This is a genomic window from Corynebacterium sp. HMSC074H12, from assembly GCF_001813755.1.
Classification (GTDB): Bacteria; Actinomycetota; Actinomycetes; order Mycobacteriales; family Mycobacteriaceae; genus Corynebacterium; species Corynebacterium hiratae.
The window spans coordinates 74,196-131,225 of sequence record NZ_KV813889.1 but is presented as its reverse complement, the minus strand read 5'-3'; the positions used below and the strand labels follow the sequence as shown (position 1 = coordinate 131,225).

Genomic DNA, 57,030 nt, shown 5'->3' with positions numbered 1-57,030 from the left:
GCTTGCCTTCGACGACATCGCCGCCCTACAACTCCACGCGCCTTACCAAGGAAGCACCAAGGCAGAGCTCGAACTCATCTCCTCCGTTCGGGCGGTGGCAGGGGAGCGGGAGGTCTGGCGCGCCATCGACATGACAGCTGCCCATGGCCCCGCCCTTGCCTCCGCGCTTGCCGACGCCACCGACATGCTCATCCTCGACTCTGGCGCCGGCGGCACTGGCTCATCCTTCGACTGGACAACAGTTCCGGCCGGCGTCAAGAAGAAGGCACTACTCGCCGGCGGCCTCAATCCCGACAACCTACCGGATGCACTGCGCGTCGGTACCGTTGGCCTCGACATCAATTCAGGCGTAGAGGTTAACGGCAGGAAGGACACCGCGCTCATAGCCAAAGCCTTCGACACCATTCGTCACTTTACGTATTAACCCCCATCCCAAGCTTTGCTCCAAGCCCTAGCTAAAAGGAACACTATGACCAACCAACAGGACACCAGGGAGACCCTCCTACCCGCGTATTTCGGGGAGTTTGGCGGACAATTCGTTCCCGAATCCCTCATCCCGGCGCTCGACCAATTGGAGAAGGCCTTCGTCGATGCCCAGAACGATCCCGCCTTCCGCGAAGAGCTAGCCGGCTACCTTCGCGACTACCTCGGCCGCCCAACCCCCCTCACCGAAGCCACCAAGCTCGGCGGCAAGGCGCGCATCTTTCTAAAGAGGGAGGACCTTGTCCACGGCGGCGCGCACAAGACCAACCAGGTGATCGGCCAAGCGCTCTTGGCCAAGCGGATGGGGAAGACCCGCATCATCGCCGAGACCGGCGCCGGCCAGCATGGCACGGCGACCGCCCTCGCCTGCGCTCTGCTTGACCTCGACTGCGTGATCTACATGGGCGCGAAGGACGTCGAGAGGCAGCAGCCCAACGTCTACCGCATGGAGCTGATGGGCGCGAAGGTGGTTCCCGTGGATTCTGGTTCCGGCACGCTCAAGGACGCCGTCAACGAAGCGCTCCGTGACTGGACCGCAACCTTCCACGAATCCCACTACCTCCTCGGCACCGCGGCCGGACCCCACCCCTTCCCAACGATCGTCCGCGAATTCCACAAGGTGATCTCCGAAGAGGCGAAGGCCCAGATGCTCGAGCGGACCGGCGGCTTGCCGGATCTCGTCGTCGCGTGCGTCGGCGGCGGCTCCAACGCCATTGGCATGTTTGCTGATTTCATCGACGAGGAGTCTGTCGAACTCGTCGGTGCGGAGCCCGGGGGAGAGGGACTCGATTCCGGGCACCACGGCGCCACCATCAACAACGGCACCATCGGCATCCTCCACGGCGCCCGCTCCTATCTCATGCGCAATGCCGACGGCCAGGTTGAGGAATCCTATTCCATCTCCGCTGGCCTCGACTACCCGGGCGTCGGTCCACAGCACGCACACCTCGCTCAGACGGGGCGCGCAACCTACGTCGGCATCACCGACGCCGAAGCTCTCGAAGCCTTCCAGCTCCTCAGCCGCCGCGAGGGCATCATCCCCGCCCTCGAGTCCTCGCACGCATTGGCCTATGCCCTCAAGCGCAAGGATGAAGACATCACCATTCTCGTTTCCCTGTCTGGGCGTGGCGACAAGGACATCGACCACGTCCGCCGAACCCTTAGCGAGCACCCCGAACTCAAGATCACGGAGGACAAGTAATGAGCCGTTACGAGAAACTCTTCTCCACCCTCGCCGCACGCGGTGAAGGCGCTTTCGTTCCTTTCATCATGCTCAGCGATCCCGATCCCGAGACCGCCCTCACCATCGTCCGCGCGGCTGTCGCCGGTGGCGCCGACGCTCTCGAGCTAGGTGTCCCGTTCTCGGATCCTGTCGCCGACGGTCCCACGATCCAGGCCTCCCACATTCGCGCGCTCGCCGGCGGTGCAACGGTGGATTCCGCTATCGAGCAGATCCGTCAGATCCGCAGTGAATTCCCGGACCTGCCCATCGGCATGCTTATCTACGGCAACGTGCCCTTCACCCGCGGGCTAGAGACCTTCTATTCCGAGTTTCACGAGGCCGGCGCCGATAGCATCCTGCTTCCCGATATCCCTGTTCGCGAAGGCGCCCCCTTCGTCGCCGCAGCCGACAAAGCAGGAATCGATCCTATTTTCATCGCACCAGCACAAGCCTCCGAGAAAACCCTCGAGGGCGTAGCGAAGTATTCCAAGGGCTATATCTACGCGATTTCCCGCGACGGTGTTACCGGCACCGAGAAGGAGTCGGAGACCCGCGGGCTCGCTGACGTAGTGGGAAACGTGAAACGTTTCGGAGGTGCACCGATTCTCCTTGGCTTTGGAATCTCCACCCCGCAACACGTTGCCGACGCCATTGCTGCCGGCGCTGCGGGAGCAATCACCGGTTCCGCTCTGGCCAATGTCGTTGATGCCCACCTCGACGATGACAACCGCCCGAACGACACTCTCGCCGCTGCGGTCACCGACTTCGTCTCCACCATGAAGGCAGCCACCAGGCAGAAGCAGTCCTAGCTAAGTTCAAATCACAACGGCCTCTTTCCGTCAAAATCCGCGCCTACGCGCGGCAGGGCGGAAGGGGGCCGTTTCACGTGAAACGCTTCCCTAGAAGGGAATCTCCTCTCCGCCATTCGTGTAGCGATCTGTCGGATCAGTCATGTCGAATACTTCGACCATGGTTCCGTTATCCATTTCCACCTTCAGAGCCTGCGCGGCTTCGTGCATCTTGCGACGGTGAGCAACGACGTCTTCCGCAATGGTCCGGGCCCACACCTTCGAGGCTGGTGCCAATGGGCCGGTCGCTTCCGTGACCGCCCAGGTTCCGTCCTCGTACAGCCACACGACATCGCCGGTTACGGGATCCAGGATGTAAAAGGCCCGCCCGTCGGTCTTCATATTGTGATGGTGCTGGCACAGGGCCACCATGTTATCCGGATGCGTCGGGCCTCCATCCGCGTAGTTAATCCGGTGATCCAACTGGCAGGCCCATGCAGGACGATTACAACCAGGTGCCCGGCACGTACCGTCGCGGCCCTCGACATACTTTCGCGTGAATTCTGAAGGCTGATAGCCCTGACAAGCTTCCGGGGCAGTGGTGAAATCGCGCCTCACGGTCTTCGAAGCCGGAACGCCCTCGCCGTTCCACCCATGTCCTTGGACATAGACCGGCGCACCCTCGACGTCTTTTGCCTTGTATTCGTGGACGACGACCTTACCCGCCTCTGGCTCGATCTTGCCGGTAATGAGCAGTACCAGCGCATCGGCCATGGAGACGCCATGTTCCTTTGCTGCCAACTTGATGGTTTCGTGGATGACGACACCCACGTTGCTATCCACTTCTAGCTCGATTAACCCACGTTCCCCGCGGGTGAGAAGAGAGTAGCGATTCTTCTTACGCTTGTCACGGAAGGATACGGAGTCATCGAGCACCTTGCAGATGTCTCGAACCTTGCGCCGTATCTTCTCTACTGAGGGAAAGACTTGATTCGGCTTGGTCGGCGTTAACCAGACGGATAGCTTCTCATCCACTTCCGCTATAACAGCCGCCGTCGGATTGCCAAGCTTTGCCATCACCTGATCGATAGCAACTAGCATCTGCATGTCCAGTAAACAGTCCGCCTTCTGCAGGGCACGCAGCTTCGGCATTTCATCAAGACGGATCAGCGCCATGACATTGCGCGCAACGTGAGCCGGAGATTTTCCGGTCTTTTGCCCGATGCGCATAAAGGCGGTATCGGAGTCCTCATCGAGTGGTGGTTGGACGCCTGACCAGAATTCGTACTCGATTCTGCGCATGAGCTGACCAGCCATGCATTCAGGATCACGCGGATTTGAGTGGGAAAAGTATGCAGTGGGAAGTGACGTAGATGATTGTGCTGTGGTTGCCATGGGTAGCTGCACCCCTAAATTTGCGGAACAATTCGTTCCCCCACACCCAGCTATAGAATACCTGTTCTAACAATAAAGCGCAAGCCCTCTCCCAAGAAAATGGGGCTTAGGCCCGAACCGCCACGGCCAGAACCGCAGTCTACGCATCGGGCCACTAGCCCCCTACACGGCTGCGCACACTCTCCGAAATTAGGGCAAGAAAAATCCCCCTTCGCCCAACTATCCATCGCGGGTATCATGTCGGAAAAGGGGGAGTAGAAGCTTCAGGGTTTCACGTGAAACTTAGGCCTTGCTGAGCTCTTCGTCAGCAGCCTCGGCATCTGCCTCGGCCTCTAGGCCCTCAATCTTATCGCGCGCGAAGCGGTCGACGATCATGGCGATGGCGCCGTCCCCTGTAACGTTTGCGGCGGTACCCACGGAGTCAATAGCGATGTAGGCGGCAATCATCAATGCGACCATCGAGTTATCAAAGCCCATATTCGCTTGCAGAAGTCCGACCGCGACCATCACCGCGCCACCCGGAACGCCAGGAGCAGCGACCATCATGATGCCCAACAGCAAGATGAAGCCAAGGGCCTTCCCAAGGTCAGCTTCCATACCATCAGCCATGTACACGATCGCGAAAGCGTACAGGGTGAGCTTGATCATCGAACCAGAAAGGTGAATCGTCGCGCAAAGCGGAATCACGAAACCTGCCAACGGCTTGGAGATTCCATTCTTCAGTGCGGCGTCGAGAGTGACCGGAATAGTAGCCGCAGAGGAAGACGTACCCAACGCAGTAAAGTACGCCGGGGCCATGTTCTTCAGTGCGGAGAATGGATTCTTGGCCGCAATCGCGCCAGCGATAATGTACTGCAGCACCAGGTAGACCAAGGTCATCACAACCGCGAGCAGAAGCACCTTAGTGAAGGCGATCAGCACGGTACCGATATTTCCATTCATACCCAAGGAGAGGAACATACCGAAGATGTAGATCGGCAGAAGGGGGATCACGAAACCCCAAATGACCTTGATAACGACGTTCTCAAATTCCTTCGTAAGTGTGTAAAGATTGTCCGACTTCACAGTCGTCATGGCTACGCCGATACAGAAGGACAGCAGCAGCGCCGTCATCACTTCGAAAGGCGCTGGCATCTCAACCGTAAAGTACGGCTCGAGAGCTCCCGCATCGATGTCAGAAACCTCGGTATTGAGCGTTTGTCCGGCCAGCAAAGTGGGGTAGAGGACCTGGGTCAAGCCGTATGCGATAAGCCCTGCCACGATAGTCGAGCCGTAGGCAATTCCCGCAGTAATACCCAACCACTTACCGGCACCACGCCCAAGGCCTGCGATTGCCGGGGCCACGAGAGCAAGGATAAGGACTGGAATGAAGAAGCCGAGGAAGTTTGAAAACAGGCCGTTATAGGTTGCGAAAGCCCTGCCAAACCATTCCGGGGCAAACTGGCTAACGATGATGCCCAAGACTATCGCGACGATAATCTTGAACAACAGAGAGTTGAGAACACTCTTAAATGTCATGATTGAATCTTTTCTATGGTTGCTACCACGCTGATCAGTTCGCTCGATAATAAAGTCTTTAATATCTACCAAGCGACACGAAATGTATATTACAGCAGCATGCGAATAAATTGAACTGACTTTCTCCCTAACTACGGGGCGGGATAGACTATGGGCATGCTCGTAGTCGGAATCATCTTCCTCATCGTGGCCGCCATCTTTATCGTCGTCGGCGGCCTAGCCTCGCTCCGGAAGCTCCCGGGTAATAGCGTCGTCGGTTTGCGCCTCGCGGAGATCCGCAAGACTAAGGAAGCTTGGGATAATGCCCACGCCGTTGCAGGACCGTTCTGGTTCCTCGCCGGCGTCGCTTTAGTGTTTGGCGGAATCATCGCGCTGCGGGCCGAGGGTTGGATGTGGTTGATCCCAGCACTCACGTTCGTCGTAGCTGTTCTCGCACTCTCGGTCGGTTCCAATATGGGCGCCCGCGCGGCGTATCTCTGGGATCAAGCCCACAAAGAGGATGAGGGTTGCGGTGAATCCTGCAACTGTGGCGACGGTGGGTGCGGGGGAGAGGCACCGACTGTCGACGTCTCCGCGGCCCGTGCTGCCGCAAAGCGTGCCGATAACGGCAATCTTCGCTAGAAATAAATAACGTAAAGTGACGCTATTATAGTGACATCTTGATTGCTCACGTTTCGTCACTAACGTAATGACAAAGGGCCATTTCAACGGTGGGTGCCACTCACCATTGGAATGGCCCTTTGTATGTCTAGCCCAATCTGAAGGAAGACTGGGAACTCAACGCCAACTTCGTGGGAAGCCGGCATCGTCTCGTGACAACCTTTAACCTACGGCGCACTATGGATGGCATGAAGAAAAGCGTTAACACCCGAGCAATCCGAATCATCGCCGCAGCCGCATTCAGCATTAGCGTTCTGGGCGCTGGGGCAACCTATGCCTTCACGAACGATTCACGGGGCGGACGACACGTAGCTTCGCCAGGGACCATCTATAGTGATGTCGGTACATCGTACGGATCCTACGATTTCGGCGGCAGTAGGGAAGAGGAGTTACCTGTGTGGGATGGCAAACTCAGTTAAGAACGCTATACCTCACACTATGGAACACGCCGATCAGATAGAGTAAGCACCATGACTACGTGTTCCCGCCGCCTCTTCCTCCTCGGTACTGCCACCACCTTCGCTGGTGCCTATCTCGCCGCCTGCGGCAAAGAACCTACCGCCGAAATAGCCGCGACGGATATACCCGTTGGATCAGCCATCATCGTGGACAAAGTGATCTTTGCTCAACCCACGGAAGGGGAGTTCAAAGCTTACTCCCAAACCTGCCCGCACCAGGGATCCCTCATTACAAAAATCGAGGGCATGACCGCCACCTGCACCAGCCACTATTCCAGCTTTGACCTCGGCACCGGCGAAGTGACCGGCGGTCCCAGCGCCAAACCGCTCACGGAGTACGGCGTGGAGAATGACGGGGGAACGGTACGCAACGTCACCGCCTAACGCACGGTCGAAGCTTCGGGCCGCTTCGCTCAAACCGATGTTTCACGTGAAACGGTGGGGGTGCGTCTACACTCTGTTATATGCTTGAGCGCCTCAAAAGACTCGATCCCCTCATTGTCCTCATCCTCTGCGCCGTTGCGGTCGCCATCGTTCTTCCCGCGCGAGGCAGCTTTGCGGATACCTTCGACGTCCTCACGAACATCGCAATTGCCGTCCTCTTCTTTCTCTACGGAGCCCGGCTGTCGACGCGCGAGGCGATCAACGGCGTCAAGCATTGGAAACTCCATCTGACCATTTTGGTCTTTACCTTCGTGGTGTATCCGATCATCGGTCTCGCACTCCGTCCACTCACGGCTTTCATCCCAACCGATCTATACCTGGGCATTCTTTACCTCACCCTAGTTCCATCAACGGTCCAGTCATCGGTAGCCTTCACGTCCATCGCGCGCGGCAACGTTCCTGGAGCGATCGTCTCCGCATCAGTGTCTAACCTCGCCGGCGTTGTCCTCACACCGTTACTCGTCATGACCCTCATGGGGGCCGGCGACGGCATCCACATCGATAGCTCCGTCTTCCTCGAGATTTCCGTGCTTCTGCTTCTGCCTTTCATGCTCGGCCAACTCACCAGAAAATGGGTAGGAAAAGTCGCAGCCAGCAAAGCCACCAAAGTGGTGGATCGCGGCTCCATCGCGATGGTGGTGTATGCCGCCTTTTCGAAGGGAATGGTGGACGGGATATGGGCGTCAATTAGCGTCTGGCAGATTCTGTTCCAGATTGTGTTCTCAACTGCATTCGTCTTCTTCATGCTCTGGCTGACCAAAGTGGTGAGCAGAAAGCTGGGCTTCGACCGAGAAGACACCATCGCCATCCAGTTCTGCGGTTCGAAAAAGTCCTTGGCCACGGGACTGCCCATGGCCTCGGTGATCTTCGCCTCTGGTGGCACGTCTTTGGGGCTTCTCATCCTCCCCCTTATGATCTACCACCAGGTGCAATTGATGATCTGCGCGTCTATGGCGGCTCGCTATTCGCGGGTAGAGTGAGACCACATGAAAAAGCTTTACGTTCGCACCACCATGACTGTCCCGGAGGTCGGCACCGCCATCCACATCGCGGAACTCGAGGAAATCAGCAACGAGGCTTGCTCCATGTTGCGTATGATTGCCCTCGCGCCGAATGACGCCATCGTCGGCGCCGCAACGCCGACCGCCTCGGTGGGTGACGCCAACATCCCACAGCAAGTGGTGCCGCACCCTGACACCTACGACACGTTCCCCGACATCGACGCCGAGCTTATCGACGCCTTCCAGTTCCACTCCCTGTGGACCGAGGCCATCGCGCTATTCGGCGACTTTTAGAGCACCCGCGCTACAGTACGAGATTCACCAGCACCATGTAGAAGGCCGTCCCGCCGAAGATGGAAAGACCGGAATTGCGGCGCCACAGGTGCAACGCGGCGGTCACAGCGGCGGCTACGAAGGGAGCAACAATGCTTCCCGTATCGCGGGCTTGACCGAATAAGGTATAGACCACCAGAACTGTCATCACGCCGACCGGCATGGTGAACCCGAGCATGCTGATGAACTGGCTACCCTTCAGGGCCTTCACGAAGGCGAAGGGAAGCCAACGCAGCACGACGGTCACAATCCCGACGGGGATCAGCACGGCGAAGATGCTGGCTAGGGTTACTCCGGCTGGCATGACGCCTCCCTCCGCAGAATCAGTGCGCTATCGACGCGAGGGGAGAGGTAGCGCACCACGAGCAACACAAAGTAGGCGGACAGCGCCACCATAAGAAGCTGACCAGGAAACAAGAAGCCCGCGAGAATCCCGAGCACCGCGGCAGACAGCGGAAGCGAGTAGTCCTTGTTGTTCTGGAAGGAATCGATGGCAAGGACGATGAACAGCGCGACGAGGGCAAACTCCAGTCCCTTCACAGAAGGCGGGATTGCCTGACCGGCCACCGCGCCGACGATGCCGGAACCGACCCACAGCACTTGGCAGTACAGCTGCACCGTGAAGACGAAGGTGCCGCTTGGCTTCTCGTTGCGGGGAAAAGCGGAGAGGACGGCATAGGATTCGTCGGTAAGCGCGTACGTGGAATAGGCGCGGCCGAGGCGACTCGAAATCTGATCGCGCGGGAAGGTCAATCCATAAAAGATGTGCCGGAAGTTGACCATGAAACCCGTGAGCGCGGCGACGGCGGGCGTCACACCGCCCGTCACCATGGAAATGGCAAGAAACTCCATCGAGCCAGCGTAAATGACGATGGAAAAGATAGGGGCCCACCACCAGTCGAAGCCGGTCTGGACCATAAGCACGCCGAAAGCGAGGCCCAGCGGCACCACCCCCACGGCGATGGGCATGCAAGTCCGTATAGCCTTGATGATCTCCGCGCGCATGGCAGAGATGTTAGCGCAGGGAGAAGTAAAGAGCTCTAATTATCTTCATCGATGTAGCGCGGGAAGGTCGCAAACAGCGGCAGGGGCATAGCTTGGCGACGCATCACGTCCGACCACGTATCGGTAGAGCCAGAGGAGACCACGTCCTGGGGCAGGGCGGGGGCCACGTACCACTCGCCGCGGTCAATTTCCTCATCCAGCTCGCCCGGGCCCCACTCAAAGAAACCGGCGAAAAAGCGCATGCCCTCCACCAGATCGGCGACATCCTCCGGGCTCACGCGCAGATCGACGAGCGCCACGCGCGGGGCGAGGCGGTTCAGCGAAGGCTGTTTCTCAATGTCCACGCCCTGGCGGGTCAACGCCACACCAATGGCCGCCTGCTGGTTGTGCGGGCCGCCGATGTAGAGGGCCTGCGGCTTAGCCGCTACGGGTACCCACTCCGGCATGACGTTGAAGAGGGCGACCTCGGAGCGGTTGGTTAGATCCACGCCATACGTGCGCCCGGCGTGCTGCTCCGTGATGAGAATGACGGAACGGTTGTAGTGGGGCGTGAGAGTGTCGGGCGCCGCCACAAGGAGCTGGCCAGGGGCGGGATCGTTGCGCTCGAGGGCGTTGAAAAGTCTGTCTGCGTACATCCCTATCTAGAATTCCACCACTCGCGCAGCTTCGCAATAGCCACCTCGCGCTCGAGGGGCCCCTCTTCCAAGCGGAGCTCCTTGAGGTAAGACCAGGCCTGGCCCACTTCGGGGCCGGGCTCAAGGCCGAGGATCTCCATGATCTCGTTGCCATCGAGATCCGGGCGCACGCGTGCAAGATCCTCCTTGGCGGCGATATCCGCGATGCGCTCCTCCAACTGATCATACGTGCGCTGAAGGCGGCGGGCCTTGCGTTCGTTGCGGGTGGTGCAGTCGGCGCGCACCAGCTTGTGCAGGCGCGGAAGGAGATCACCGGCATCGGTGACGTAGCGGCGCACAGCGGAATCGGTCCACTGGCCATCCCCGAATCCATGAAAGCGCATGTGCAGGTAGACCAGCTGGCCGATGTCCTCGGTCCTAGCCTTGGGGAACTTCAGCTTGCGCAGGCGCTTGCGGGTGAGCTTCGCGCCCACCACCTCGTGGTGGTGGAAGCTGACCTTGCCGTCAGTGGTATCGCGGGTATCCGGCTTGCCAATATCGTGCAGCAGTGCGGCCCAGCGAAGAATAAGATCCGGGCCGTCTTCCTCCTGCTCCATGGCCTGGCGCAGTACGGTCAGCGAATGCGCGTACACGTCCTTGTGCTGAGCGTGCTCGTCGGGAGCCATGCGCAAAGCCGGAATCTCCGGAAAAACATAGTCCGCAATCCCGGAGTCAACGAGCAGGTCAATGCCCTTCCACGGCGCAACACCGCAGATGAGCTTGTTGAGCTCCACCTGCACGCGCTCCACGGTGATGCGCTGGATTTCGCCCGCCATGTCGGTCATGGCATCGCGCACGCGCTGGGCGACGTCAAACTCCAACTGCGCCGCAAAACGCGCAGCACGGAGCATGCGGAGAGGATCATCGTGGAAGGAAATCTCCGGCGCATCTGGGGTATCGAGGATGCGATTCGCCAAGTCCTCGAGACCGCCCATCGGATCGTGGAATTCGCGGGTGCCGTCGGGCCGCAGCTCGATGGCCATGGCGTTGACCTTGAAATCGCGGCGCACGAGATCGCCCTCGAGGGTATCGCCGTACATGACCTCGGGGTTGCGGGACTGCCCGTCATAGCTATCTGAGCGGAACGTAGTGATCTCGATCTGCTGGCCCTTATAGGCCGCCGAGACCGTGCCGAAGTCAATGCCGGTATCCCACACCGTCTCCGCCCACTCCTCAAGAATGGAATAGACCACGTCGGGCCGGGCCGGAGTGGTGAAGTCGAGGTCGTTGCCCAGGCGGCCGAGCAGCGCGTCGCGGACGGAGCCGCCGACGAGGTAGAGGGGGGCGTCGTGAAGCGCAAAGCGTTCCACCAGGCCGCTTAAGAGGCCACTGAGCCGGGCGACGGTGGCGTCCGCGCGGGCGAGAACGCCGATTAGCTGAGTGTCCTGAAAATTCACGGATCGAAGTCTACTACGATTAGCAGGGATGACTAAGAACACGCCAGGGTCCAAGCGCCGCCGCCGGCGGGGCGCGGGCCACCGGAACCACCGCACGGGACGCCCCCAGCGCACGTCCACCAACCGCATGACCACGCGGGATGAGACCTCCGCCGGCGGACTCGTCGTGTCTGGATTGGCGGAGGCCGTCGACGACAACGGGAATGTAGATCTGTCCCAGATCTACGTGGCGCTCATCGGCAGGCTGGACCGCCGCGGGCGCCTGCTGTGGTCCATGCCGAAGGGGCACGTGGAAAACGGCGAGGCTAAGGAGCTCACCGCCGAGCGCGAGGTCTGGGAGGAAACCGGCATCCACGGCGAGGTCTTCGCGGACCTGGGCATGATTGATTATTGGTTCGTCTCCGACGGCGTGCGCATTCACAAGACCGTGCACCACCATTTGCTGCGTTTTGTCGATGGCATCATGAATGACGAAGACCCAGAGGTCACGGAGGTGTCCTGGATCCCGGTCTCCGAGCTCATCGAGCACTTAGCCTATGCCGACGAGCGCAAGCTGGCGCGCATCGCCCACGACCTTCTTCCGGATCTCGCGCGAAAGGAAGCTGCCGAAGGAAAGGCGACCCCGCGGTGAGCTGGCGCGCAGCGGCGGCCATCGCGGCCTTGGCGGTGAGCTGCACCGTCCCGGTGGCCCAGGCACAAACCCCCGACACTGGGATCACCGACTCCCACTATTGGCTCGGCTCCCGCGGTCCCGATGAGCTGGAGCTAAGCCTGCTCAGCGCGAGCGAGGCGCGGGTAGGGGAGAGACTCGAAGTCCAATTGCGCATCCACAACCCGACAGACGGCGCCGTTGATGATCTTCAGATCACCTCCCGCCGCAGCGATGCCGTGACCTCCACTACACAGGCCCGCCAGGAGCTGGCTGCGGGATCTTTTCCTTATTACGGGGCCTCGCTCGGCGCAGGGGCGCTCCAACCGGGGGAGAGCCGCGACATCACCGTGACGGTGCCGACCGCCCTGGGTGAGGACTCGACCCTGGCCATCACGGAGCCCGGCGCGTACCCACTCCTGTTTACCTTGACCGGCACCCGCGACGGCCAAGCGGCCAGTTTCGCGGAAGAGCGGACGATTGTGGACTTCTCAGGAGACCAGGAAGCTCCCGAAGAGGAGGGTGAGCATTCCTTTTCCCTGGTCTATCCCATCACCACCGAGGTAGACGTGGTGCCGGGGGATACCGGTGGCGAGGAGCTCATCTTAGAAAGCGAGCAGCTGGCCGAGCAGCTCTCGCCGGGCGGGCGCCTCGATCAGCTGCTCGATGCCTACCTGGAGCATGATCTCCACGGCTCCAGTTGCGTGGCGTTGGACCCTGCGCTTGTCGACGCCGCCGACCGCATGTCCGCCGGCTACACCGTCAACGAGACCCGCCCCTCTACCGCCAAACGCCCCACTCGCCTGCGTGATTCCTGGTTTAACAGCGCCGATTCCGATCGCGGCACGCCCGGCGCGGGTTCCCGGGATGCCGCCGCGTGGCTGGAGAAGCTCAAGAAGGTGGACTGCCGGATGCTCCTGCCGTGGGCTAACGCAGACACCGACGCTGTGGCCAAAGTGGGCAATGAGTGGCTCACGCACGAGGCCTTCGAGCAGGGCGCGGCGACCGTCGAGCGCGTTCTCGATGCACCGCTCAGCACCAAGCTGACCGCGCCGGCTTCCGGAACGAGCGAACATGCAGTACCCGTCCCGCTGTTGGTGGCCGATAATTCCGAGTGGGCGGGTGAGGCCGCCACTTTTGATGCCTCCCTCGGCGCGCTGTTGGCCCAAACCGGGTCGAAGCCGCAGACCACCGGGTACTCCAACCCGGAGCTGCGCTACGACTTCTCAATCGATTCGGAACAGGCGCGGGCGCTGACGGCGGGGGCGTCGATAAGCGTGGCGTCTGCGCAAGAGGAGACCGTGGCCAAGCTGCCGAATTACCAGGACCCTGCCGCCGCGCGCGCGGTGATGGAGACCGCGCAGAGGCTCCTCGATTCTGGGCGCTTGCAACCGCGCCCCGTCACCGCGCTGCCCATCGAGCCCGGCAGCGGCAACCCCGGAAGTCCCTACCCGGATCCCGCGGCCTTTCACGACGCCGAGATCACGCAGGTGACACAGCAAGCGCGCTATACCGACGAACTGATGTCCATCATGGTCAACGATCCCGGTATTGCCATGACGCGCTACGACTTCACGGCACCCCTGCGCCACGATCTGCTCACTGCTCTCAGCGCTTCCGACCGCTCTAGCCTGCACGGTTTCACACCCTCGGTACAGCAAAGCCGCGCTCGCCTGGAGAAGAACGCGGATATGTTGCGTGAGCTCCGCGCCTCCGTCTCCCTCATCCCGCCAGGCAACGTCTACACTCGCGTTTCGGAGTCATCGCCGCTGCTCATCGTGGCGGAGAACGGCCTACCGCTGCCTGTCGACGCCCACCTAGCCTACGACGCCCCCGACGGCGCCACGTTAAACACGCAGGACTTGATTCACATCCCGGCCAAGGGATCTATTACCGTGTCCATGACCGCTGACCTGCCCAGCAACGTTGACCAGATGTCGCTGCGCCTGTGGCTTGCAACACCATCTGAGCACCTCATTTCGGATCCAATCGATATCACGGTGCAGACGCGTGCCGGTATCGTTAGCGTCTATGGAGTCGGCGCGATCGCCGCGCTCGCCCTCGTCCTTGCCGCACTGTTCCGGCTGGGTAAGAGGAAGAAAAAGAAGTCTCACGGATAGTTTTCTCAATGACACATGAACCTAAGTCTGGTGCCCGTCGACGCATTATCACGCCCTCGCCGCCGGCACCGGTCCCGGAAAAGCGCGCGCCGAGCGGCGTCGTTGCTGTCGATGACGAACTCGAGGATCGTTCGGGGCTGAAAGGCTCGGCCGCCTCCGCCTCGAGTGAGTCCCCCGGCGAAGAGAACTCCGACCGCGCCGTTGTGCGCGCCACCGGTTCGATGGCCATCGCGACGATGATCTCCCGCATCACGGGATTCATCCGCAACGTGCTCATTGGCTCTTCGCTGGGCCCGGCCATTTCTTCCGCTTTCACCACGGCGAACCAGCTGCCCAACCTCATCACGGAGATCGTGCTGGGCGCGGTGCTCACCTCGCTCGTCGTGCCCGTGCTCGTACGCGCGGAGAAGGAAGACTCCGACCGCGGCGAGGCCTTCGTCCGCCGCCTCTTCACGCTGGCCTTCTCCCTGCTGGCGACGATCACGGTGCTCTCCTGCATCTTTGCCCCGCAGCTGACGCGCATGATGTTGCCGGAGGACGGCAAGGTCAACGCCGTGCAGGCCACCTCCTTTGCCTATTTGCTGCTGCCGCAGATCTTCTTCTACGGGCTCTTCGCGCTCTTCCAAGCGGTGCTCAACACCAAGAACATCTTCGGGCCGGGTGCGTGGGCGCCGGTGGTCAATAACATCATCTCGATCTCGGTGCTCGTGGCCTATCAGCTGGTGCCGGGCAGCCTACATCCCAATGCGCCCTCGCCGATCACGGACGGGCACGTGCTGCTCTTGGCGCTTGGTACCACGGCGGGCGTGGTGGTGCAATGCCTCATCTTGTTCCCGTACCTCAAGAAGGCAGGCATCAACCTCAAGCCGCTCTGGGGCCTAGATGACAGGCTCAAACAATTCGGTGGCATGGCGTTGGCCATTGTGGCCTACGTGGCCATTTCCCAGCTGGGCTATGTCATCACCTCCCGCGTGGCGGCGCATGCCGATAAAGGCGCGCCCTTTACCTACCAACAGGCCTGGCTGCTTCTGCAGGTGCCCTACGGCGTCATTGGTGTCACCCTGCTGACCGCGATTATGCCGCGACTGTCCCGCAACGCCGCGGACGGTGACGTCAAGGCCGTGGTTCGGGATCTCACGCTCGGCACGAAGCTGACGTTTATCGCGCTGATCCCCATCGTCATCTTCATGACGGGCTTCGGCATCCCGATTGCCCGCGGCCTCTTCCAGTACGGCGCCTTCGACGCGGATGCGGCCGAGTTGCTCGGCCTCACGCTGAGCTTCTCCGCTTTTACGCTGATTCCTTATGCCCTCGTGCTGCTACACCTGCGCGTGTTCTACGCGCGTGAGGAAGCGTGGACCCCCACCTTCATCATCGCCGGCATCACGCTGACCAAGGTGGTGCTTTCCTTGCTGGCCCCGCACGTGGCGGACTCCCCGGAGCGCGTGGTCATCCTGCTGGGCACGGCCAACGGCTTCGGCTTCGTGGCTGGCGCGGTCATCGGCGGCTTCCTGCTCAAGCGCAAGCTGGGCAGCCTGGGCGGCCGCGCGGTCATCGCGACGACTATCTGGTCAGTGCTGGCCTCCATCGTGGGTCTGGTCGTTGCCTACGCCATCAACTACGGCATCAACTTCGTGCTCCCGGCACAGGTGCCGCCGTTTGTGTACCTGCTCAAGCTGGCCGTCGTGGGCCTGGTCTTCGTGATCGTGACCGGCATCGTGCTCTCGCGTTCGGGTCTGCCGGAAGTCATCAACCTGGGCCGCCAGCTGCAGCGCATTCCGGGTATGTCCCGCATCATCAAGATCGAGCATGCAGAGGCCATCGAGGTCGAAGCCCCGGAGCAGCTGGAGTTCCAGCCCATCTTCAGCGTGGATGCCTTCAACTCCTCGCCGGTACCACCGCCGATGTCCGCCGGTATCGTCCGCGGTCCACGCCTGGTGCCGGGCGCCCCGGTCTCCGATGGCCGCTTCCGTCTCCTCAAGGACTACGGCTCTGCCGCGGGTACCCGCTTCTGGAAGGCCCGCGAGCAGGCCACCGGACGCCTGGTATCGCTGACCTTCGTGGACACCACGGGCGAGGCACCCATGGCTCCGGCCACCCCGGCCGTGGCCGCCCGCCGCTCCGCAGAGGTCTCCCGCGCCACGCGCCGCCTGGCGGAAATGGAGCTGGATGCCGTGGCGGAGAACATCGATATCCTGTCCTACCGCCAGGGCTGCCTCGTCGTGGCGGACTGGGTCGAGGGCACCTCGTTGAAGACGGTGTCGGAAGACAAGGACCTCGATCCGCGCGCCGTGGCCCACGCCTTGGTACCGCTGGTGCGCACCACGGCCGCCGCCCACGCGGCGAACCTCGTGCTGGGTATTGAGAACCGCAACCGCATCCGCATTTCCACCGAGGGCGTTGCCACGCTGGCCTTCCCCGCGGTACTGCACAGCAACGATGAGGAGACGGACCGCTCGGCGCTGGCCTCCGCCATCTCGCTCCTCGTGGAGTCCACCAAGCCCACCCCGGAGGTGCTGCAGGAGATTGCTGCCGATGCCGAAGAGGGCGAGGACTCCGATCTCGAGGACATCGCTCACCGCCTGGCGGCCTTCGCCGGCGATGGCGAAGAGGGCGAGGAAACCCTCCAGGTTCCAGTGGAGGAAACCCCGCGCAAGGAGGACCCGAGCCCCGCACCGGGCTTCGGCGGCCGCGGCTACTCAGGCTCCGGCACCATCGTGCTGGGCGTTCTTGCCACCCTCTTCGTCGTGGCGATGGCCGCGCTGAGCGTCTGGATCCTCTCCCAGGTGGGTAACGAGAAGACTTCCCCGGTGGTGACCAAGAGCGAAGCCTCGACGGAGGCCACGTTCCCCAACGTCCCGCCGGTCCTGTTCAAGGACGTCAAGAGCACGTCCGTTCCGGAGGGCAAGGAGGTCACCGGCGAGTGGACCACGAAGGAAGCAGAATCCGGACTTCTGCTCAGCATTGACAAGCCCACGCAGCTGCACGTGCTACCGCTAAAGCAGGAGGATTCCATCGGTGCGAAGTACGTGGTCTACGGGGTGGATACCAAGGATTTCGATCCCACGGATCCGGAATCCGGCACGCTCACCGAACTCGCGCACGGCACCCTGACCAGCGCACGCCAGGACATCGAGCTGAAGAAGAAGCCCGTGGCCTTCGACGGCGCCCTCATCCTCTTTACTGACATGCCCAAGTCCGGTTCCGTCACGCTGGAGGAGGCCACCCTGGTGGGCATCCCCACCAACTAACGCACCTCCTCACGCATTTCCCCAGACCTCGATCCCGCAACTCCCTGCTCGCTGACTCAGATGTGCAACGCGCTTGACGACGCCCACCTGCAGGTTTCGGGTTGCAGGTCTGGGGCTTTGTAGTTCTTGCGCTCTCTTCCCTTGACAGATAAGGGGAGGGGCGTATAATTGTTGTTGTCACGTCAACAAACTAGAGAACTGAGGAACCCCCATGACTATCACTGCAGGAACGTACGCACTGGACCCGGCACACACCACCATCGGCTTTGTCGCCCGCCACGCCATGATCACCAAGGTGCGCGGCAACTTCAACGAGTTCGACGGCACCCTGACCGTAGGGGAGAACATTGCCGACTCCGCCGCCACCGCCACGGTAAAGACCGCATCCATCGACACCAAGAGCGCTGACCGCGATGCCCACGTGAAGGGCGAGGACTTCTTCGACGTTGAGAAGTTCCCAGAGATGACCTTCACCGCGACTAAGTTCGACGTTAACGAGGCAGGCGAGGGCACCGTCACCGGTGACCTCACCATCAAGGGCACCACCAAGTCTGTCGACTTCAAGGTAGACGAGGCCGGCGTCGCCGAGGATCCCTTCGGCAACACTCGCCTGGGCTTCGAGGCCAAGACCTCTATTAACCGCACCGACTTCGGCATTGACTTCAACGCCCCGCTGAAGACCGGCGGCGTACTGGTCTCCGAGTACATCAAGATTGAGCTCGAGGTTTCTGCCATCAAGCAGTAAGCCATAAAGCGCGAAACCTCACCGTAGGAAGTAGTTCTAAGTTGTTGCCCGTAGTGCCCATTTCGGTACTGCGGGCAACAACTTTTTAACAACTAGAGGGACAACAATGGAGTAATAAACAACTCTGAAACAACTCCGGGCGGCTTACCTGTGATACGCACCGCAGCGACGTTTAAGATGTAGCGCATGACTACCGAAAACCTCACCCATGCAGAAGCTTCCGCACGCAGCGCCGCGCTACGCCTGAGCACCTACGAGTTGCACCTCGACGTCACGAGCGCACCAACCGACGCTGATTCCTACGAGGTCACCTCACGTATTATATTCACCACCACTGAACCCGAGACCTTCGTGGACTACCTGGGCAAGGCCGTGCACTCAGTGCGCGTCAACGGCGAGGAGGTGGAGAACACCTTCGACGGCGGACGCGTCTACCTGCGCAACCTTCCAGTGGGGGAGGAGCTCACCGTGGAGATCACCGGCTCCTCCTATTACTCCCGCACCGGCCAGGGCCTGCACCGCATGCACGACCAAGCCGATGACACCACGTACCTCTACTCGCACCTCGAGCCTTCCGATGCCCGCCGCATCTTCCCCTGCTTTGATCAGCCGGACCTCAAGGCCAGCTACGAGGTGCACCTCACCGGCCCGGAAGGCTGGCAGCTCTTAAGCAACCAGCCGGAGGTTGGCCGCGAGAAGACCGAGGGCAGGGAAGTAGCGCACTTCGCGCCGACGCCTCTGCTGTCGACGTATTTGACGGCGTTTGCGGCGGGGCCGTACGTCGAGAAGCACAGCACCTGGTCCGCACCCGATGGAACCTTAAGCGTCGAGCTGCGCGCCTTTGCCCGCGCCTCCATGGCGGAGTACCTGGATGATGAAATCCTGCAGGTCACAGCACAAGGCATGGACTTCTTCCACAGCAACTATGGCTACCCGTACCCGTGGGGCAAGTATGATTCCATCTTCGTGCCGGAGTACAACCTGGGTGCGATGGAGAACCCCGGCCTGGTGACCTTTACGGAGCACTACCTCTTCCGTTCCGCCGCCACCCGCGCGCAGCATGCTGGGCGAACGAATACGATCCTGCACGAGATGTCGCACATGTGGTTCGGAGACCTAGTCACCCCGCAGTGGTGGGATGACCTGTGGCTCAAGGAGTCCTTCGCGGAGTTTATGGGCGCGGATTCCTCGGTGCACGCCACCGAGTACACCGAGGCCTGGGTCAACTTCGCTGGCCAGCGCAAGAACTGGGCCTACCTGCAGGATCAGCTGCCCACCACGCACCCCATCAAGGCCGAGATCCCGGACGTGGATGCCGCGCGCCAGAACTTCGACGGCATTACTTATGCCAAGGGCGCGGCGGTGCTCAAGCAGCTGGTGCACTACGTGGGCCGCGAGAACTTCTACGCCGGCGCGCGCGACTACTTCCAGGAGCACGCCTTTGCTGCCGCCACCTTCGACGACCTCCTCAAGGCCCTGAAGAAGCACACCGACCGCGACCTCGACGCCTGGTCCACCGCCTGGCTGCGCACGTGGGGCCCGGATACGCTGACCCCGGAACTACACACGGACGGCGATAAAATCCACGAGCTCGCCATCACGGTGGAAGCCGAGGACACCACGCGCCCGCACCGCCTCGACGTGACGTTATTCGACAACTCCCTGAACAAATACGCCACCCTTGACGTCGATCTGGAGGGCGAGCGCACCATCCTCGACGAGGCTTCTGCGCTTCAGGCGCCGGCGCTGCTGCTGCTGAACGACGGCGACCACACCTACGCCAAGGTCCGCTTCGACGAGACCTCCTTGGAGACCATTCGCACGCGCCTGTCTGAGGTTCCGGATGAGCTTTCCCGCGCGGTCATCTGGACCTCCCTGTGGAACCTCACCCGCGATGGCGAGTGGCCGGTGCGCTCCTACCTCGACACCGTGCTGAAGCACGCCCCGGCGGAGTCCAACCCGACGCTGCTGACCACCGCCTTTGCCAATGCAGGCTATGCCATCAACCACTTTGTGGGCGAGGAGGCTCGCGAGGAGATTCGCGCCGGCTACGCCGAGCGCCTGTGGGAGGTGCTGCAGCAAGCACCGGCAGGCTCCGACGCACAGCTCACCGTCGCCCGCGCCGCCATCCAGGCACTTGCCGCCACCCCGACGGAGTCCGGCACGCAGCGCCTGCGCGCGCTTCTCGACGGCTCCCTCGACGGCCTCGCCCTCGACCCGGACATCCGCTGGGCCATCTTGCGCGCGCTGGCCGCCCGCGATGCCGTCAGCGCCGAGGAGCTGGAAGCTGAGAAGGAGCGCGATAACACGCTGACCGGCGCCGCCGCCTACCTGGGCGCCTCCCACGCCTTCCCGTCTGCCGAGCTCAAGCGCGAAGTCTTCGACCTCGTGCGCACACCGGGCAAATACTCCAACGCGGAGGTGGATTCCCTGCTCGCGGCGTTCAACGCGCCGCGCTCGGCCCACCTCACCGAGGCCTTTGCCCAGGAGTATTTCGATTCTCTGGCCAAGCTCTGGGAGGAGCACCCCATCGAGATTGCCAACCGCCTCGTGCGCGGCCTCTACCCGGATCCCACAATGGCCGACGCTGCCACCAGCGAATTCTTGAGCAGCGAACGTCCGCGTGCACTTCGCCGCGTGCTGTTGGAATGCCAGGATGCGCTGCGTCGTGCGCGCCGCGTCCGTGCCGCGCAATAAGCGCTTCGCGTAGCGGACAGAAGAATCTTCCCGTAAACTCGCAGACACATTAACGGGGGGACAATCACAAACCATCAGCTTCGGCTGGGGGACTGTGTTGACCCACTTGTCATTGCTCAAGTTTCCGGGGGGATTCTTCGTGTCAGCACAGCCGACCGATCGTGAACTCGTCGACGCCTTCATTGGCGGAGATACTAAGGCTTTTTCGGCAATCGTCGAGAAGCACCGCGCGCGCCTGACCGCCATGGCGCGACGCTACACGCGCAACGATGATGATGCGCAGGACATCGTGCAGGAGGCGCTGCTCAAGGCCAGCTGCAACATGGCTTCCTACCGGCACGATGCCACGCTGAGCACATGGCTGCACCGGCTGGTGATGAACTCCGGCTATGACTTCCTCAACCATCGATCGAATCGGGAAAACGCATCCCTGGATGCGGAGATCATTGAGGATGACCGCAACTATGCGCTCGCGCACAACCCCAGCGAAAACCTGGCGGAACGCATCACGGTGGCCCAAGCGATGGAGACGCTGCGCCAGGACCAGCGCGAGGCGCTGTACCTCACCGATGTCGCAGGTTATCCCATCGATACGGTAGCTAAGGTGCAGGGCGTGGCGCCTGGCACGGTGAAGTCGCGCCGAGCCCGGGCTCGGCAAGTGTTGCGTGCGGCGATAGACTGAGGGCGAGTAGAATCTGAGTCTTACTTAAAAATTATCGTTTCAAGGGAGTTTTTAGTGACTATCCACGATGTCGCCATCGTCGGCTCCGGCCCCGCCGGCTACACCGCAGCGCTCTACGCAGCACGCGCCGAGCTCAATCCCATCGTCTTCGAGGGCTTTGAATACGGTGGCGAACTCATGAACACCACCGAGGTAGAGAACTACCCGGGCTTCCAGAAGGGAATCATGGGCCCTGAGCTCATGGAAGAGATGCGCGCCCAGGCCATCCGCTTCGGTGCCGACCTGCGCATGGAAGTCGTAGATTCCATCGAGCTCGAAGGCGAGGTGAAGAAGCTGCACGTGGGCGACGAGGTTTATGAAGCCCGTGCTGTCATCCTCGCTACCGGCGCCGCCCCGCGCTACCTGGGTATTCCGGGCGAATCTGAGCTGACCGGCCGCGGCGTGTCCGCGTGTGCCACCTGCGATGGCTTCTTCTTCAAGGACCACAACATCGCCGTCGTCGGCGGCGGCGATTCCGCCATGGAGGAGGCTACCTTCCTCACCAAGTTCGCCGAGACCGTCACCATTATCCACCGCTCTGAGAACTTCCGCGCCTCCAAGATCATGCTGGAGCGCGCCAAGGACAATCCAAAGATTAAGTGGCTGACCAACACCACCGTCGAGCGCGTCCTGGAGAAGGACGGCAAGGTCGGTGCGCTCGAGGTCAAGAACGTGCTGACCGGTGAGACCAGCGAGCTGGATCTGACCGCCATGTTCGTGGCCATTGGCCACGATCCGCGCTCCGGCTTCCTTAACGGCCAGGTAGAGACCGATGAAGCTGGCTACGTGGTGGTAGAGCAGCCGTCCACCAAGACCTCGCTGCCAGGTGTCTTTGCCTGTGGTGACTTGGTGGATGACCACTACCAGCAGGCCATCACCGCTGCGGGCTCCGGCTGCCGCGCGGCCATTGATGCGGAACATTTCCTGGCCGAGAACCGTTAGTGATCACATGAGCAACATTAAAAACGTCACTACTGATTCCTTCCGCGCCGACGTCGTGGAGGCAGGCAAGCCCGTCGTCGTGGACTTCTGGGCCGAATGGTGTGGGCCGTGCAAGAAGCTGTCCCCGATCCTCGAGGAGGTCGCCGAGGAGCTCGGTGATGACGTCTCCGTGGTCAAGGTCAACGTGGATGAAGAGCGCACTTTGGGTGCCATGTTCCAGATCATGTCCATTCCCTCCGTCCTGATTTTCAAGAACGGCGAGAAGGTCGATGAGTTCGTTGGCCTGCGTTCTAAGGCCGACATCGTGGCACAGGTAAAGAAGCAGCTCTAACTGGTAGTCTTTAACTCGTTGACGGCGCACTAAGGTGCGCCTCCTTGATCACGAAAGGGGTAGGTGTGAACCGCGTTTTACGTGTAGGTGACCAGAGCGTTCGGGTCGCCGAAGCACGCGCAACCCTTGCCCGCCTCGGCCTGATGACTGACTACCAGGGGACCTTGTCCGACTGGAAGAAGCAGAAGTATTCCGAAGCCGATAAGTACTTTGATAACGAGCTGGCGCAAGTGCTCAAAGCCTTCCAGCAATCCCGCGGTATCGTGCCCAGCGGCGATATTGATGACCTTACTTTGCGTGAGCTGCGTCAGGCTTCCTACACCTTAGGCGCGCGGGTACTGGCTTATGAACCGGGCAACGTGCAGGTGGGAGATGATGTATCCCAGCTGCAGCAACAGCTCCAGGAACTCGGCTTCTACCAAGAACGCATCGATGGCCATTTTGGGGCCCGCACCTACGCGGCGCTGGCGGAATACCAACTGAACTCCGGCCTGCGCAGCGATGGCATTTGCGGCCCGGCCACCATCAACGCGCTCAATCTGCTGGGTCGGCGGATCACCGGTGGCTCGGCGCACAATATCCAAGAGCGCGAGCGCGTGCGCAACGCGGGACCCAAGTTGGCGGGCAAGCGCGTGGTGATCGACCCCAGCCTCGGCGGCTTCAACAAGGGCCGCACGATCAAGGGCCGCTATGGCGACATCACGGAAGAAGAGATCCTCTGGGATCTAGCCGAGCGCGTCGCCGGCCGCATGATTGCCGCCGGCATGGAGACCATCATCTCCCGCCCGCGTACCGATGATCCCTCCATCCACGATCGCGCCGACATCGCCAATGCCTTTGGCGCTGACTTGGTCATTTCACTCGCCTGCGACGAATACTCCACGGAAAAAGCCAATGGCGTAGCCACCTTCTACTTCGGTTCTGAGTCCGGAAACTCCTCGCTCATTGGTGAAACGCTCTCCGGCTTCATCCAGCGAGAGATCGTTGCCCGCACCGAGCTGGGCAACTGCCGCAACCACGGCCGCACGTGGGCGCTGCTGCGCCTGACGCAGATGCCGGTGGTGCAGGTCGTGCTGGGCTACCTGACCAGCCCGAAGGACGTGGCGATTCTGACTAACCCAGAGTGCCGCGATGACATCGCCGAGGCCATCGTTGTCTCCGTCAAACGCCTGTACCTTCTTGACGATGACACTGCCGTCACCGGCACCTACCGCTTCGACGAGCTGCTGCGCGCGGAGCGCTCGTCCTAACGGGCTTAGGGGAACCATCCTGTATCTAGGCTAGGGCGCGGGCGAGGAGGTCCTCCACAGCGGCAGCCGTCAGCAGATCGAAAGCTGGGGGCAGCTCGAGTCGCAGGCGCGGGGTAATGGGGTGATCACGCTCCACCCTGAAACCGGCGGATTCCAGCGTTTCCACCGGTAGTAGGCCAATACGGCCGGGCTTATCCCGCAGGAGATTCTCGGCGGCGCGAGCATCGCGGTAACCAAAGGCCTCAACGGCGCTGGCTTCGCGGGAAGTGAGGTGCATAATGGTGGCATCGAGAAGCACCGCCTCCAAGCCCTTCGCCGCGCGATGCGACTTCACGAACAGCGAGGACACCAGCACCGCGTCCTCCGAGACGGGGGAGGTGGGCAGCTTCGCGGCACCGGGGGCAAGATCGGGCGGGCAGAAGAACACTGTGGCCTCATCACCCACGGTAAAACCACACTCGCCACAACGCAGCAGCGTGGCGCTGATCCATGCTTCCTTTTCGAAGGCCGGATCAGCGACCGTGGTCTTCAGCTCCCAGAAGATGGATCGGGCCGCCAAGGGGTTGATGGCAACGCCTTCCTTGACGGCCTGAACAAGCATGGTGGGCTAGCTGCCTTCCTTGCCCTCAATGAGGGCCAGAATACGCTCAAAGTCTTCCTGATCACCGAATTCGACGACCATCTTGCCCTTGCGCTTGCCCATGGTGACGGTGACCTTGGTGTCGAAGCGATCTGCCAGACGTTCAGCGGAATCGGTGAAGAACTGCGCCTGTGGGGCGGCAGGCTTCTTCGTCGGCTCGGCCGGCTTACCGTCCCGCTTGTACAGGGTGACAGCTTCCTCCGTGGCGCGCACAGACAGGCCCTCGGCGACAATGCGGTTGGCAATGAGCTCCATGGCCTCGGCATCCGGCAGGCCTAGCAGTGCGCGGGCATGGCCACCGGACAAGGTGCCCGCGGCGACGCGCTTCTGCACGCTGACCGGCAGCTTCAGCAGGCGAATCATGTTGGTGACCTGCGGGCGGGAGCGGCCGATGCGATCAGCCAGCTCGTTCTGGGTCACGCCAAACTCTTCCAGCAGCTGCTGATAGGCGTGAGCCTCTTCCAACGGGTTGAGCTGCACGCGGTGGATGTTCTCCAAAAGCGCGTCCCGCAGCAGATCATCATCCTTGGTATCGCGCACAATGGCCGGGATGGTGGCCAGGCCCGCCTTAGAGGAGGCGCGCCAGCGGCGCTCACCCATGATGAGCTCGAAGCCACCCTCCTCAGCGGGGCGCACAACGACCGGTTGCAGCAGGCCAAACTCCTTGATGGAGTGGACCAGCTCCGCCAGCTCATCCTCGTCGAAGACAGAACGCGGCTGCTTCGGGTTGGGCATGATGTCCCCGACGGAAATCTCGCGGTACGTCGCCCCAATCACCGAAGGTTTCGCCTGGCGCTTCTTCGAGCCAGTGGACTGCTGGATGGTCGGCGCACCCTGCACCCTTTTCGTGCCGCCATCCTTAGGAGTGCCGGCGGATGCGCCGAGAATAATGTCAGCCGCCGAATCCCCGAGACGCGGCTTGCGGGAGGGAGCACCCGGGCCAGACGGAATGAGCGCGGCCAGGCCCTTACCCAGGCCGCCTTGGCGCTGCTCCGGCTTCTGCTCTGCCTTCTTATCTGCCACGATGTCCTATCCTTCCAATTCCGCGAAAATCTCTGGGCTCACGCCGATGGCACCCGTGGTGGGGTGTGGCGTGTAGTCCCCACGCTTATCCAGCTCGCGCGCGGCGGCGGAGTAGGCGCGGGCGCCTGTCGACGACGGGTCATAAGCGATAACCGTCTTACCATAGCCCGGTGCCTCCGAAACGCGCACAGAACGCGGGATGACGTTGCCCAAAACGACGGCGCCGAATTGCTCACGCACCTCGTTGGCCACCTGCTCAGCCAGCTTGGTGCGGGCATCGAACATGGTGAGCAGCACGCCGGAGATGTGGAGATCCTCGTTGAGGTGCTCCCGAATCATGGAAATATTGCCCAGCAGCTGGCCAACGCCCTCCAGCGCGTAGTACTCGCACTGGATGGGGATGATGACTTCCTCCGCACACGTCATCGCATTGATGGTGAGCAGGCCCAAGGAGGGCGGGCAGTCGATGAAGACGTAGTCGAAACCGTGCTCCTCAAGAAAACCGTTGTGCAGGGCGTCATAGAGGCGGAACTCGCGGCGGACCAGAGAAACCATTTCAATCTCAGCGCCGGCCAGATCAATGGTGGCAGGGATGCAGTAGAGGTTCTCATCGTCGGGGCAGCGCTGCATTGCTTCGTCCGCGCTGCAGTCACCCAAAAGGACCTCATAGCTGGATTTGGTGCCGGAGGTATGCTCCGCGCCTACCGCGGTGGAGGCGTTGCCCTGCGGGTCCAAGTCGATCACCAAGACCTTCTTGCCGGCCTCAGCGAGCGCGGCGGCAAGGTTGACGGCGGAGGTGGTTTTACCCACGCCACCCTTCTGGTTCGCGATGGTGATAAGACGAGGATGAGTCATGCCGTCTACTTTAGTTCACGCGCGGGACACGGATAATCGTGGTGCCGTGGATGGTCATGACCTCGGCTTTTCCGCCACCCGCGCGCTTGATATCGGCAGCGTCGCGCTCCAGCTCCTCATGCACTGAGGAGCCCTTGAGAGCGATCATCTCGCCGCCTTTACGCACCAGCGGCAAGGACCACTTGGCCAGCTTGCCCAGCGGGGCCACCGCGCGGGAGGTCACGATGTCGGCGCCCTGCACCTGCTTTTTCACGGGGCCTTCCTCGGCGCGGCCGCGGATGACGGTGACGTTATCCAGACCCAGCAGGTCGACGACCTCGTTGAGGTAGGTCGAGCGCTTGAGCAACGGCTCGATGAGAGTGATCTTCAGGTCAGGGCGCGCGATGGCAAGCGGGATGCCGGGCAGGCCGGCGCCACTGCCGACGTCGATAAGCGTGGCGCCCTGCGGCATCACCTCCGCGACCACGGCACAGTTGATGAGGTGGCGTTCCCACAGGCGCGGGACCTCGCGGGGGCCAATAAAACCACGAGTGGACCCGTCCGTGGCGAGCGAATCGTGATACTTCTGCGCGAGCGGCAGACGCGATCCGAAGACGTCAGACGGGTCCAGTGGCACAGTGTCGGACACAGATTCAGTCACTGTGAAAACTCCTGGGTTAATTTCTAGTTATTGTTCTTGCGGCGCTGCTTCTTGGAGCGATTGTCCTTCTTGCGTGCACCCGGCTTCGGCGCGGAGGTGCGCTTGAGCTCAGCCTTGGCGGCTGCCTCTTCTTCTTCCTCGCGGTCCATCTTGGCGTAGACGATGCGGGTCTGGAAGAAGGTCCACACGGTGTTGGCCAGCATGTAGAAGAGCAGACCGATGGGCCAAATGAAGCCGGAGAAGACCAGCATCGCCGGCATGAACCACAGCATCATCTTGTTCATCATGGCCATCTGCTGCTGCATCATCTCCGCATTCTGACCCTGGGGTGCAGCAGTCTTGCCGGCGGCGCGGCGTGCCTCCTGGCGGTTGAGGGACATGCGGGCGTTGAAGTGCGTGAGCACCGCAATGATGGCGATGAGCGGCACGATAATAACGGCCGCCTGCATGGTGGTGGTTTCCTTAACGATCTCCAGACCGGAGTCCAGGCGCAGATTAGCCACCAGCGGCACACCGAAGATCTTGGCATCGACGAACTCCTTCACCAGCGCGGGTTCGAAGATGTAGTTGGCGATGGAGGCGTTCATTTCCTCCGACATGGCGTCACCCGCCGGGTGGCCAATGCCACCGGCGACAGCAACAGTGCGGTCGAAGGAGCGCAGCACGTGGAACAGACCAATGAACATCGGGATCTGCGCGAACATAGGCAAGCAGCCCGCCACCGGGCGCACGCCAGATTCCTTGTAGATGCGCTGCATCTCCTGCGCCGCCTTGGTCTGGTCATTGGCGTACTTGGTGCGCAGTTCCTGGATTTGCGGCTGGATCTCCTGCATCTTGCGGGAGGAGCGCAGCTGCGTGATGGTCGGCTTGACCATGATGGCCTTGAGTGTCCACGTCAGCAGGACGATGGCGATGATCCAGGTCCCGCCCCATGCGGAATCGAGAACGAAGCTCAAGAGCCAATGCCAGAACCACAAGACGGCTGAAATTGGCCAATAGATGAAATTAAGCACGAGAGTTGTTTACCTCAGTTGTTGTTTGGTCGGTACCGGATCAAACCCACCCGGGTGCCAGGGACCGCACTTGCATAACCTGGCGAGCGCCATGCCCGTTCCCTTGAAGGCTCCATGGATGGAGATGGCTTCGAGGGCATAGGCACTGCACGTCGGTTCAAAACGACAGGTGGAGACCATCTTAAGGCCTGACACATGCTTTTGGTAGAAGCGCACCCCGTAAACCAAGACCCTGCCGAACCCGCGGGCTTCGGGGATCTCTTGGCCTTGGGAGTTCAGATATCCCATGTGCTTAACGCTTTGCGGATATCACGCTCAAGACGCTGGCTGGTGGCCTCGCTGCTGGCGGGCAGCGCACGAATAACGATGTCGACATTGGCGGGTAAAGCTTTCCCGTTGACTCCATCGCGCATGAGCGACATGCACACATGACGAAGCCGCCGGGAGGTGCGGTGGCGAACCACGGCATTCCCGACGGCTTTCGACACAATGAGGCCGAACCGCGGCCCAGTGGCCGCGATGTCGTCTTCACCGTCATTAAAGCGCAAATGCACGACGGCAGTGCGCGTGCCCGCCCGGCGCCCGCCCTTGATGGTCCGCCGAAACTGCCTCGGGGACGTGAGCTTGTGCTGGGCTGGAAGCATGAATTAAGCGGTGAGCTTAGCGCGACCCTTCTTGCGACGAGCGGCGACGATAGCGCGGCCGGCGCGGGTGCTCATGCGGGTACGGAAGCCGTGCTTGCGAGCGCGACGACGGTTGTTCGGCTGGAAGGTACGCTTACCCTTTGCCACGATTAACTCCTTGAAGTTGTTGGTGGATGGCACAGCCCAGCGCCGCCGGCGCTCAGGCTTAAACATCCACTGATGAATGGTGTACGTGGGGATGAGGCTTCGCACTTGAAGCGCCATGAGGCGTGGCGAGGCATTCCCACATGCAACATGTGCACCATGCACTGTTGCGATAGACCATCACAGGTTACGTGACAGGTAGCGCGCTAAACAAATCGACACACTGGGTGTCCCCGAAATTACAAGGATGTTTTTATCCGCAGCTAGAGCGGCACTTTTCACCCACATGCTGCGCGGTCAACGCCTCCTCCCACCGACCGTGGCGCGGTCGAGCCGCGGTCGCGCCAGGCGTGCAAAGAAGTGCGTTAGACAGCATCCCCATAACGCGGTACAACTGAGGAATCTAATTCCACAGCCGCCCACAGGGTGTGGATAACTCTCAATCATGACTTGAGACTTTTGCTATTTGAGCAGGTCAACTGCATTAAGGAGCCGATGTAAAGTTATCCACAGCCATGAGATAGGCTGTGGATAAACCACCTATTCACACCTGTGGATAACTTTGTGGAATCCGAGGTTACACACTAAAACATCGTGTGGAATCCCCGGTGGAAATCACAAGAAATTGGAATTTCCGCATCCCCGTCTCTTCCTCATCCGTCCATCCGTCCCCGATCCAACCCACGTTCACGCAGTACATACTGCGGCCCTGAAGCCTCTCTTTCAGGCACGTAAGTAGCTGTGGCCGGCCCCACCCGCCGGCACCGCGTGGCCGTGAAGCACACAGAAGGTAGGCGTTTTGTCTGATCCGCAAGCAGCCCTAAGGGCCAGCTGGAAAGCTGTGGTCAGTGATTTGCTGGCACAGTCCGAACAACCGAACTCGGACGTTCCCAACTTCACCCACAGCCAACGCCTCAACCTCCAGCTCGTAGAGCCCATCATGATCGGGGATGGCTACGCGTTGATTGCCGCCCCGCACGAGAATGCCAAGAGTGTTATTGAGGCTGAGCTGGGGGAGTACATCACCCGCGCTCTGTCGCAGCACATGGGCCGGCCGTGTTCCTTGGCCGTGACCATTGCCGCGCCCCCGCAGCCTGCTCCGCAGGAAGAACCCGAAGCTCCCGCCCCCCAGCGCCCCATTCAGACCGAGGCACCGGAGTACGGCATGGGCCACCAGGCTCAGTCTTTCCAACAAGCCATGCCGCCCACGCCACCGACCCAGCCGGCCCAACCCGCTCCGCCCGCTCATCATCAGCCGCGCTCATGGGATGCCGCGCATTCCCCGGCCAGCCTGGATGAGTTGGCTCAGCACTACAGCGAACAGCAACACACCGCTCCCAGCGGCTACCCGGACTACTCGGAGGCAGCCGGCGCGCGCATTCCGCGCGAGGAACCCGCGCACAACCCAAACCACGAAAAATCTCTCAACCCGAAGCACACTTTTGAAAACTTCGTCATCGGGTCCTCCAACCGTTTTGCCAACGGTGCCGCCGTGGCCGTGGCCGAAAACCCCGCCCGCGCCTATAACCCACTGTTCATTTGGGGCGGCTCCGGGCTGGGCAAGACGCACCTGTTGCACGCGGCCGGAAATTACGCCCAGGTCCTGCACCCGGGCCTGCGGGTGAAATATGTGTCCTCGGAGGAATTCACCAACGATTACATCAACTCGCTACGCGATGACCGCCAAGAGTCCTTCAAGCGCCGCTACCGCAACTTGGACATCCTCATGGTCGATGACATCCAGTTCTTGGAAGGCAAGGAATCCACTCAGGAAGAGTTCTTCCACACCTTTAATGCCCTGCACCAGGCCAACAAGCAGATCATTTTGTCTTCCGACCGCCCGCCGAAGCAGCTAACGACCCTGGAGGATCGCCTCCGCACCCGCTTTGAGGGTGGTCTGATTACGGATATTCAGCCGCCAGACCTGGAAACGCGCATCGCCATCCTCATGAAGAAGGCTTCTGCGGACGGCACAGACGTCGATCGCTCGGTCCTCGAGCTCATCGCCTCCCGCTTCGAATCCTCAATTCGCGAGCTCGAGGGCGCGCTCATCCGTGTGTCTGCTTACTCTTCCTTGGTCAATGAGCCGATCAGCCTAGAGATGGCGGAGATTGCCCTGCACGATTTGGCTCCTGATTCTGCGGATCGCCAAATCACCGCGGCGGCCATCATCGAGGTCACGGCGGACTACTTCAACATCGACGTGGACACCCTGCGCGGTTCCGGTAAGAAGCGCGCCGTCGCCCACGCCCGCCAGCTGGCGATGTACCTGTGCCGCGAGCTCACCGAGCTGTCCCTGCCGAAGATCGGTGATCAGTTCGGCGGCAAGGACCACACCACCGTCATCTATGCCGACCGCAAGATCCGCAAGGAAATGACAGAAAACCGCAACACCTACGACGAGATCCAGGCGCTGACCCAGCGCGTGAAGAACCACAACCAGCGTTAGCACCACGCAGCGCTTGGCGACGTCCCCTCCCACCCCGCACAACCTCCGCGCGGGCGTGGGCCGGGGCGTCTTTTTGATCGGTGAAGACTTATCCACATAGTTATTCACAGCTGTGTAATTTCACTGTTGTAATTTGTAGATCCTCGTCACGTTTTCTTCTTCCACAGCAGATCAGCAGCCTCTTCAGCCTTGTGAGCAACCCTGTGATCAGCGGCGATAGATCTGGGGATGGATTGTGGATAACTTCGGCCCCGACCGAGTTACTCACATTTCTTGTCATTTGATCACAGTGATCCCACACCCTCACTCACAGATCGGTTCGCGGCTGAGAGCTTGGCCTTTGCTGGGTTGTCCACAGATCCCACAGCGCTTATTACTACTCCTATTTTGTTTTCTCCCTAACTAAGAAGAAAAAGGATGTGTGTGATTCGCCGGCGCCCAGCCTGGCCGCACGGTCTCATCGAGGGCCGAAGAGGCGAATGACAAAACTCCTGTGGTTCGGTGCTGATCCTGTAAGTTGGAGTGAGCTTGCAAGAATCTTCCATCCGGAACTAGAGGAGCGTCTCACCATCATGGAGCAGTCCGTGTCATTTCGCGTTGCCAAAGATGATCTCGCTAACGCCGTAGCGTGGGTCGCGCGCAGCCTTCCTTCGAAGGTCACCCAACCAGTACTGCGCGCCATGCTGATCACCGCGGATGACAATGGTTTGGAATTCACGGGCTTCGACTACGAGGTGTCGACTCGCGTGCGCATCGCCGGCATGGTGGATGAGCCGGGACGTATCGCGGTGGCCGGTAAGTTGCTCTCTGACATCGTCGCTTCCTTGCCCAACAAGGAAATTGAGATGACGCAGGAGGACAACAAGGTTCTCTTGGTTTGTGGTTCCTCCCGCTTCGAGCTGCCGCTCATCCCGCTGGATGATTACCCTCAGCTCCCTGTCCTGCCGGAGGTTACCGGCACCATCAACCCGCAGCTCTTCGTCGAAGCCATCAGCCAGGTCGTCGCGGCCGCCGGCAAAGATGACACGCTGCCGATGCTCACCGGCGTGCACATCGATATCAATGGTTCCCACGTGGAGATGACGGCGACGGACCGCTTCCGCTTGGCCATGCGCACCTTCGAGTGGGAGCCGGTATCTCCTGATGTCCAGGCCAAGCTCCTCGTACCGGCCAAGACTCTGCAGGAGACCGGCCGTTCTCTCGACACGCACCTCAACATCCCGGTGGAGATCGCCGTGGGCACGGGTGAGAACATCGCGGCCGAGGGCCTGTTTGGCCTGCATGCCGATAACCGCGAGACCACCACGCGCATGCTCGATGCAGATTTCCCAAATGTGGCACCCCTGCTGCCGAAGACCCACACGGCCATGGCCAGCATTGAGGTCGCCCCGCTGCAGGAAGCCATCCGCCGCGTATCGCTGCTGACGGACCGCAACGCCCAGATTCGCATGGAGTTCAGCGAAGGTGAAGTGACCTTGGCCGCCGGCGCCGATTCCGGCCGCGCGAGCGAGTCCCTGCCCTGTGCTTTTAACGGCCGCGACAACTTCGTCATTGCGTTTAACCCGTCCTACCTCAAGGATGGTTTGGCCGTGGTCCACACGGACCGCGTGGTCTTCGGCTTTACCGAGCCCTCGCGCCCGGCGATTATGATTCCGGAGCCGGAGGAGCTGCCGGAGGCCAACGAGGATGGTTCTTTCCCCACGCCGGAGACTGACTTCACCTACCTGCTGATGCCAGTGCGCTTGCCGGGCTAGGCCATATGTTTATTCGCGATCTCGATGTCAGGGACTTTCGCTCCTGGCCCGAGCTCACTCTCAGGCTGCAACCGGGGATTACCCTTTTTATCGGCCGCAACGGTTTTGGCAAGACCAATATCGTCGAAGCCATCGGCTATGTTGCCCACCTGTCCTCGCACCGCGTCGCCCACGACGCCCCCCTCGTGCGCCACGGCGCAACCAACGCCCGCATCTCCGCCACGGCGGTCAACCAGGGACGCGAGCTTACCGCGCACCTGCTCATCAAACCCCACGCGGCCAACCAGGCACAGATCAATCGCACGCGCCTGAAATCCCCGCGGGAGCTGCTCGGGGTGGTGCAAACAGTGCTCTTTTCCCCGGAGGATTTATCCCTCGTGCGCGGCGAGCCGGCAACGCGCCGCCAGTATTTGGATGACATCATTGCCTCCCGCACTCCGCGTCTGGCGGGTATCAAGGCCGACTATGACAAGGTGCTCAAGCAGCGCAACGCGCTGTTGAAGTCGGCGTCACCGAGCCTGCGCCGCGGCTACAACGACAGCGACGGCGCCTCCGCGCTGGCAACCCTCGACGTGTGGGATACTCAGTTGTCTTCGCTCGGCGCGCAGGTGATCCAGGCACGCCTGGCGCTTGTCGACGAACTCCGCGAGCTCATCCCCGCCGCCTATGCCGGCTTGGCCCCGGAATCGCGCCCCGCGGCCATCGAGTACAAGTCCACGGTGGATACCTCCGACCGCGAGGTCATCGAGGCGATGATGCTGACCGAACTTGCTACCAAGCGCCAGCGCGAAATCGAGCGCGGGATCTCGCTCGTCGGCCCGCACCGCGATGACCTCATTCTCAACCTGGGGACGAGTCCCGCTAAGGGCTTTGCCAGCCACGGTGAGACTTGGTCTTATGCCATCTCCTTGCGCCTAGCGGAGTTCAACCTGCTGCGCCAGGATGGCACGGATCCGATCCTCATCCTTGACGATGTCTTTGCTGAGCTCGATGCCAAGCGCCGCGAGAAGCTCGTCCATCTCGCCGCAGGCGCGGAACAAGTGCTCATCACTGCGGCGGTGGATGAGGATTTGCCCGGCAACCTACAGCCCATCGAGCGCTTTACCGTCAGCGTGCGCGATACCGACGAGGGCCGGGTATCAGAGATCGCACCGTACGATGCGGGCGGTGAAAGCGATGACTGAGCAGGAATTTGATCCGGTCAAAGCGCTCTTTGAGCGCACCCGAAACACGTCGAAAAATCCGCCAAAGCTCAATAAACCGGCCCCCAAGATGAACCTGGCGCCAACGTCACAAGAACAGCAGCCGAAGCCTTTTCGGCGCGGGCGTCCCAGCGGCCCCGACGGTCGCCGCCGGCGCCGCAGTCTCGAGATCCCTAGCCTGGGCGCGCAGATCCAACGCGAGATTGGCAAGCGCGGCTGGGAGCACGAATTAGCTCATGGCTGGGTCATGGGCAATTGGGAAAACCTCGTAGGCGAGCGCATTGCCGCGCATACCCAGCCGCTCACCATCAAGGAGCAGGTTGTCTACGTGGCGTGCGATTCCTCCAGCTGGGCCACCGAGCTGCGCTACCTGCAGCGGCCCATCTTGCAGAAGATCGCCGACCGCCTAGGTCCGGACGTGGTGGTTAAGCTCCACATTCAAGGGCCTAAGCAGCACCGCAACTATGAGGGCCGCCAATGGGTCAAGCCGCAAGGCTCACAGGATACGTACGGCTGATCGGGGCGATCGCGAAATTCACGCAAATTTGGGGCTCTCACGGGCGTGCACTGTCCTCGCGTGGGGGGACACAGTGTAGAATGGCTAAAGTCTTAGATTTAGCTCTAGCCAAAAGGAGTACACGAATCCGTGGCTGAACAACACGCATATGATGCGGGGTCAATTACGATTCTGGAGGGCCTTGAGGCCGTCCGTAAGCGCCCCGGTATGTACATCGGTTCCACCGGTGCCCGCGGCCTGCACCACCTGATCTGGGAGATCGTCGACAACTCCGTCGATGAGGCAATGGCGGGCTATGCCGACAAGGTCATTGTCACCCTCCGTGAGGACGGGGGCATCGAGGTCATCGATAACGGCCGTGGTATCCCGGTCGAAATGCACGCCTCCGGTATCCCTACCGTCCAGGTGGTTATGACCCAGCTGCATGCCGGCGGTAAGTTCGACTCTGAATCTTATGCCGTGTCCGGTGGTCTGCACGGCGTGGGTATCTCCGTGGTCAACGCCCTGTCCACCCGCGTCGAGGCGGACATCAAACGCGATGGCAAGCACTGGTACCAGAACTTCAACAACGCTATCCCCGATGAGCTGGTGGAGGGCGATAATGCCCGCGGCACCGGCACCACCATCCGCTTCTGGCCGGACCCGGAGATCTTTGAAACCGTCGAGTTTAACTACGACACCATCGCTCGCCGCCTGCAGGAGATGGCCTTCCTGAACAAGGGTCTGACCATTGTTCTGCGTGACGAGCGCGCCATCTCCAAGGAGCAGGCCGAGCTCGAGGAGATCGCCGAGGCCGGCGATTCCGCCGTCAGCCTGAGCTCCCTGGATAACAAGGACGAAGCCGGCCAGGAGGGCGAGGACGGCGAGGGCAAGACTTCCAAGAAGAAGAAGGAAGTCACCTACCACTACCCGAACGGTCTGCAGGACTACGTTGCGCACCTCAACAAGAATAAGTCCGCCATCCACCCCACCATCGTTGCCTTCGACGTTAAGGGTGAGGACCATGAGGTGGAAATAGCGCTGCAGTGGAACCAGGGCTACAAGCAGTCCGTCCACACTTTCGCCAACACCATTAACACTCACGAAGGCGGCACGCACGAGGAAGGCTTCCGCGCGGCTCTGACCACCCTGATGAACCGCTACGCCAAGGAGCACAAGCTCCTCAAGGAAAAGGATGGCAACCTCTCCGGCGATGACTGCCGTGAAGGCCTTGCTGCCGTTATTTCCGTCAAGGTGGCGGACCCGCAGTTCGAGGGCCAGACCAAGACCAAGCTCGGTAACTCGGAGATCCGCGGCTTTGTCCAGCGCTCTGTCAACGAGCACCTCAACGATTGGTTCGACGCCAACCCGGCTGAGGCCAAGGTCATTATCAACAAGGCCGTATCCTCCGCACACGCCCGCGTAGCCGCCCGTAAGGCACGTGAGTTGGTGCGCCGCAAGTCCGCCGGTGACCTCGGCGGCCTGCCCGGCAAGCTGGCAGATTGCCGCTCCAAGGATTCGAAGCTTTCTGAGCTTTACATCGTGGAGGGTGACTCCGCAGGTGGTTCCGCGAAGGGCGGCCGCGATTCCATGTTCCAGGCCATCCTGCCGCTGCGCGGCAAGATCCTCAACGTGGAAAAGGCCCGCATGGACAAGGTTCTCAAGAACGCTGAGGTCCAGGCCATCATCACCGCCCTGGGCACCGGTATCCACGAAGAGTTCGATATTTCCAAGCTGCGCTACGACAAGATCGTGCTCATGGCCGATGCCGACGTGGACGGCCAGCACATCGCCACGCTGCTTCTGACCCTGCTCTTCCGCTTCATGCCGCAGCTGGTTGAGGATGGTCACGTCTACCTGGCGAATCCGCCGCTGTACAAGCTGAAGTGGGCCAAGGGCCAGCCGGGCTACGCCTTCTCCGATGCTGAGCGCGACAAGCTGCTGGCTGAGGGCCTGGAAGAGGGCCGCAAAATCAACAAGGACGACGGCATCCAGCGCTACAAGGGTCTGGGTGAGATGAACGCTGCCGAGCTGTGGGAAACCACCTTGGATCCGACCACCCGCGTCCTGCGCCGCGTGGATCTGGAAGATGCGCAGCGCGCCGATGAGCTCTTCTCCATCCTGATGGGTGATGACGTGGCCGCTCGTCGCTCCTTCATTACCCGCCGTGCGAAGGACGTTCGCTTCCTCGACGTCTAAGGCGTCTCAGAGCACGAGCCCATAGGGGAACAAGAGAAAGCAAAAAAAAGACCAGCCCTCAGAAAGAGGTGCTGGTCTTTTGTTCTTCGGTGCCTGGGGCCCGGATAGTTAATCCACTTATACGGTATCCATGTGGCGCTGCACCACACGGCCGATGGTCGCCACGTGAGGCTCCACAATGGACGAGGCCTTGCCGCGCAGCGACTTGTAGGTCCGCGCGATACCGGGGGCTTTAATATCTTCGGCGGACTTATCAGCTGCAGACATAAGGGACTCTGTAATTTCGCCGCTGCGCCCGTCCAAGTAGGTGCCAAAGTCGGACTGCTCTGAGCCCTCAAATTCCTTCCAATAGGAATCCAGGCTGTTGAGCAGCTCCGGCAGCATCTGGTTGATTCCCTTCGACAGAACCTTGGAGTCCGCCTTCTTTGCGGCCACCAAGGCGCCCTTGAAGGCCATGCCGGTGATACCGGTGAGGGATGCTACAGCATCGTCTGCTGCTGTGGACAAGTCCGCCACCACGGCGTTGCGGGTAGGGGACTGGAGGAGTTGGGAGAGGTTTGTCATACAGGCGAGCTTACTGTGCCGGGGCGCTGGAGCCTGCCTTGAGCGCGGCAAGCTGGTCAGCAATCTCCGGGAAACCATTGGTGCGAGCGAGGCGCTCGAGGTCGAAGTCGAGACCACCCTCGTAGAGACGGTTGTGCTCGGAAGAACCGGAGGAGCCTGCCATGCCGATTTGCGCGGCGAATTCATCTGCCTGGGCGCGCAGGGCTGGGTTGTTATCCACGACGAGCTTGAGCAGTGCCATCGCTGCAGCGATGGAACCGCCGATGATGAGCGTCATGTCGATGGGCGTGGAGCCGGTCAGGGAGGAGCCGCCTTCGCCCTGCTCGAAGTCGGGATTTACGTTGGCCTTCCAATCATCATTCGTGGTTTCAGCGCTCGCGGCGGGGGCTACGGAAGTGGTGAGGGTGGTAGCCACAACGCCGGCGGCGAGGAACTTCTTCAAAGACATAGAGGACATAGGGAATTCCTTTCTCAGAAGGGAATAGAGACTTCTTTATCACGTTTAACTTACATAACTTCTGCAACAGAAAGATAGACCTGCGCGCACAATCGCGCGAATTCTTCATTCTTTCCGCTCAACGCGGGCACTGAGCGCAAGACCGTCTCCAGCGACTGCGCGGCCGCGGCACGGCTGCCGTGCACGGCAATCCCCTCGATGGTTGCCGTGCTCGCGGCGGCCGCGGCGGCTAGGGCGGCGAAGTTGGTTATTCGCACGCGATATGCCCGGCAGAATTCCCGCGCGATCACAATCAGTTGCTCAACACTCATTTGCGCGAGCCCCGAGCCTGGCGGATCTCCGCCTCCAATTCCGAGCGCCCGGGCAGCAGCCGGCGCGCGGTGTCCTGGACCTCAGCATCCGAAAGGGTCCGCGCGGCTGCCGCGACGACGGCGCGGACCACCGCCTCGTGCTTGGAATTACCTTGCGCGGAAGCCAACAAGGTCAGCGCGTGGTCTTGCTCTGGGGTCAGGCGCAGTGTCATAGCCATGGCGAGAATGGTATCACGGTGATACCACGTCCGAGCCAGAAACAGCCTCAGAGGTCGTTAAACGGTACGATAGGGCCTTATGAGTGATAACAACGGTGATCTCTTCGATCGCATCCAACCAATTGACATCAATGAGGAGATGGAGTCGAGCTACATCGACTACGCCATGTCCGTCATCGTCGGCCGCGCCCTGCCGGAGGTGCGCGACGGCCTCAAGCCGGTTCACCGCCGCATCCTCTACGCCATGTATGACTCCGGCTACCGCCCAGACCGTGGCTACGTAAAGTCCGCCCGCCCGGTCTCGGACACGATGGGTCAGTTCCACCCGCACGGTGACTCCGCCATCTACGACACCCTCGTGCGCCTTGCACAGCCGTGGAACATGCGCTACCCGCTGGTCGACGGCCAAGGTAACTTCGGCTCCCGCGGTAATGACGGCCCGGCAGCTATGCGTTACACCGAGTGCCGCATGACGCCGCTGGCCATGGAGATGGTCCGCGATATCCGCGAAAACACCGTCGACTTCGCCCCGAACTACGACGGCAAGACGCAGGAACCGACCATCCTGCCCTCCCGCGTTCCGAACCTGCTGATGAACGGCTCCGGCGGTATCGCCGTCGGTATGGCCACCAACATTCCGCCGCACAACCTCAACGAGCTGGCGGATGCCATCTACTGGCTGCTTGATAACCCGAATGCTTCTGAGGAAGAAGCCTTGGCAGCCTGCATGGAACGCGTTAAGGGCCCAGATTTCCCCACCGCGGGTCTTATTGTGGGTGACCAGGGCATCAAGGATGCCTACACCACCGGCCGCGGCTCCATCCGTATGCGCGGCGTGACCTCCATTGAGGAGGTGGGCAACCGCCAGACCATCGTTATCACTGAGCTGCCCTACCAGGTCAACCCGGACAACATGATCTCCAATATCGCGGAGTCCGTGGTTAACGGCAAGATCGCCGGAATCGCCAAGATTGAGGATGAGTCCTCCGACCGTGTGGGCATGCGCATCGTTGTCACCCTCAAGCGTGACGCTGTAGCCCGCGTTGTCCTTAATAACCTGTACAAGCATTCCCAGCTGCAGACCTCTTTCGGCGCCAACATGCTTTCCATCGTGGATGGCGTGCCGCGCACCCTGCGCCTGGACCAAATGCTGAGCTACTACGTGGCTCACCAGATCGAGGTCATCGTCCGCCGTACCCAGTTCCGCCTCGATGAGGCCGAGAAGCGCGCCCACATTCTGCGCGGTCTGGTCAAGGCACTCGACATGCTCGATGAGGTCATCGCGCTCATCCGCCGCTCCCCGACGGTGGAGGAGGCACGCGAGGGCCTGATGCAGCTTCTCGGCGTCGACGAGATCCAGGCCGATGCCATCCTGGCTATGCGTCTGCGTCGCCTGGCTGCCCTGGAGCGCCAGAAGATCATCGATGAGTTGGCCGAGATCGAGGAGATCATCGAGGACCTGAAAGACATCCTCGCTCGCGACGAGCGTCAGCGTCAGATCGTCCACGATGAGCTGGAGGAAATCGTCGAGAAATACGGCGATGAGCGTCGCACCCAGATTGTCGCCGCCTCCGGAGACGTTTCCGACGAGGACCTCATCGCCCGTGAGAACGTCGTCGTCACCATCACCGCTACCGGTTATGCCAAGCGCACCAAGGTCGATGCTTACAAGGCACAGAAGCGCGGCGGCAAGGGCGTGCGCGGCGCGGAGCTCAAGCAGGACGATATTGTGAAGAACTTTTTCGTCTGTTCCACGCACGACTGGATCCTGTTCTTCACCAACTTCGGCCGCGTCTACCGCCTCAAGGCCTACGAACTCCCAGAGGCCGGCCGCACCGCCCGCGGCCAGCACGTGGCCAACCTGCTGGAGTTCCAGCCAGAGGAGCGAATTGCTCAGGTCATTCAGATCCAGTCCTACGAGGACGCCCCATACCTGGTCCTTGCTACCCAGCAGGGCCGCGTAAAGAAGTCGCGCCTGACCGATTACGAGTCCGCACGTTCCGCCGGGCTTATCGCCATCAACCTCAACGAGGGCGATGCGCTGATCGGTGCACAGCTCGTCAACGAGGGCGATGACATTTTGCTCACCTCTGAACAGGGCCAGGCTATCCGCTTTACTGCAGACGATGACCAGTTGCGCCCGATGGGCCGCGCTACCGCCGGTGTGAAGGGCATGCGCTTCCGCGGCGATGACCAGCTGCTGTCCATGTCCGTGGTCAATGACGGCCAGTTCCTCCTGGTGGCTACCTCCGGCGGCTACGGGAAGCGCACAGCCATTGAGGAGTACACCCCGCAAGGCCGCGGTGGACTCGGCGTGATGACCTTCAAGTACACGCCGAAGCGCGGCAAGCTCATTGCAGCAATCGCCGTCGACGAGGACGACGAGATCTTTGCCATCACCTCCGCCGGTGGTGTTGTGCGCACCGAGGTCAACCAGATTCGCCCGAGCTCCCGCGCCACCATGGGCGTGCGCTTGGTCAACCTGGCAGATGACGTCGAGCTGCTGGCCATCGACCGCAATGTTGAGGACGACGGCGAAGAAGACGCCCAGGCAGTTGCCAAGGGTGAAAAGTCCGTCGAGGACGTCAAGCCCGAACACCTCAAGCTTGGAGAGAACTCCAAGCCGGAAAAGGGCGAAGACAAGGACTCCGATAAGGACGAGGAGTAAACCATGATTGGACGAGAGCTTCACCTAGCCCGGATTTCGCCTATGTCGGCGTTCCGCGTTGGCTTGGCCATGTCCCTCGTCGGCCTCGTGGCCTGGATCATCGCCGTGTGCCTGCTGTACATCGGCCTTGACCAGGCGGGCATCTGGGATTCCCTGAACAGCCTTGTTGGCGGTGTCGGCGGCGGCTTTGAGGTCTCCTTCGGATTGGTCGTTTCTGCAGCCGCCCTGTTCGGCGCCATCATCGCCGTCCTGATGACGATTCTGGCGCCACTCATGGCTGTTATATATAACGCCATCGTGGACGTCTTCGGAGGGTTCAAGATCCGACTGCAAGATGAGCCGCATCAATAGCGATACAAAGTGAAGTAAAACCAGCTTCAAATACTGCATATGACCAGGCGATTTGTAATAAATCGCCGGTCCTATGTAGAGTAACTACTCGTTCCGGTCAAGGGCCTATAGCTCAGTCGGTTAGAGCGCATCGCTGATAACGATGAGGTCGCTGGTTCGATTCCAGCTAGGCCCACCACGGAACAATGGGGCATTAGCTCAATTGGTAGAGCATCTGCTTTGCAAGCAGAAGGTCAGGAGTTCGATTCTCCTATGCTCCACAATATAAATAAGGAAAGACGCTCAGCGACGACAAAGAAGCTGGGTGTCTTTCCTTTTTCCACTTAAGCCCCACGAAGGCTCACAGGAATCACCCGTTCCAGGTATCAGGGGGAGTGAGGGTGAAAGTTGGGCCGACACCCTAGCAAGTGCAATGACATTCGTGTAATTATTACCCAGATAGGGGTAGTACATTCACAGCTGTCACAAAGGTTCGAAATAGTTTCAATTTCAACTCCTGTAAAGAAGAATGCCATCTACCAGCCAAAATGCTAGGCATCGCCGCCAGCTGGTTGGAAAAAGTTTAAAAATAAGTTGTGTTTGACTGGAAAGACCCGCCAGACTTCGATAATCTTGCTGCAGCGACAAAAGCTGCACTACTCGTTGAGAATGTGAAGATCATTCATGAAGAACGATTGCTAGCGTCGCCCTACACGACGGTTATCGTAAGATAATTTTCACAGTCCGACCTCAACTCTCATAGGGGAAATACATGTTCAAGAACCGTGTTCGCACCGCTGCTCTCGCAGGTGCTATCGCAGTTGCCACCGGTGTCTCCGGTGTAGCAGTCCCGGCTTTCGCCCAGGACACCAACGCCACCAACATCCAGGGCGGCGGCTTCAATGAGCCGGACGCATCCCTGGGCAAGGATGTAGAGGCCAAGAATGTCACCGAGGCTGAGCTCCGCAAGCTCGTAGAAGCAACCGACCACTACATTGTCAACAACAACCAGTTCCGCGAGCTCTACGAAGCTGCCGCTGCTGCTAACACCGACGGTCTCGACCGCTCCGAGCAAGCAGATCACAAGGCTTACCAGGCTGCAGCCAACGAGGCTACCAAGCAGCTCGCACAGGCTGAGAAGAACGTTCAGGCTGCTCGCGCTTCCGTAGCATACGCTCTGCAGAACGACAAGGGCGCTGACAAGGCTTGGGCTAACTACGAAGAGAAGGCCTTCGACTACAACAACACTGTTACCAACGCCGCTGGCGGCCAGCGCTATGGTAAGGACGAGTCCAAGCTCGGCCTGCTGGAGAGCGACCTGAACAAGGCTAACAAGTGGGTCGAGAACAAGGTCAACGACGAAGACAAGTCTGGCCTCCCGCCGCTGAAGGCTCCGGAGCTGAGCCCGGTCGACCCGGAGATCTTTGACTCCGTTCAGAACACCCCGGCGAAGAACATCAAGATCTTCGAAGACACCATCAAGACCTACAAGGATCGCCTCGACTACGCCGGTTGGCGCGGTGCTGACAAGAGCGAGGATAGCTACATCACTCGTGACTACGTTCCGCTCCTTGAGCAGCTGATCGCAGACGCTGAGATGCTGCTGGAGCAGCTGAAGGCAGACGGTGCAGAGCTGGAGGAGGCTCGCAAGGCTGCCCTCGAGGCTTCCCGTACCGCTCAGGGTGCCGACATCCTGGTTCGCCAGGGCTACCTGGACCAGGCTCACGCACAGGTTCGCGTCCTGCGCGCAATGGAGGCTGAGTTCGCTATCGGCGCTCGTGAGCTCGAGCTGCGCGAGGCTGGCGACAACGCTACCGTTGTAATCCGTGACCGTGAGAACGGCGGCGACAAGCGCGTCACCCTGCGTGAGGCTTACGCTGAGCTCATCGCCCACAACACCGGTATCGTCTCCATCGCTAAGCAGAAGAACATGGATGTCTACGAGACGCAGAAGGTAACGGAAAAGGAGTTCAAGGATTGGGCTACCGACGAGGCTAACTTCGACGGCAACCGCATTTGGACCCCGAAGATCCCGGGCAACTTCGTGAACCCGGAGCGCCCGTACGGCGACTCCCCGGTTGCTGTCTGGGATGGCGGCACTGACCAGGAGCGCCTCGACTACCTGGCTAAGAAGGTTGCTGCACAGCAGCTTTGGTTCGGTCCGAACAACTACAACCTCGAGTACGAAGAGGCTTACCGTCAGGTTGTGAACGCTGACAATGGCGTTCAGAAGGACATTGCTGACTCCAAGGCTGCTGAGGAGCAGGCTAAGGCTGAGCGCGAGCGCGCTGAGCAGGAGGCTAAGGACCGTCAGCGTATCGCTGACGCCCTCGAGAACCTGGCTGGCGGCAACAAGGGCGGCGACAACGGTTCCGACGACGCTACCAAGCCGGGCAACAACAAGGATGACAAGTCCTCCAACATCAAGGACAAGCTGTCCAACGATGGCAAGCCGACCCCGCTCGCTATCTTCGGCATCGTCGCTGGTGTCCTGGCCGCAATCGCAGCTGCTTTCCCGGCAATTGCTAAGGCTCTGAACATCAAGCTCCCCTTCTAATTCAAGCTAGCTTGAATAGGCTTCGCCCCTAACGGAGCCAGAGTTTAGGAAGCACCCCACCAAGTGGTGGGGTGCTTCTCTTTGTTTTTTAGCCCGACTCCAAAATGGGTATATGGAGGGCTGCGACCTCAGACGGATCTACGCAAACAAGATGCCGTAGGACAAGCTACTTGTGTTAGCTTGTCCTACGGCGTGAGCTGACCTTGGGTTGTTAACTTTTGCTCTACTTGCTGAGGTACTGGCGTCCAGGTTCGGAGTTAGGGATAAGCGTGTCTAGCGATACTGGCTCTAACCCTTTGGCACGGAGGCCGTCAATGACGCATGGGGCGGCATCAACTGTCGTGATGTGAATGTCATGCATGAGGATGATGTCGCCTGCTTGGGCGCCGTCAACGGCTGCTGCGCAGATATGGTCGGAGTTGCGGTCCTTCCAATCTAGGGTGTCAATGCTCCACAGGGCTTGTGCTTGTCCGTTGTTTTTGGCTGCGTTAGCGACTGTCTGGTTCGTTGCACCGTAGGGTGGGCGTACCCAACGAGGGCTGTCGCCTGTTGCTGCCTTGATGGCAGCAGCACCTGATTTGATTTCCGCGTCAACCTCATGCGCGGGAAGCTTGTTCAGTTCGCGGTGTGTATCGGTGTGGTTGCCCACGGTGTGGCCCTCTGCTTTCATACGCCGGAGGAGCTCGGGATGAGCATAGGCATGAGGAGCTAGGACCATGAAGCTGGCGTGGGCGTCCTTGGCCTTTAAGGTGTCGAGAAGCTGGCCCGTCAATGCATCCGGGCCATCGTCGTAAGTGATGGCCACACAATTGGAGCAGGTATCGTCCGCTATTGATTGGGCTTTCGCCTTGTCAGCGTGGTTGGGATCGTCGGTTCGTGGCTCGGTGTTCTGCTTTGTTGCCGGGCGTGAGGAACCCGCAAAGACGGGATTCTCCTGAAGCTCCTTGGGCAGGGCCTTGTAGGCCTCGTACTCGATGCGGTCTACTTCTCTGCGCATGTCCTGCACAGTCGGAATCGTTGGCTGCGGGATGGATGGCTGCGGCAGTGTGGGTAGCTGTTGGGCAGTTGCCTGCTGTGGCACCGTAACGGTGGCAGCCAACGTGAGGGCGGCTACGGAGCGGAGGAGTATTCGGCGCATGACGACCTTCCACTAAAGTTTCAGAGACGACTCATTGTCCCTCTTTCGCGTGCTGTTTTCCGTGGTGACACGCAACTAAAGAGGTGTGAGTTAACTAAAGTGACGAAAGTTACCGCGCTTGGTGAGGACTACTCTGCCGGTCATGATTTCGTAGATGCGCGCACAAGGAGTACGCTATGTAGCTGCTGGGGCATTAGCTCAATTGGTAGAGCATCTGCTTTGCAAGCAGAAGGTCAGGAGTTCGATTCTCCTATGCTCCACAAGGCGCTCACTGTGTGAGCGCCTTTTAGGTTTTCTGGTCTTTCTGGTCTTGTTGATCAGTTGTCTTCTGATGTGGCCTTGTCGATGTCTTTGGCATCGGCGTTGCTGTCGAAGCGCTTGACTAAGACGATGTGGCCGTCCCTCTCGCTCACTGGCTCGAAACCCAAGTGGAGGTAAAGGCGATGTGCGCGGTCGTTGTCTTTAGCCACTGAGAGTGAGATGCCCGGGGCGCCCATCTCCCGGGAGAGGTCGGTGGCGGCGTCGATCAGCAGGGTACCGACACCCTGGCCCCGGAAGCGGGGCTCCACGGCCAAGGCGAGCTCTGGAATACCTTCCGCCACGTGTCCAAATCCATGGCGCTCAGCCGTACCCCAGTTCAGCCAGACTCCACCGGCGGGGACGTGGCCCTCCCAAGCGATGAAACCTCCGCGGGAAGGCTCCCAACCACCGAGGTAATAGTCGAAACCTTCCTCGAAACCTTCAGGAAGTTCCTTGTGCTCATCGCCGAAAGTATCGGCAAGGAAGTTGATACGGGCCAGATAGGTGCGGTCGGCTTCAGTAAGGGAAAGAAGATGCATGAGCTCCATGGTAGGCGCGGAGAAGACCTATTTCCCATGCTCCCATTGGGCATAGGCCGAGGCATAGCGCCCGCCCAGAGCGATGAGGTCGGCGTGGGTGCCATCCTCGACGATCTGGCCTTGTTCCATGACGATGATGCGGTCGGCCTCGCGGGCTTGGTCCAGGCGGTGGGCAACGACGAGTGAGGTGCGGTCTTTGGTGACGGCCTTGGCGGCGTGTTCGAGTACCTCGGCGTGCTCGGAGCCGGCCTCGGAGGTGGCCTCATCCATGATGAGTACTGGCGGTTGGCGCAGGATCATGCGGGCCAGTGAGAGCTGTTGCTCGGCCTCCGCGCCGATCTCTTCGTTACCGGCGCCGATGAGCGTGTCTAGGCCTTGGGGAAGCCAGCGCGAATTCTCATCAAGGCCCACGGTGTTGAGCGCGCGCCAAAGTTCCTCATCGCTGGCATCGGGTTTCGCCAACAGTAGATCGTTGCGCAGCGTGCCGGAGAAGAGGTGGACTTCCTGAGTAATGAGGGCGACGTGCTCGGTGATCCAGGTATTCGGCACCGTGGCGGTATCAATCCCGTCGAGGCTGATGGTGCCCGTTGTGGGGTACTGCAGGCCCGCGACGAGGGAGGCGAGGGTTGATTTGCCCGCGCCGGAGGTGCCCACGAGGGCGGTGGTGGTGCCGGCGGTGAGGGTCAGGGAGACGTCGTTAAGCACTGGCGCCCCACCGGGGTAAGCGTAGGAGAGGTGCTCGATGGTGATGGTGGGGGCGTCGCTAAGCCGGGGAGTGTCCTTCTGGTTCGCGCTGGTGTGCGCGCTGTCCTCGAGGGTGGCCAGGGCGACGGCGCGGCCGAGGGAGGTCACGGAATGCTGGATTTCACCGGCGAAGAAGAGGATGTTGAAGACGTGGATCTCTAGGCGCATGACCAAGAGCACGGCGGCGGTGGCCTCACCAGGGGTCAGCCAGCCCCAGATCACCATGGGCACGGACATGAGAACAGAGCCCAGCAGCAGCACCGCGAAGGCTAGGGCGCCCTGGCCAACGATGCGGTTGATGAGCGGAACCTTGTCACCCCAGGCCTGTACCGTGTCCCAGGAGTAGCGTTCCATGCGCGCGTGCGCCCAGTCTTTGAGTGAGAACTGGCGGAGGGTCTCCAGTGCGCGGATGGTGTCCAACAGCACGTTGTTGCGGTAAGCCTCCACCGAGGAGACTTCGTTGGCGATGGCGGGGATATCCCGCATGGTGCCGCGGATGAAGGGGTAGAGCAGGCAGCTCACCGCAATGAAGAGCAGGGCGTAGGCGGGGTGGATGAAGATCATCATGAGCGCGGTCAGCGGCAGCATGAAGAGGGTGAGTACCAAGCGGTCACCCATCATGGAGATGGCCATGACCACGGTGTCGATGTCCTTGGACAGGCGCGTGATGATGTTGCCGGTACCTAGCTCCATGACGGCCGGCACGGGGGCACCGAGGGTGGAATCCAGCGCTGAGGTGCGCAGATCCACCGAGAGGCGGCGGGTGGTGGAGGTGACCAGGTAGCGCCCCAGGGTGCGGCCGGTGACCTCTACGAGGAAGCCCACCGCGATGACGATGAGTGCGCCGACCATGGCTGTGCGTCCCGTGCCAAGGACGGGAAGCTCCACGCCCTGGATGATGTCGACGACGCGTCCGAGCACCTGGGAGACCAGGTTCATCATGATGACGGTGACGGTAAAGAGGCCGAAGAAGAGGACGATGCCGAGCCTGCTGGGAGCACTGGGCAGGGACTTCAGAAAACGCAGGCACTCCTGTGGGGAGGCGGGCGCTAAGGCATCCGCGCGGTCTGTGGTGGTGGGGTGGTGGCTCATAGCTCCACCACCTCATCGGCGTTGGCGGCCCACGTGGAGGCGGAGGTGATGACCACGGTGGTCTTGTCGGCGCGCAGTTCGCGCACGCGCTTGGCGACGTCCGCCAGGGTCAACGAATCCAGCCCCGTCGTGGGGTTGTCCAGGACGAGAACGTCGGGATCGAGTGCGAGTGCGCGGGCCAGGGCGACGCGCTGGCGCTGGCCGCCGGAGAGGTTGAGGCCGGCTTCGCCAATGGGTGCGGTGGGAAGTTCGCCGCCCGGGCCCAGCCCGCCGAGGCGGATAACAATGTCCTCGCAGGCGGAGGCGTGCAAGGCGTCGTGGGTTTGGGTTTGGGTTGCCGCGCGCAGCGGATCGACGTTGTCCTGCAGGGTTCCTTCCAGCACGGAGATGCGGTGCGGCGGGCACAAAGCGCCGTTGTCGTTGAGGTAGCGCACCCAGGAATCCACGGTGCTGCGGCCCGCGGCGGTCGTGGGCATCCACACGTGCAGGCCAGGGGAGAGCTCGATGGGCGTGCCGATTGTCTTCTCGGTAGTGGTATTGAGCTGGCCCAGCAGCTCGCCAACACGCTCCACGGAGGCGCGCGCCCGGGCCCAGTTCTCGGTGAGCAGGCCCAGCGATACGCCGAGCGCGGTCAATGCCGGGGGTGCGAGCATGGTAATCGCCATCATGCCGCCGGGGGCAATGTGGCCTTCGAAGGTTTCCCAGGAGGTCCAGGCCAGAATGCCTACCGCAAAGGAGGCGGGGACCATCTGCCGCACCCAGGCCATGAGGGAGGACAGCTTGGCCTCGTGGAGCATGGTGGTTAGGGCTTCGTGAGCGGCGTCGGAAAAGCGCTGGCGGGCAATGTCCTTGGCGCCCAGGCCTTTGATAACGCGGGAACCTTGGGCGAAGTCCGTGGCGAGTGACAACGCGGTGTTTTCCAGCTGGCGGCGGCGCGCAGCAACCTTGGTCAGCGGCTTGGTGGTGGCCCACGAGGCCAGCGCGGTGGCGAGGGCACCGATCAGTAGGGCGGCGGAGACCTGCCAGGAAACCGGGGCGAGGCTGACCACGGCGCCTAGGAGGTAACCCACCATGACGAGTGGGAAGTTGAGGATCTGCTTGAGTTGGCCGATGTAGTGCGAATCCTCATCCATCGTGTTGAGCAGCCGGCCGGGGCTAATCCCGGCGGTCGAGGCACCCAGCAGCTTATCCAGCAGGTTCAGGCGCAGCGTGTGGGTGCTGCGGGCCTGACTCAGATCCGTGAAAGCATCCGCTGTGGCTTCGCAGATATAGGCGACGTAGAGGATGACCGCGGTAGCCGCAAGCGGCAAGGCTACGGTGCGCCAGGAGGGATCGGAAAAGGCATACTGCGTAGTGTGGCCGATGATGACCGAGACTAATGCGCCCAGCGGTGCGTTGATGAGGGTAGCGATGAAGATGCCGATGACGCCGGTGCGTTGGGCACCCAGCATCCGCCACGTGGCGGCGCCGGGCCGAGAGAAGTCGGTGGTCTCAGTGAGGGATACCTCCCCGGTAGGTGGTTCATCGGGGAGGTACCACGACCACGTCCGCATGCGTGGATAGTGAGTCATAAGGACTCATCTTATAGCGCAATGCGCATAAGGTGGTGATTCAGATTACAGCAAAGAAGGATCGCTGTAATGGGGTACGCGGCTTAAGCCAAGTGGTAGTTGTCCACGTCGTAGCCGTTGAACTCGCGGTCGACGCCGTAGTCATCGACGGAGGTGAACTGCGTGCCGTTTTCGATGGCAAAGCGCAGGTTATCCACGCGGGTGGACGGATCACCGCTGACGGCACCGGCCGGAAAATAGAAGGTGTCCCCGCTCTTGAGCTTGACGATGAGTGATTCGAAGCTCATTCCTGATCTCCTTGCCTGCTGCTGATACGGTGGCGGCGCAAAACTGCGCGCGGGCACCGATCCTTCACGATCGATGCCGATTAACCCTCGATTCAAGCAGGTCGGGCCCGTGCAGGCAAAGGAGTGAGATCAAGGCAACGAAACACGCACCCCCAAGGATGGGGGATTAGTTCTCCTCTTCGGTGTGGAGGCGGTGCTTGCCCTCGGACTCGTGGTCGTCGGTGATGCGGGAGGTGTCGGCATCCTTCTTGTCGGCGTTGCTGACCTCGATCTCGGTCTCGACGGCGTCCTGAATAGCGGTTTCTTCCTCGCGGTGCTTGGCCAGCTGCTCATCCAGGGAGCCCAGCAGCTCCTCGTCGCGCTCGACAACGCCTTCCTCAGCCAGGTCGGACTCCTTCTTGGCATCGTCCTCAGTGGTGGAGGTGTAGACCAAGGTGGAGCCCTGCGGTGCAGACGGGGAGGAGAAGTCTTCGACGCGCGGCGGGACGGCGGACTCCTTCTCCTTCTTCTGGGTGAAGAAGTAGTAGATGCCGCCGCCGATGGCCGCAAGGGCGGCAACGAGCGCGGAGATCAGCCAGATCTTCGAGCCCTTCTTCTTGTCCTTACCGCTGATGCGGCGGGCCTTCTTTTCGGCCTTGGAAGCCTTCTTCTTAGCCTGCTTGCGGGCCTTGGAGGCCTTCTTTTCTGCCTGCTTCTGGGTCTTCTCCCACTGCTTGGAGGCCTTGTCCTGGGCCTCCGCGGCAGCCTCAGAGAGCTTTTCGGTGGCTTCTTCGCTGCGTTCCTTCAGCTCCTCCAGGGCGCGCTCGAGGCGGGAGTGCGCGGCCTTGGTTACGGCACCCGCTTCGCGGCGGGCCTCGGAGAACCAATCGCCATCGCGCTCTTCCATGCGGGCGGCGGCGGTCTCCAGGACGGAGTAGGCCTCGCGAGCCTTTTCATCGCGGCGTTCCTTGAGGCGCTCCACCAGGGCGGAGGTAGCGCTGATGGCTGTGGACAGGGCGGCGGGGTTCATGGGCTCAGGTGCTCCTTTATGTCAATACTGAGGTGATGTGTGTTGGACAACTGTTTATGGAGTGATTGTCGGCGCCGAACCGGGGTGTGCCCGCGTTCGCGCTGGATACTCCCTTTCAGCGTAGTGGCGGCGCGCAGGTCCCGCCACCATATGCGCAAAGGCCGCGAGCTGTTCAAAGAAAATAGACAGCTTTGTACGGATGAGGCGGGTTTTTATTCATTGTGGGTTTGCGTTAACGGTGCAGCTGACTGGGTTCTAAAGGTATCACCAATACTAAAACCCTTTCGCGAGAAATGGACAGCTTGGTACGTTTTGGGACATCAACACCGACGATAAACAACGATAACCTGCAGAGGAGGTGAGCATGTCCCCGCGACTCTCCGCATCCGCGCCACTAGACCAAATCAGCGAAGATACGCCTAAGGAGCTCAAGCGCACCGCTCTCTCTTTCGAGGTGATCCCGCCGCGTCACGATGCGGACGCCGCCAAGATTGACCGCTTATTGGCCACGCTCGCCGCGTATAACCCCGACTACATCGCCGTCACCAGCTCCCAGCGTTCCGGGTGGCTGGAGGGAACCGCGGCGTTTATTGAGAAGATTTCGCGCGATACCGCGATGCGTCCTTTGGCCCACCTGGCTTGCACCGCCGGCACAGAGGAAGAGCTCGTTGGCTGGATCGACACGCTGGTCGACGCCGGCGTCCGCGGCCTCCTCGCCCTTCGCGGCGACCTGCCGGAGGGCGGCATGCCCGAAGGTCATCTGCCGCACGCTGATTCCCTGGTCCGGCTCATCCGCCGCTGGGAATCCGACCGTGTGGCGCGCTTGGCGGCCGGGCGCTTGGCGGTGGGCGTGGCCTGCTATCCCAACGGCCACGCCGAGTCCGCGACGCCGGACGAGGATATCGACGTCCTTTTGGCCAAGCAGCGCCTCGGCGCAGACTTCGCCATCACCCAGCTTTTCTTCGACGCGGAGGACTACGTCCGCTTCGCCCAGCGCGCCCGGCTGGCGGGTGTGCGCATTCCGCTGATCCCCGGGATCATGCCTATGACTAGCCGTGCTCGGGTGGAGCGAATGTGCCAGCTGTCCGGGTTGGACGGGCCGACCAAGGTCCTTGACCAGCTCGCGGCAGCGACCTCCCCCGAGGAAGAGAAAGAAATCGGCATGCAGATTACAGCCTCGTTGGCGAAGTCGGTGATGAACGCCGGCGCCGACGGGCTGCACATCTACACGCACAACAATCCAGACATTACGACTGACCTGCTACATCGAATTGGAGTCACCCCATGACCGCACCATTCCCCAAGGCCACGATTGAGGGCTACCCACGAGTCGGTGCCCACCGCGAGCTCAAGCGCGCGCTGGAGTCCTACTGGTCCGGCAAAATCGACGCCGAGACCTTCGAATCCGCCGCGCACTCCCTGCGCCTCGACACCTACGCCCGCCTCAAGGAGCTGGGCCTCACTGAGGATTACGCCATCCCGGCCGACGTCGCCTACTACGACCACGTCCTCGAGACCGCGCTGACCGTGGGCGCTGCCCAGGGCGAGAGCCTCGATGATGAGTTCACCCTGGCCCGCGGTAACAAGGACACCGCGCCGCTGGAGATGACCAAGTGGTTCGACACCAACTACCACTACATCGTCCCTGAGATCACCGATGACCAGACCTTTAACGCCCGCCCGCAGCGCGTGCTGAAGATCGTCGAGGAGGCCCGCGCCGCCGGTCACACCGTGCGCCCAGTCCTCGTTGGTCCGGTGACCCTGCTGGCACTGTCCAAGCAGGCCGAGGGTGCCACCAAGCAGCCCCTGGACCACCTCGATCAGGCAGTCGAGTCCTACCTCACCGTCTTGGCTGAGCTTCACGACGCCGGCGTCGAATGGATTCAGCTCGCCGAGCCGGCCCTGGTCGCCGACCTCGCCGCCGCTGACGACTCCACCCTCGCCGCCGCACTCAAGAGTGCCTACGGCCGCATCCTGGGCGCGGAGAAGCGCCCGCAGGTTTACCTGACCACGCCCTATGGTTCCCTCAACGCTGGCCTCGATGTCATCGCCGAGCTGCAGCCGGAAGCGGTCCAGGTGGATCTGTCCGTCGGCACCCTGGCCCTAGATAATTCCTACCTCGAGCGCGTGGCCAAGCTCGCCGAGGCCACCCACCTCGCCGCCGGCCTGGTCGACGGTCGCAACGTCTGGGCCGCCAACCTGCGCGACCTGCGCGAGAAGCTCGAGAGCCTCGGCGAAGGCGTTTCCGTAACCACCTCCGTGTCCCTCCAGCACGTGCCGCACACCGTGGAGGCGGAGACCTCCCTTCCGGTGGACGTCGCCACCTGGTTCGCCTTCGCTGATGAGAAGATCCGCGAGGTCGTCGCACTCGCCGCCGGCCCGCTGGACACCCCGGAGGCCTATGCGCAGGCCGACCGCGCCGTGCGCACCCGCGCCGAGTCCTCCCGCACCCACGACCAGGCAGTGCAGGACCGCACCGCGCAGCTGCCGGAGGGCCAGGTTCAGCGCCAGCCGGAGTTCGCCGAGCGCAACAAGGCACAGGAGGCCCTCGGCCTGCCGCAGCTGCCGACCACCACCATCGGCTCCTTCCCGCAGACTGCTGAGATTCGCGCCGCCCGCGCCGCACACCGCAAGGGCGAGCTCTCCGACGCCGACTACACCGAGGCACTGCGCAACGAGGTGAAGTCCGTCATCGAGCTGCAGGAGCGCCTGGGCCTGGACGTCCTGGTCCACGGCGAGCCGGAGCGCAACGACATGGTGCAGTACTTCGCCGAGCTTCTCGACGGCTTCGTCGTCACCGAGAACGGTTGGGTCCAGTCCTACGGCTCCCGTTGCACCCGTCCGCCAATCGTGGTTGGCGACATCTCCCGCCCGAAGGCCATGACCACCGAGTGGGCGAAGTTCGCGCAGTCCCTGTCCGAGAAGCACGTCAAGGGTATGCTCACCGGCCCGGTGACCATCCTGGCCTGGTCCTTCGTGCGTGATGACGTCCACCAGTCCGTCTCCGCCGACCAGCTCGGCGTGGCGCTGGCCGACGAAGTCCGCGACCTCGAGGAAGCCGGCATCGACATCATCCAGATCGATGAGCCCGCCCTGCGCGAGCTGTTGCCGCTGCGCGAGAAGGACCGCAAGGCCTACCTCGACTGGGCGGTGCGCTCCTTCCGCCTCGTAGCACTCGAGGCCAAGCCGACCACTCAGATCCACACGCACCTGTGTTACTCGGAGTTCGGCCAGATCATCGACGCCGTCGCCGGCCTCGACGCCGACGTCACCTCCATCGAGGCGGCCCGCTCCCGCATGGAGCTGCTCGAGGACATCGATGAGAAGTTCCACTCCGAGATCGGCCCGGGCATCTACGACATCCACTCCCCGCGCATCCCGTCCGTGGCGGAGATGGCCGAGCTCATCCGCGCCGCTCTGAAGAACGTGCCTGTGGAGCGCTTGTGGGTCAACCCGGACTGCGGCCTGAAGACCCGCGGCTACGAGGAGACCGAGGCCTCCCTGCGCAATATGGTCCTCGCCCGCGAGGAGGTCCGCGCCAGCCTCTAGGGGTTTAAATCCAAAGATTTAAACCGTCCATCGCCGTCAGCTCACTGAGCGCGGCGATGTCTCCGTTTCCGGCCCTATCGAAGTGCAGCGCTTTGAGCCCCGCGGCCCGGGCGCCCTCGACATCATTGGCCACCGAATCACCGATCATCAGCGTGGAGCCAGGCTCCACTTCCAGTCGCCGACAAGCCTCAAGGTAGGCCTCTCGGTGCGGCTTCGGATGGCCCATCTCCACGGTGGGGAAGAGCTCAACGCCTGGCAGGTCGAGCCCGCCTGCCCGCAGTTTGCCCATTTGCATGTCTCGCGCCCCATTCGTGAGCACACCGACCTTGAGCCCTAAATCCAGGACATACTCGAGTGCTTCCCGCGCGCCCTCCACCGCGCACCAATGCTTCTCGTAGGCGGCTAGGTACTTGGCATATTCCGCCAGCGCCTCCTGCTCCGTCATCTCCGGGCGGCCCAGGAACTCGCGGCAGCGCTCCACCCGCTGGCCCTGATGAGAAACCTCGCCGCGCTCGTAGGCGGCGAACCACTTCTTTTCAATTTCCGCGAAGCGCTCGTGATGCCCGCCTGGCAACCACTCCTCAACGGCTGCGTGCATCGCGGCGGTGTGGTCCATGAGGGTGTCATCGAGATCGAAGAGAATGGCGCGGATCATGCTTGTAACCCTACGCAGATCGCTCACAGCGTTGTGCCGGAACGACGCACCGGGCGAAATTTCCATACAATGGCTGGCATGACTCAGAAGACCGCAACTGCAACGATGCACACCAACTACGGTGACATTGTTATCGACCTGTTCGGTAACCACGCACCGGTAACCGTTGAGAACTTCATCGGCCTGGCCAAGGGCGAGAAGGACTACACCACCCAGAACGCCAAGGGCGAGCAGTCCGGCCCGTTCTACGATGGCGCTATTTTCCACCGCGTCATCGACCAGTTCATGATCCAGGGCGGTGACCCCACCGGTACCGGCCGTGGCGGCCCCGGCTACCAGTTCCAGGATGAGTTCCACCCGGAGCTGCAGTTTGACCGCCCGTTCCTGCTGGCCATGGCGAATGCCGGCCCGGGCACCAACGGCTCCCAGTTCTTCATCACCGTGGCGCCGACCCCGCACCTGAACAACCACCACACCATCTTCGGTGAGGTCACCGACCCGGCTTCCCAGGAGGTCGTGTCCAAGATTGCTAAGGTCTCCACCGACCGCATGGACCGTCCGGCTGAGGACGTCGTCATCGAGTCCATCGAGATCGCCTAAGCGTTCTTAGCTTTTCATCTGAGCCCGCTGCCACGTGATGTGGTGGCGGGCTCGTTGTTTTAGGAGTCTGCGTGAAGAACTATCTGAAATCAGCACCGGCCACTCTGGTGCTCATGGTGCTGTGCATTGGGGCATGGTTGGTCACGGCCATCCAGGCCAAGACCCTCTTTACGCCCTACTATCGCAGCTTGCTGGCCCAAGATTGGACGCTGTGGGGCCCTGAAGTGTCCGAGCACCCCACAACTGTCATTACCGCAGGCTTTATGCATCTCGATGCCGGGCACCTTTTGGTCAACATGGTGATGCTGTTCTTTGTGGGCAGGGAAGTAGAGCGCGCTCTGGGCAGCGCGCTGTATGTAGCGGCCTATCTCATCTCCATTGTGGGCTCTTCCGCCGCAGTGCTGTGGATGGATTTCGGCACACCCACGGTGGGCGCCTCCGGCGCCCTGTTTGCGCTCATGGGACTACTCATTGGTGTGTACCGCAGCCGCGGTCTGGATCTGCGAGCGCCCATCGTCCTCGTGGTGGCCAACGTTATCTACAGCTTCGTGGCGGAGAACGTCTCCGTGTGGGGGCACTTGGGTGGTTTGTTCACAGGACTGCTGTTGGCACCATTTCTCTTTCGTCAGCGCGCGTGGCTGCGTTGGCTAGGGATATGGCTTATCGGGGCGATAGCTGTTGTTGCAGCGGCGCTGGGAGCTGGGCTTTGGGGATAACTTGGGCGTGTTATCCACCAAAACCTTTGTGCGAAAGAATTCCACATCAGTTATCCACATTGTGGATAACTACATTTTTGTAATTTACCGAACGTGTGGGCCAAGATAACCGCAGATCAGCAGCGTATTAGGTTGTGTTCGAAGTTTTTGTGCGGGCTGTGGGAAGCGTGAAAACACTTATCCACAGGGTGTGGAGAAAGGCTGTGGAATTCGTTGTCCACAGAGTTATCCCCACCCTGTGGATAACTTTGTACCCAAGGTGTTAACAGTGCTCTGGTTGCGGGGTGTTTGGCATGACTTAGGTCAATTTAGTGCGGAAAAATCCCGTCCCACCGCCGACAACCACCAGGTAGCAGTGCCAAGAGTGGCGTTGCTCACCCGCTCATGACCAAAATCGGGTCACAATGACCGTTTCCGTAGAGCACTGCACGTATCTTCGCGAAACGGATTACCTTCTTCGATCCCCTCGCAACGCGCAACATCTGCGTGCCTCCATCGACATGCTGGAGGCATCCGACAAATGGCGTCTGATAAAAGGCATCCGTCAAAAGGCGTTTTCACGGCTGAAAACGCCTTTTACGC

Annotated in this window: 53 protein-coding genes and 3 tRNA genes (1 of these 56 cut by a window edge); 31 read left to right on the top strand and 25 right to left on the bottom strand. The window is 61.2% G+C overall.

Annotated elements, in window-relative coordinates:
• The 3 genes in view from trpCF to trpA are tightly spaced (at most 45 nt apart) and all read left to right on the top strand, a layout consistent with a single transcriptional unit that may run on beyond the window.
• Positions 1-424, top strand: partial view of a bifunctional indole-3-glycerol-phosphate synthase TrpC/phosphoribosylanthranilate isomerase TrpF gene (gene trpCF / locus HMPREF2932_RS03600; RefSeq protein ID WP_071409623.1) — the 3' end only. It extends 959 nt beyond the left edge of the window; the window shows 424 of its 1,383 coding nt (coding positions 960-1,383); the start codon falls outside the window, past its left edge; its stop codon occupies positions 422-424.
• Positions 425-469: 45 nt separating this feature from the next.
• Complete coding sequence (trpB, locus tag HMPREF2932_RS03595; protein WP_071409622.1) at positions 470-1,684, top strand: tryptophan synthase subunit beta; 1,215 nt, start codon at positions 470-472, stop codon at positions 1,682-1,684.
• On the top strand, positions 1,684-2,514 hold the full coding sequence (trpA, locus tag HMPREF2932_RS03590; RefSeq protein WP_070517640.1) for a tryptophan synthase subunit alpha: 831 nt from the start codon (positions 1,684-1,686) through the stop codon (positions 2,512-2,514). The genes trpB and trpA overlap by 1 nt, the downstream gene beginning before the upstream one ends.
• 90 nt (positions 2,515-2,604) lie before the next feature.
• Here trpA and HMPREF2932_RS03585 read toward each other — a convergent pair whose 3' ends face one another.
• Both HMPREF2932_RS03585 and HMPREF2932_RS03580 read right to left on the bottom strand, forming a co-directional pair.
• Positions 2,605-3,810: an HNH endonuclease signature motif containing protein gene (locus HMPREF2932_RS03585; RefSeq protein WP_232745422.1), complete on the bottom strand. Its 1,206-nt coding sequence runs from the start codon at positions 3,808-3,810 to the stop codon at positions 2,605-2,607.
• A 360-nt stretch (positions 3,811-4,170) separates the two neighbouring features.
• The gene (locus HMPREF2932_RS03580) at positions 4,171-5,406 is read right to left on the bottom strand and encodes a dicarboxylate/amino acid:cation symporter (protein ID WP_071409621.1); all 1,236 of its coding nucleotides are present in this window, start codon (positions 5,404-5,406) and stop codon (positions 4,171-4,173) included.
• A 156-nt stretch (positions 5,407-5,562) separates the two neighbouring features.
• Here HMPREF2932_RS03580 and HMPREF2932_RS03575 point away from each other — a divergent pair, with 156 nt between their 5' ends.
• The 4 genes from HMPREF2932_RS03575 to HMPREF2932_RS03560 all read left to right on the top strand — a co-directional run bounded on the left by HMPREF2932_RS03575 (position 5,563) and on the right by HMPREF2932_RS03560 (position 8,263).
• Positions 5,563-6,027 carry an SdpI family protein gene (locus HMPREF2932_RS03575; RefSeq protein ID WP_071409631.1) on the top strand — a complete coding sequence of 155 codons (465 nt, stop codon included), beginning with the start codon at positions 5,563-5,565 and terminating at the stop codon, positions 6,025-6,027.
• A 509-nt stretch (positions 6,028-6,536) separates the two neighbouring features.
• A complete protein-coding gene (locus HMPREF2932_RS03570) occupies positions 6,537-6,908 on the top strand; it encodes a Rieske (2Fe-2S) protein (RefSeq protein WP_049155608.1) in 372 nt (123 codons plus the stop codon).
• 80 nt (positions 6,909-6,988) lie between these two features.
• Complete coding sequence (locus HMPREF2932_RS03565) at positions 6,989-7,948, top strand: bile acid:sodium symporter family protein (protein ID WP_070517643.1); 960 nt, start codon at positions 6,989-6,991, stop codon at positions 7,946-7,948.
• A gap of 6 nt (positions 7,949-7,954) precedes the next feature.
• Entirely contained in the window at positions 7,955-8,263 is a 309-nt protein-coding gene (locus HMPREF2932_RS03560; RefSeq protein WP_049155610.1) for a hypothetical protein, read from the top strand.
• 10 nt (positions 8,264-8,273) lie between these two features.
• Here the strand turns inward: HMPREF2932_RS03560 and HMPREF2932_RS03555 are convergent, their stop codons facing one another.
• From HMPREF2932_RS03555 to HMPREF2932_RS03540, 4 genes are read right to left on the bottom strand one after another with little or no spacing between them, the layout of a single operon-like run.
• The gene (locus tag HMPREF2932_RS03555) at positions 8,274-8,606 is read right to left on the bottom strand and encodes a branched-chain amino acid transporter permease (protein WP_070517644.1); all 333 of its coding nucleotides are present in this window, start codon (positions 8,604-8,606) and stop codon (positions 8,274-8,276) included.
• Complete coding sequence (locus tag HMPREF2932_RS03550; protein ID WP_071409620.1) at positions 8,591-9,307, bottom strand: AzlC family ABC transporter permease; 717 nt, start codon at positions 9,305-9,307, stop codon at positions 8,591-8,593. The genes HMPREF2932_RS03555 and HMPREF2932_RS03550 overlap by 16 nt, the downstream gene beginning before the upstream one ends.
• 35 nt (positions 9,308-9,342) lie before the next feature.
• Positions 9,343-9,942: a YqgE/AlgH family protein gene (locus tag HMPREF2932_RS03545; protein WP_070821446.1), complete on the bottom strand. Its 600-nt coding sequence runs from the start codon at positions 9,940-9,942 to the stop codon at positions 9,343-9,345.
• Between the two features lie 2 nt (positions 9,943-9,944).
• Positions 9,945-11,378 (bottom strand): CCA tRNA nucleotidyltransferase, encoded by a 1,434-nt coding sequence (locus HMPREF2932_RS03540; RefSeq protein WP_071409619.1) that lies wholly within the window; start codon positions 11,376-11,378, stop codon positions 9,945-9,947.
• Positions 11,379-11,406: 28 nt separating this feature from the next.
• Between HMPREF2932_RS03540 and HMPREF2932_RS03535 the strand changes: the two genes are divergently transcribed.
• From HMPREF2932_RS03535 to HMPREF2932_RS03495, 9 genes are all read left to right on the top strand, one after another.
• Complete coding sequence (locus HMPREF2932_RS03535; RefSeq protein WP_070681703.1) at positions 11,407-12,009, top strand: NUDIX hydrolase; 603 nt, start codon at positions 11,407-11,409, stop codon at positions 12,007-12,009.
• Positions 12,006-14,147, top strand: a complete 2,142-nt coding sequence (locus HMPREF2932_RS03530) for a DUF6049 family protein (protein ID WP_070681700.1) — start codon at positions 12,006-12,008, stop codon at positions 14,145-14,147. Before HMPREF2932_RS03535 ends, HMPREF2932_RS03530 begins: the two co-directional genes overlap by 4 nt.
• A gap of 8 nt (positions 14,148-14,155) precedes the next feature.
• Complete coding sequence (gene murJ / locus HMPREF2932_RS03525) at positions 14,156-17,398, top strand: murein biosynthesis integral membrane protein MurJ (protein WP_071409618.1); 3,243 nt, start codon at positions 14,156-14,158, stop codon at positions 17,396-17,398.
• Positions 17,399-17,609: 211 nt separating this feature from the next.
• On the top strand, positions 17,610-18,143 hold the full coding sequence (locus HMPREF2932_RS03520; RefSeq protein WP_071409617.1) for a YceI family protein: 534 nt from the start codon (positions 17,610-17,612) through the stop codon (positions 18,141-18,143).
• Positions 18,144-18,329: 186 nt separating this feature from the next.
• The gene (pepN, locus tag HMPREF2932_RS03515; RefSeq protein WP_071409616.1) at positions 18,330-20,840 is read left to right on the top strand and encodes an aminopeptidase N; all 2,511 of its coding nucleotides are present in this window, start codon (positions 18,330-18,332) and stop codon (positions 20,838-20,840) included.
• Between the two features lie 139 nt (positions 20,841-20,979).
• Positions 20,980-21,522, top strand: a complete 543-nt coding sequence (locus HMPREF2932_RS03510; RefSeq protein WP_010188059.1) for a sigma-70 family RNA polymerase sigma factor — start codon at positions 20,980-20,982, stop codon at positions 21,520-21,522.
• 54 nt (positions 21,523-21,576) lie between these two features.
• Entirely contained in the window at positions 21,577-22,503 is a 927-nt protein-coding gene (gene trxB / locus HMPREF2932_RS03505) for a thioredoxin-disulfide reductase (protein ID WP_071409615.1), read from the top strand.
• 7 nt (positions 22,504-22,510) lie between these two features.
• Positions 22,511-22,834: a thioredoxin gene (gene trxA, locus HMPREF2932_RS03500; protein WP_046648711.1), complete on the top strand. Its 324-nt coding sequence runs from the start codon at positions 22,511-22,513 to the stop codon at positions 22,832-22,834.
• Between the two features lie 65 nt (positions 22,835-22,899).
• Positions 22,900-24,084, top strand: a complete 1,185-nt coding sequence (locus HMPREF2932_RS03495; protein WP_071409614.1) for an N-acetylmuramoyl-L-alanine amidase — start codon at positions 22,900-22,902, stop codon at positions 24,082-24,084.
• 25 nt (positions 24,085-24,109) lie between these two features.
• On the opposite strand, the gene HMPREF2932_RS03490 is transcribed toward HMPREF2932_RS03495, so the two are convergent.
• From HMPREF2932_RS03490 to rpmH, 8 genes are read right to left on the bottom strand one after another with little or no spacing between them, the layout of a single operon-like run.
• Positions 24,110-24,685 carry a hypothetical protein gene (locus HMPREF2932_RS03490; RefSeq protein WP_071409613.1) on the bottom strand — a complete coding sequence of 192 codons (576 nt, stop codon included), beginning with the start codon at positions 24,683-24,685 and terminating at the stop codon, positions 24,110-24,112.
• Between the two features lie 6 nt (positions 24,686-24,691).
• On the bottom strand, positions 24,692-25,747 hold the full coding sequence (locus HMPREF2932_RS03485) for a ParB/RepB/Spo0J family partition protein (protein ID WP_071409612.1): 1,056 nt from the start codon (positions 25,745-25,747) through the stop codon (positions 24,692-24,694).
• Between the two features lie 6 nt (positions 25,748-25,753).
• Positions 25,754-26,602 carry a ParA family protein gene (locus HMPREF2932_RS03480; RefSeq protein WP_070512889.1) on the bottom strand — a complete coding sequence of 283 codons (849 nt, stop codon included), beginning with the start codon at positions 26,600-26,602 and terminating at the stop codon, positions 25,754-25,756.
• A 10-nt stretch (positions 26,603-26,612) separates the two neighbouring features.
• On the bottom strand, positions 26,613-27,242 hold the full coding sequence (gene rsmG, locus HMPREF2932_RS03475; RefSeq protein WP_046648704.1) for a 16S rRNA (guanine(527)-N(7))-methyltransferase RsmG: 630 nt from the start codon (positions 27,240-27,242) through the stop codon (positions 26,613-26,615).
• A 23-nt stretch (positions 27,243-27,265) separates the two neighbouring features.
• On the bottom strand, positions 27,266-28,255 hold the full coding sequence (gene yidC, locus HMPREF2932_RS03470) for a membrane protein insertase YidC (protein ID WP_071409611.1): 990 nt from the start codon (positions 28,253-28,255) through the stop codon (positions 27,266-27,268).
• Between the two features lie 9 nt (positions 28,256-28,264).
• Entirely contained in the window at positions 28,265-28,543 is a 279-nt protein-coding gene (gene yidD / locus HMPREF2932_RS03465) for a membrane protein insertion efficiency factor YidD (RefSeq protein ID WP_175975006.1), read from the bottom strand.
• Positions 28,531-28,899 carry a ribonuclease P protein component gene (rnpA, locus tag HMPREF2932_RS03460; RefSeq protein ID WP_046648702.1) on the bottom strand — a complete coding sequence of 123 codons (369 nt, stop codon included), beginning with the start codon at positions 28,897-28,899 and terminating at the stop codon, positions 28,531-28,533. Before rnpA ends, yidD begins: the two co-directional genes overlap by 13 nt.
• A 3-nt stretch (positions 28,900-28,902) precedes the next feature.
• Positions 28,903-29,046, bottom strand: a complete 144-nt coding sequence (rpmH, locus tag HMPREF2932_RS03455) for a 50S ribosomal protein L34 (protein ID WP_003847033.1) — start codon at positions 29,044-29,046, stop codon at positions 28,903-28,905.
• Between the two features lie 796 nt (positions 29,047-29,842).
• Between rpmH and dnaA the strand changes: the two genes are divergently transcribed.
• The 5 genes from dnaA to gyrB all read left to right on the top strand — a co-directional run bounded on the left by dnaA (position 29,843) and on the right by gyrB (position 37,143).
• Positions 29,843-31,492 (top strand): chromosomal replication initiator protein DnaA, encoded by a 1,650-nt coding sequence (gene dnaA / locus HMPREF2932_RS03450; protein ID WP_046648701.1) that lies wholly within the window; start codon positions 29,843-29,845, stop codon positions 31,490-31,492.
• Between the two features lie 572 nt (positions 31,493-32,064).
• Positions 32,065-33,246: a DNA polymerase III subunit beta gene (dnaN, locus tag HMPREF2932_RS03445; RefSeq protein ID WP_071409610.1), complete on the top strand. Its 1,182-nt coding sequence runs from the start codon at positions 32,065-32,067 to the stop codon at positions 33,244-33,246.
• A gap of 5 nt (positions 33,247-33,251) precedes the next feature.
• Complete coding sequence (recF, locus tag HMPREF2932_RS03440) at positions 33,252-34,430, top strand: DNA replication/repair protein RecF (protein ID WP_071409609.1); 1,179 nt, start codon at positions 33,252-33,254, stop codon at positions 34,428-34,430.
• Positions 34,423-34,965 carry a DciA family protein gene (locus HMPREF2932_RS03435; RefSeq protein WP_071409608.1) on the top strand — a complete coding sequence of 181 codons (543 nt, stop codon included), beginning with the start codon at positions 34,423-34,425 and terminating at the stop codon, positions 34,963-34,965. Before recF ends, HMPREF2932_RS03435 begins: the two co-directional genes overlap by 8 nt.
• A gap of 129 nt (positions 34,966-35,094) precedes the next feature.
• Complete coding sequence (gene gyrB, locus HMPREF2932_RS03430; protein WP_070547230.1) at positions 35,095-37,143, top strand: DNA topoisomerase (ATP-hydrolyzing) subunit B; 2,049 nt, start codon at positions 35,095-35,097, stop codon at positions 37,141-37,143.
• Positions 37,144-37,260: 117 nt separating this feature from the next.
• Here gyrB and HMPREF2932_RS03425 read toward each other — a convergent pair whose 3' ends face one another.
• Genes HMPREF2932_RS03425 through HMPREF2932_RS03410 form a run of 4 tightly spaced genes read right to left on the bottom strand, consistent with a single transcriptional unit; the run spans position 37,261 to position 38,693 of the window.
• Positions 37,261-37,707, bottom strand: coding sequence for a DUF6918 family protein (locus HMPREF2932_RS03425; RefSeq protein ID WP_070547231.1), 447 nt, complete (start codon positions 37,705-37,707; stop codon positions 37,261-37,263).
• A gap of 10 nt (positions 37,708-37,717) precedes the next feature.
• Positions 37,718-38,164 (bottom strand): hypothetical protein, encoded by a 447-nt coding sequence (locus HMPREF2932_RS03420; protein WP_070701392.1) that lies wholly within the window; start codon positions 38,162-38,164, stop codon positions 37,718-37,720.
• Between the two features lie 50 nt (positions 38,165-38,214).
• Positions 38,215-38,475 (bottom strand): cell filamentation protein Fic, encoded by a 261-nt coding sequence (locus HMPREF2932_RS03415; RefSeq protein WP_070681684.1) that lies wholly within the window; start codon positions 38,473-38,475, stop codon positions 38,215-38,217.
• Entirely contained in the window at positions 38,472-38,693 is a 222-nt protein-coding gene (locus HMPREF2932_RS03410) for a CopG family transcriptional regulator (protein ID WP_070681681.1), read from the bottom strand. Before HMPREF2932_RS03410 ends, HMPREF2932_RS03415 begins: the two co-directional genes overlap by 4 nt.
• A gap of 79 nt (positions 38,694-38,772) precedes the next feature.
• Here HMPREF2932_RS03410 and gyrA point away from each other — a divergent pair, with 79 nt between their 5' ends.
• From gyrA to HMPREF2932_RS03385, 5 genes are all read left to right on the top strand, one after another.
• Positions 38,773-41,361, top strand: a complete 2,589-nt coding sequence (gene gyrA / locus HMPREF2932_RS03405) for a DNA gyrase subunit A (protein WP_071409607.1) — start codon at positions 38,773-38,775, stop codon at positions 41,359-41,361.
• 3 nt (positions 41,362-41,364) lie between these two features.
• On the top strand, positions 41,365-41,712 hold the full coding sequence (locus HMPREF2932_RS03400) for a DUF3566 domain-containing protein (RefSeq protein ID WP_070512874.1): 348 nt from the start codon (positions 41,365-41,367) through the stop codon (positions 41,710-41,712).
• Positions 41,713-41,813: 101 nt separating this feature from the next.
• A tRNA-Ile gene (locus HMPREF2932_RS03395) sits at positions 41,814-41,890 on the top strand.
• A 9-nt stretch (positions 41,891-41,899) separates the two neighbouring features.
• Positions 41,900-41,972, top strand: a tRNA-Ala gene (locus HMPREF2932_RS03390).
• Positions 41,973-42,463: 491 nt separating this feature from the next.
• Positions 42,464-44,248: a hypothetical protein gene (locus HMPREF2932_RS03385; RefSeq protein ID WP_070701386.1), complete on the top strand. Its 1,785-nt coding sequence runs from the start codon at positions 42,464-42,466 to the stop codon at positions 44,246-44,248.
• 223 nt (positions 44,249-44,471) lie between these two features.
• Here HMPREF2932_RS03385 and HMPREF2932_RS03380 read toward each other — a convergent pair whose 3' ends face one another.
• Positions 44,472-45,386: a polysaccharide deacetylase family protein gene (locus tag HMPREF2932_RS03380; protein ID WP_071409606.1), complete on the bottom strand. Its 915-nt coding sequence runs from the start codon at positions 45,384-45,386 to the stop codon at positions 44,472-44,474.
• Positions 45,387-45,573: 187 nt separating this feature from the next.
• On the opposite strand from HMPREF2932_RS03380, the gene HMPREF2932_RS03375 reads away from it, so the two are divergent.
• Positions 45,574-45,646, top strand: a tRNA-Ala gene (locus HMPREF2932_RS03375).
• Positions 45,647-45,703: 57 nt separating this feature from the next.
• Here the strand turns inward: HMPREF2932_RS03375 and HMPREF2932_RS03370 are convergent.
• From HMPREF2932_RS03370 to HMPREF2932_RS03350, 5 genes are all read right to left on the bottom strand, one after another.
• Positions 45,704-46,234: a GNAT family N-acetyltransferase gene (locus HMPREF2932_RS03370; RefSeq protein ID WP_070754296.1), complete on the bottom strand. Its 531-nt coding sequence runs from the start codon at positions 46,232-46,234 to the stop codon at positions 45,704-45,706.
• An 18-nt stretch (positions 46,235-46,252) separates the two neighbouring features.
• On the bottom strand, positions 46,253-48,061 hold the full coding sequence (locus HMPREF2932_RS03365) for an ABC transporter ATP-binding protein (protein ID WP_071409605.1): 1,809 nt from the start codon (positions 48,059-48,061) through the stop codon (positions 46,253-46,255).
• Positions 48,058-49,632 (bottom strand): ABC transporter transmembrane domain-containing protein, encoded by a 1,575-nt coding sequence (locus tag HMPREF2932_RS03360; RefSeq protein WP_071409604.1) that lies wholly within the window; start codon positions 49,630-49,632, stop codon positions 48,058-48,060. Before HMPREF2932_RS03360 ends, HMPREF2932_RS03365 begins: the two co-directional genes overlap by 4 nt.
• 83 nt (positions 49,633-49,715) lie before the next feature.
• Positions 49,716-49,919 (bottom strand): hypothetical protein, encoded by a 204-nt coding sequence (locus HMPREF2932_RS03355; protein ID WP_049156598.1) that lies wholly within the window; start codon positions 49,917-49,919, stop codon positions 49,716-49,718.
• Between the two features lie 166 nt (positions 49,920-50,085).
• On the bottom strand, positions 50,086-50,928 hold the full coding sequence (locus tag HMPREF2932_RS03350) for a hypothetical protein (protein WP_046648673.1): 843 nt from the start codon (positions 50,926-50,928) through the stop codon (positions 50,086-50,088).
• A 364-nt stretch (positions 50,929-51,292) separates the two neighbouring features.
• Here HMPREF2932_RS03350 and HMPREF2932_RS03345 point away from each other — a divergent pair, with 364 nt between their 5' ends.
• Together HMPREF2932_RS03345 and metE are read left to right on the top strand one after the other, a co-directional pair.
• Positions 51,293-52,216, top strand: coding sequence for a methylenetetrahydrofolate reductase (locus HMPREF2932_RS03345; RefSeq protein WP_070821462.1), 924 nt, complete (start codon positions 51,293-51,295; stop codon positions 52,214-52,216).
• Complete coding sequence (gene metE, locus HMPREF2932_RS03340) at positions 52,213-54,477, top strand: 5-methyltetrahydropteroyltriglutamate--homocysteine S-methyltransferase (RefSeq protein WP_071409603.1); 2,265 nt, start codon at positions 52,213-52,215, stop codon at positions 54,475-54,477. The genes HMPREF2932_RS03345 and metE overlap by 4 nt, the downstream gene beginning before the upstream one ends.
• 4 nt (positions 54,478-54,481) lie before the next feature.
• On the opposite strand, the gene HMPREF2932_RS03335 is transcribed toward metE, so the two are convergent.
• Entirely contained in the window at positions 54,482-55,132 is a 651-nt protein-coding gene (locus tag HMPREF2932_RS03335; protein ID WP_071409602.1) for an HAD family hydrolase, read from the bottom strand.
• A gap of 69 nt (positions 55,133-55,201) precedes the next feature.
• Here HMPREF2932_RS03335 and HMPREF2932_RS03330 point away from each other — a divergent pair, with 69 nt between their 5' ends.
• Together HMPREF2932_RS03330 and HMPREF2932_RS03325 are read left to right on the top strand one after the other, a co-directional pair.
• A complete protein-coding gene (locus HMPREF2932_RS03330) occupies positions 55,202-55,732 on the top strand; it encodes a peptidylprolyl isomerase (RefSeq protein WP_046648667.1) in 531 nt (176 codons plus the stop codon).
• 71 nt (positions 55,733-55,803) lie between these two features.
• On the top strand, positions 55,804-56,448 hold the full coding sequence (locus tag HMPREF2932_RS03325; protein WP_071409601.1) for a rhomboid family intramembrane serine protease: 645 nt from the start codon (positions 55,804-55,806) through the stop codon (positions 56,446-56,448).
• Positions 56,449-57,030 lie beyond the last annotated feature (582 nt).

Coding starts and splice junctions, on each gene's coding strand:
- trpB (WP_071409622.1), top strand. CDS start 470: ATGACCAACCAACAGGACACCAGGGAGACCCTCCTACCCGCGTATTTC.
- trpA (WP_070517640.1), top strand. CDS start 1,684: ATGAGCCGTTACGAGAAACTCTTCTCCACCCTCGCCGCACGCGGTGAA.
- HMPREF2932_RS03585 (WP_232745422.1), bottom strand. CDS start 3,810: ATGGCTGGTCAGCTCATGCGCAGAATCGAGTACGAATTCTGGTCAGGC.
- HMPREF2932_RS03580 (WP_071409621.1), bottom strand. CDS start 5,406: ATGACATTTAAGAGTGTTCTCAACTCTCTGTTGTTCAAGATTATCGTC.
- HMPREF2932_RS03575 (WP_071409631.1), top strand. CDS start 5,563: ATGCTCGTAGTCGGAATCATCTTCCTCATCGTGGCCGCCATCTTTATC.
- HMPREF2932_RS03570 (WP_049155608.1), top strand. CDS start 6,537: ATGACTACGTGTTCCCGCCGCCTCTTCCTCCTCGGTACTGCCACCACC.
- HMPREF2932_RS03565 (WP_070517643.1), top strand. CDS start 6,989: ATGCTTGAGCGCCTCAAAAGACTCGATCCCCTCATTGTCCTCATCCTC.
- HMPREF2932_RS03560 (WP_049155610.1), top strand. CDS start 7,955: ATGAAAAAGCTTTACGTTCGCACCACCATGACTGTCCCGGAGGTCGGC.
- HMPREF2932_RS03555 (WP_070517644.1), bottom strand. CDS start 8,606: ATGCCAGCCGGAGTAACCCTAGCCAGCATCTTCGCCGTGCTGATCCCC.
- HMPREF2932_RS03550 (WP_071409620.1), bottom strand. CDS start 9,307: ATGCGCGCGGAGATCATCAAGGCTATACGGACTTGCATGCCCATCGCC.
- HMPREF2932_RS03545 (WP_070821446.1), bottom strand. CDS start 9,942: ATGTACGCAGACAGACTTTTCAACGCCCTCGAGCGCAACGATCCCGCC.
- HMPREF2932_RS03535 (WP_070681703.1), top strand. CDS start 11,407: ATGACTAAGAACACGCCAGGGTCCAAGCGCCGCCGCCGGCGGGGCGCG.
- murJ (WP_071409618.1), top strand. CDS start 14,156: ATGACACATGAACCTAAGTCTGGTGCCCGTCGACGCATTATCACGCCC.
- HMPREF2932_RS03520 (WP_071409617.1), top strand. CDS start 17,610: ATGACTATCACTGCAGGAACGTACGCACTGGACCCGGCACACACCACC.
- pepN (WP_071409616.1), top strand. CDS start 18,330: ATGACTACCGAAAACCTCACCCATGCAGAAGCTTCCGCACGCAGCGCC.
- trxA (WP_046648711.1), top strand. CDS start 22,511: ATGAGCAACATTAAAAACGTCACTACTGATTCCTTCCGCGCCGACGTC.
- HMPREF2932_RS03490 (WP_071409613.1), bottom strand. CDS start 24,685: ATGCTTGTTCAGGCCGTCAAGGAAGGCGTTGCCATCAACCCCTTGGCG.
- HMPREF2932_RS03480 (WP_070512889.1), bottom strand. CDS start 26,602: ATGACTCATCCTCGTCTTATCACCATCGCGAACCAGAAGGGTGGCGTG.
- yidD (WP_175975006.1), bottom strand. CDS start 28,543: ATGGGATATCTGAACTCCCAAGGCCAAGAGATCCCCGAAGCCCGCGGG.
- rnpA (WP_046648702.1), bottom strand. CDS start 28,899: ATGCTTCCAGCCCAGCACAAGCTCACGTCCCCGAGGCAGTTTCGGCGG.
- dnaN (WP_071409610.1), top strand. CDS start 32,065: ATGGAGCAGTCCGTGTCATTTCGCGTTGCCAAAGATGATCTCGCTAAC.
- recF (WP_071409609.1), top strand. CDS start 33,252: ATGTTTATTCGCGATCTCGATGTCAGGGACTTTCGCTCCTGGCCCGAG.
- HMPREF2932_RS03435 (WP_071409608.1), top strand. CDS start 34,423: ATGACTGAGCAGGAATTTGATCCGGTCAAAGCGCTCTTTGAGCGCACC.
- HMPREF2932_RS03425 (WP_070547231.1), bottom strand. CDS start 37,707: ATGACAAACCTCTCCCAACTCCTCCAGTCCCCTACCCGCAACGCCGTG.
- HMPREF2932_RS03420 (WP_070701392.1), bottom strand. CDS start 38,164: ATGTCCTCTATGTCTTTGAAGAAGTTCCTCGCCGCCGGCGTTGTGGCT.
- HMPREF2932_RS03415 (WP_070681684.1), bottom strand. CDS start 38,475: ATGAGTGTTGAGCAACTGATTGTGATCGCGCGGGAATTCTGCCGGGCA.
- HMPREF2932_RS03410 (WP_070681681.1), bottom strand. CDS start 38,693: ATGGCTATGACACTGCGCCTGACCCCAGAGCAAGACCACGCGCTGACC.
- gyrA (WP_071409607.1), top strand. CDS start 38,773: ATGAGTGATAACAACGGTGATCTCTTCGATCGCATCCAACCAATTGAC.
- HMPREF2932_RS03400 (WP_070512874.1), top strand. CDS start 41,365: ATGATTGGACGAGAGCTTCACCTAGCCCGGATTTCGCCTATGTCGGCG.
- HMPREF2932_RS03385 (WP_070701386.1), top strand. CDS start 42,464: ATGTTCAAGAACCGTGTTCGCACCGCTGCTCTCGCAGGTGCTATCGCA.
- HMPREF2932_RS03380 (WP_071409606.1), bottom strand. CDS start 45,386: ATGCGCCGAATACTCCTCCGCTCCGTAGCCGCCCTCACGTTGGCTGCC.
- HMPREF2932_RS03370 (WP_070754296.1), bottom strand. CDS start 46,234: ATGGAGCTCATGCATCTTCTTTCCCTTACTGAAGCCGACCGCACCTAT.
- HMPREF2932_RS03365 (WP_071409605.1), bottom strand. CDS start 48,061: ATGAGCCACCACCCCACCACCACAGACCGCGCGGATGCCTTAGCGCCC.
- HMPREF2932_RS03360 (WP_071409604.1), bottom strand. CDS start 49,632: ATGACTCACTATCCACGCATGCGGACGTGGTCGTGGTACCTCCCCGAT.
- HMPREF2932_RS03355 (WP_049156598.1), bottom strand. CDS start 49,919: ATGAGCTTCGAATCACTCATCGTCAAGCTCAAGAGCGGGGACACCTTC.
- HMPREF2932_RS03350 (WP_046648673.1), bottom strand. CDS start 50,928: ATGAACCCCGCCGCCCTGTCCACAGCCATCAGCGCTACCTCCGCCCTG.
- HMPREF2932_RS03345 (WP_070821462.1), top strand. CDS start 51,293: ATGTCCCCGCGACTCTCCGCATCCGCGCCACTAGACCAAATCAGCGAA.
- metE (WP_071409603.1), top strand. CDS start 52,213: ATGACCGCACCATTCCCCAAGGCCACGATTGAGGGCTACCCACGAGTC.
- HMPREF2932_RS03335 (WP_071409602.1), bottom strand. CDS start 55,132: ATGATCCGCGCCATTCTCTTCGATCTCGATGACACCCTCATGGACCAC.
- HMPREF2932_RS03330 (WP_046648667.1), top strand. CDS start 55,202: ATGGCTGGCATGACTCAGAAGACCGCAACTGCAACGATGCACACCAAC.